Below are 56,482 nucleotides of genomic sequence, written 5' to 3' on the forward strand. Positions count from 1 at the left end.
GGGGTATCCGGCGGCCGGCTCACCGACGGCCCGGGCGGCCGGCCCCGCGGCGTACGCCGCCGGCGGCGGACCGGCCGGCGTCTCGCGCTCACGGGCGACCGGCGGCGCGCCGGCCGGCTCGGGACGCGGGCCGAACGGGGTCACCGGCACCGGTGGACCCGCCCAGGAGGGCCGCTCGGCAGGCGGCTCGTGACCCGGGCGGGACTCGGCGTCCTCGCGGGGCAGCCGGAACGGCCGGGTCGCCTCGGGACGCGGCGGCTCGGGCGCGGTCGTCGACTCGGCCCGCACCGCCTCGTACGGCCGGACCGGCTCGGGCCGCGGCTCGTAACCGCCCGCCGGATCGACACGGGTCGGCTGGTAGCCGGTGGGCGGATCGACGCGGGTCGGCTCGTACGGTCGCATCGGTTCGGGCGCCCACTCGGACGCGCGGTCCGCGCGGGCGGCGCGGCGGCCGGTCGGCTCGTCGTCCCCGGTCCGTCGCTCGGCCGGCGCGTCGTCGCGGGCCGAGCGGCGCCCGACCGGCTCGTCGGCGCGGGCCCACGGCGGGGCCCAGCCGTCGCCCCAACTCGGGCGGTTCCAGGACGGCCCGGACCACTCCGGCTCACCCGCCGACCCCGCGCCCGGGTCGTTCGGCGCGGCGGCGTGGGGATCGGCGGCGGTCCGCTGCCCCTCTCCGGGGTGGGCGTCGCCCGGGTGGTGCTCCGCCGTCGGCGGCTCGCCCCGGCCGGGAACCGTCACCGGCGGCTCGGCCGGGCCCCGGTGGGGCCAGCCCTGGTGCAGCGCCGGGGCCGGGTCGACGGTCGGGGCGTGGAAGCCCGGCGGCACCTCGAAGCCGGAGGCGGCGGCGCCGACCGGCGGCACCTGGAGTGCCGGGGGCGCGGAGGCCGGACCACTCTCGGCCCAGCGGGGCGACCGCCCGGCGGACGTGTCGTCCGAGGCGTGCCGGGAGCCGGTGGGGTCGGTCGGGCCGGGACGCTGCTCGACGGCGGGCGCGGGGCGGGGGGCGGGCACGGCCAGCCGGTCGCCGTCGGTCTCCCGCGGCGGCTCGCCCACGGGCGGGGCACTCACCGGCGCCTGGCGGGTCACGGGTGACTCCTCCCCGGCGTGGTGCACGCCGTTGACGTGGCGGCCGTTGACGCGCGCCGGCGGCTCCTCGGCCGGGTGGCCGGGCAGCGGGGCCGGCAGATCGCCGTGCCGGGGCGAGGACGCCGCCCACCCGCCACCGAGGTCGCCGTAGGGCCAGCCACCGGGCGCCGGGGCGCCGCGGGACCAGCCGTCCGCCGGGGGCGCCCATCCGCCGCCGGTGCGGGCCGGGTCGTCGTGCTGGCCCGTCCCGTCGCCGTGCTCTCCCGGGGTGGCGGCTCCGGGTTGCCCTGTTTCACTCACCGCGCGCTCCTTGGTCGCCCTCGCTGAGGCTACCGTGTGGTGACAGTGGCGATAAGTTACAGCGGCGGGCCAATTCCGCGACGGGTTCACGAACCCGGACCGGTTCGGGCGATACGTGCCGGCTCGACGCAGATACTCGGAGGTTCCCATGACGGCAGTGGGGAACGGTGCACACACGGCCGGCCGGCCCACCCGCCTGCCCCGCTCGGCGCGCCGCAAGCAGCTGCTCGCCGCGGCCCAGGAGGTGTTCGTCGCACACGGCTACCACGCCGCTGCGATGGACGACATCGCCGAGCGGGCCGGCGTCTCCAAGCCCGTTCTCTACCAGCACTTTCCCGGGAAGATGGAGCTCTACCTGGCGCTACTGGACACCCACTGCGACGCCATCGTGGCGAAGGTGCACGACGCCATGCGCGGCACCAACGACAACAAGGAGCGGGTCGGCGCCGCGGTGCGGGCCTACTTCGACTTCGTCGACCACGAGAGCGAGGCGTTCCGCCTGGTCTTCGAATCCGACCTGCGCAACGACCCGGCCGTGCGGCAGCGGGTGGAGCGGGTCGAGCAGGGCTGCATCGCGGCGATCACCGACACCATCATCTCGGACACCGGGGTCAGCCGGGCACACGCCGAGCTGCTCGCGTCCGGCCTGGTCGGCGCCGCGGAGACCGCCGCGCAGTTCTGGCTGGCGGGCGGTCGGCAGGTGGCTAAGCCGGAGGCGGAAGCGCTGGTCGCGGCGCTGTCCTGGCGTGGCATCGCCAGCTTCCCGCTGCAAGGTGAGTCAGCCTGACCATCGCGCCGCCCGATCGGATAGCCTTCCCACGGTGGCTTTTTCGCCCCAGTTGAGGAGGCACAGTGGAGGTCAAGATCGGCGTGCAGTACGCGCCGCGGGAGCTGGTCCTGGAGAGCGCGCAGTCGCCGGCCGAGATCGAGCAGATCGTGACCGACGCCTTCGCCGGGAGCGAGGGCACGCTCTCCCTGACCGACGAGAAGGGCCGACGGGTCATCGTGCCGGTCGGCAAGGTCGCCTACGTCGAGATCGCGGAGGCCTCGCCCCGCGCGGTCGGGTTCACCGTCCGCTGATCCGCGTCGCACCGGTCGCCGTGGCGGGGAGACCCGCCGCGGCGGCTCAGTTGTCCAGCCCGACGGTCAGTCGCGCGGCCTGACGGCTCAGTTGTTCAGCCCGACCGCCGACATCCGCGTGGCGTGCGCCTCGGTCAGCCGGCGTAGCACCCCCGGCACGTCGTCGCCGGCCCTGCCGAGCAACGCGGCGAGCGCGCCCCGGTCGGCGGCGGCGACGCGTCCCGCCTGCGAGAGCGCCTCGCCGAGCAGTCGACGCGCCCACATCGAGAGCCGGCCGGCCGTCCTCGGGTCCGCCCCGATGGCGGCCCGGATCTCGGTGGCGGCGAACTCGGCGTACCGGGAGTCGTGCAGGACGTCGAGCAGCAGCGCGCGGTCCGGCCCGGCCAGGCCGTCGGCGATCCCGCGCAGGAAGCCGTCGGTGATCGCGTCGCCCACGTACGCCTTGGTCACCGCCTCCGCCCAGTCCCGCGGCTCGGTCGAGTCGTGGTACGCCCGCAACGCCTCGACGTAGGGGGCCATCGCCTCCTCGGGGGTCACGCCCAGCGCGGTGAGGCGGTCGGTGAGCCACCGGTAGTGCGCCATCTCGCCCGCGGCCAGCTCGCTGAGCGCGGCACGGCGGCGCAGGTCGGGGGCGAGCCGGGCGTCGGCGGCCAGCCGGTCGAAGGCGAGCAGCTCGCCGTACGCGACGAGGCCGAACAGGCCGACGGCGGCGGAATCGGGGGCGGACACGAGCGCAGGCTACCGCCCGCTTGCTGTGATGGAGGTCACAGGAAGCGCCCCCGGCTGCCCGACCGACACCTGGAATCGGGACGGCTCGCAGGCCGTTCAGGTAGGATGAAGCAGTTGCCGTGGGCACCGACCTGGCCAGCGTCGCTGATCAGCACCGGTCCCCGGCGCGCGTGCGGCCCGGTCCGGCTCGGCGAAACCGCCCCCGACCGCGTGGCCCGCGCCAAACCGTCCGCGCCCTGAGGACATGAGGGGCGCACCACGAGAGGGCACCCCCACATCCACATGAGTGAGCAGAGCACAGGCCAGCCACTGGCCCCCACCGCTCCGGTTCCCCCGGAGGCACCCACATTCGCCGCACTCGGCGCCCGCCAGGAGACCGTCGAGGCGCTCGCCGCCGCGGGCATCACCCGCGCCTTCGCCATCCAGGAGTACGCGCTGCCGATCGGGCTGCGCGGCGTCGACCTGATCGGGCAGGCCCCGACCGGCACCGGCAAGACGCTCGGCTTCGGCATCCCGCTGCTGGAGCGGGTCTTCGCTCCGTCCGAGGGCAGCGACGGCGTGCCCCAGGCACTCGTCGTCGTCCCCACCCGCGAGCTGGGCATCCAGGTCGCCAAGGACCTCGACGCCGCCGGTCGCACCCGGGGCGTCCGGGTGCTGCCGATCTACGGCGGCGTGGCGTACGAGCCGCAGATCGAGGCGCTGCGCAAGGGCGTCGAGATCCTGGTCGGCACGCCCGGTCGCCTGCTCGACCTGCAGAAGCAGAAGCACCTGCGGCTCGACCGGGTCCGCGCGCTCGTCCTCGACGAGGCCGACCGGATGCTCGACCTGGGCTTCCTGGACGACGTCGAGAAGATCCTGGCGATGCTGCCGGAGGACCGGCAGACCATGCTGTTCTCGGCCACCATGCCGGATCCGATCGTGGCGCTGTCCCGGCGGTTCCTCCGCCGGCCGGTCACCATCCACGCCGGGCACACCGCCGAGACCGGCCCGTCGCCGCAGACCCAGCAGCTCGCCTACCGCACCCACTCGATGAACAAGGTCGAGATCGTGGCGCGGATCCTCCAGGCCGAGGGGCGCGGGCTCACCATGATCTTCTGCCGCACCAAGCGGGCCGCCGACCGGGTCGCCGAGGATCTCGACTTCCGCGGCTTCGCCGTGGCGGCCGTGCACGGTGACCTGGGCCAGGGCGCCCGGGAGCGGGCGCTGCGGGCGTTCCGCGCCGGCAAGATCGACACGCTCGTCGCCACCGACGTGGCGGCCCGGGGCATCGACGTCACCGGCGTCACCCACGTGATCAACTACGACTGCCCCGAGGACCAGGACACCTACACCCACCGGATCGGCCGCACCGGCCGGGCCGGGGCGACAGGTGTCGCGGTGACGTTCGTCGACTGGGACGACATGCCCCGCTGGCGCATCATCGACAAGACGCTCGGGCTGGACATGCCCGAGCCCCCGGAGACCTACCACACGTCCCCGCACCTCTACACCGACCTGGACATCTCCCGGGACGTCAGCGACACCCTGCCGACCGCCGCGCGTACCCGCGCCGGCCTGTCGGCCGAGGTCGAGGAGGACCTGGGCGGCGGCCGGTCCCGGCGGGACGGCCGACGCGGCGACAGCCGCGGTCGCGGCGGGGACCGCCGACGTGGGCGTGGTGGCGAGACCGGCGGCGCACCCGCCGAAGGCGGAGCGACAGCGGTCGCGACGGACGAGGGCACCCGCACCCCGCGCCGGCGGCGTCGCCGCCGGGCCGGCGAGACGGTGGCCGGCGAGCAGCCGACCGCCGTGGTCGCCACCGAGGGCGCGACGGAGCAGACCGTCACCGCCGTCACCACCGCTGACGGTGGTGACGAGGCCGCGACCAAGCCGCGTCGCCGTCGGCGTCGCCGCAGCGGCGCCGGCACCGCCGAGTCCCCCACCACGGACTGAGCAGAGCACCCACACACGACGGCCCTCGGACCCGCTCCGAGGGCCGCTCCCTGTCCCCACCCCGGCACTCTCCCTCGTCGATCATGAGGTTGGCGTCCGCCCGCCCGGCGTGTCGCGCCGACAACCTCATGATCGACCGAGGGTAGGCAGGGGACGGCGGCCGGGGAGGCTTGCCGGACGGGAGGAGCAGGGATGCCGGAAGCGTTGGACGCGGCGCTGCGGGAGGTACGGGCACTACTGCTCGACCCCGGTCTGACCCGGGCGGTCGCCGCCGGCCGGCAACGCGGACAGCGCCCCTCGGTGGTCCGCGCGGAACTGCGCCCGGTCACGCTGAAGGCCGGCGCGCGGTTGCAGATCGCCACCTCCGACGGCGCCCGACCGCACACCCGTAACGTCACCCCCGGTACGGAGGAGGCCGACACGGCCGTCGACGCGTTGCTCGCCGAGCCGTTCGGCAACTGGCACGTGGAGACCACCGGCACCACGCTCCAGCTCCGGGTGACCAAGTCCGGCGAGGCGCAGGTGCACCGCGCCAAGGCCAGCCGACCGGTCGCCGAGCCGGACGGACACGACCGGGCCAAGGACTGGCTGCTCGACCCGGGTGATCCGCTGTTCGCCGCGATCGGCGGCTCGGCGGCGAAGCGCCGCCAGGTCGACGCGTTCCTACGCGCGCTGGCCGCCACGCTGCCGGACGACCTCACCGGCCCGCTGCGCGTGGTGGACCTGGGCTGCGGAAACGCGTACCTGACCTTCGCCGCCCACCGCTACCTGACCCGGCGCGGCCTGGACGTGACGTTGATCGGCGTCGACGTCCGGGAGGACCAGCGCCGCCGCAACACGGAACTGGCCGAACGGCTGGGCTGGGCCGACCGGGTCAGCTTCGTCGCCGGCACCATCGCGCAGGCCCCTGTCGAACCGGCCCCCGACCTGGTGCTGGCGCTGCACGCGTGCGACACGGCGACCGACGAGGCGTTGGCCCGGGCGGTGCACTGGGGCGCCCGCTGGGTGCTCGCCGCCCCGTGCTGCCACCACGACCTGGCCGCCCAACTCCGGGCCCGCCCCGCACCCGGGCCGGACGGACTGCTCACCCGCCAGGGCATCCTGCGCGAGCGGTTCGCCGACGTGCTCACCGACGCGCTGCGGGCCGGGCTGCTCCGGCTGCACGGCTACCGCGCCGAGGTGGTGGAGTTCGTCGACTCCCAGCACACCCCACGCAACCTGCTCATCCGGGCCCGACGGACGGCCGGCTCACCGACCGACGACCAGCGGGCCGAGTACCGCGAGCTGGTGGACCGGTGGGGCGTCACGCCCCGGCTGGAGACACTGCTCGCCACGCCGGGCCCGGACCCGGACCCGGACCCGGACCCGGACCCGGTCTAGCGGCGCCGCTCGCCGCGGTTGCGGTCGCCGCGGTCCAGCGCCGACACCCGCTCGCCGGGGCCGCGGTTGGTGGCCCGGTCGCCGTCCGGCGGCGTGGTCGGGAACGGGACCACCTTCGCCTGCGGCTGGTCGGAGTTGCCGACGGCGGCGAACGCGTTCCAGGAGATGTCGACCAGCAACCGCTTCAGCTCGGCGTGCCGGGCCGCGGCGTTGCGCTGGAGCGCCATCCGCGCGCCCAGCACCACACCGACCAACGTGGTGCAGATCGCGCCGGTCGCGGCGATCAGGTGCACGCCCTCCGCCGGGTCGCCCCGCACCGCCAGCACCAGCAGCCAGATCCAGAAACCCAGCGCGAACACGCCGGCCTTGGCCACGAAGAAGAGGCTCACCGCGCCAGGACGGTGCGGAACGGGACGGTCCGGTTCGGCCATGCTGCTCCTCTGAAGTCGCTGCCGGGGAGGATTCATTCAGCTTAGTTGACAGTCCGCAACTGTTCACGCTGCGTCGGTCCCGCCCACGAGACCTTCGGACCGATCAGTCAGTTACTTCTTCCCCCTGGCGTACTAGGCTCGGGGCGCAGAGCCGGGTGCACCGGCGGAAGGGGACAGCCGAGGAGGGATGGGCTCCGCAGAGGTTTCGCCGCAGATGGCCTTCGCACGGTTCGTGCGACGGGCCATCGACGATGCCCGCGAGGAGCGCGGCTGGACGGTGACCGACCTCGCCACCCACACCGGCGTCGGCCGCTCCACGGTGTTCCGCTGGCTGGCCGGCGACTGGCAGGACTACCCCGAGCTCGCCAAGGTGCGCGGCTTCTGCGCCGCCCTCGATCTGCCGGTGGCCGCCGCGTTCCGGGCCCTGGGCCTGCCCGACGCCGGGGCGGTGCCCCGTCGACGCGCCGCCGAGGACGGTCCGGTCGAGGCGGACGTACGGGTCATCCTGGAACGGCTGGCCGACCCGAACGTCCCCGCCGAGGAGAAGCACCACATCCGCGACCTGCTGCGCTACCTGGCCCGCCGACCGGTCCGCCGCGCCGGCTGAGCGTACGGGCCGGCCGGTCAGGCGACGGTCAGCGTGAACTCGGCGGTCCGCACCACGCCGCCGACCTGGAAGTCCAGGAACATCCGGTAGCGGCCCGGCCCGGGGGCGGTCAACCAGAACGTCACCGCGTCGCCGTCCCGCACCGGCTCCGGATGCACGTGCAGGTAGCCGAGATCGCCTTCACGCAGCGCCACCAGGTGACCGAACGCGCCCAGGTAGGGCTCCAGGGCGGCGGCCGCGCCGCCGGCGTCGGCGACCCGGAACCGCAACGGCACCGACCGTCCCACCTCGGGCGTGCCGGTGAACCCGACGGTGAACCCGTCGACCGTGGCCGACGTCTCCGGGGCGGGCAGCGGCCGGGGCAGGTAGTCCCCCGGCACGGCCAGGTCGGCGCCGAGCACGGTGGCGACCTGCCGGCCGTCGTCGGCTACGGCGGTGAAGTCCGCGTACATCCGCCAGACGCCCGGCGCGGCGGGCGTCAACGGCACCGACCAGGTGCCGTCGGCGGCCATCGTCGGGTGCAGGTGCCGGTAGCCGGTGAGGTCGCGGCGGACCACGATCACATGCATCGGCTTGTCGTGCACGACCGCGAAGCGGGTCACCGCCCGACGCTTGTCGTCGCGGACCTGGAACCGCAGCTCACCGATGCGGCCGGCGGTCAGGTCCCCGGTCGACGGGGCGAGCGTGTAGCCGGCCGAGCTGATCGACAACCCGGTCGCGCCGTCGCCACCGCCCTGGGTGACCGTGGCTCCGTCGTGCGAGTGCGCGCCGGTGCCGGGCGCGTGGGAGTGGGCGCCACCGGCCGGGGCGGCGCCGCCCGCCGGGACCGTGCCGGCCAGAGTCGCGCCGCCACCCGGGTTCGCCGGCGGGTTCAACCGGCCGAGCCCGAAACCGAGCAGCACGGCCAGCACCAGGCCGCCCACCACCAGGGCGAGCCGTACCGTGTCCCGGTCCACCACCGCCGGACCCGTCGCCGCGCCCGCACCGCCGGAGCCCGACACGGCACCGCCGGAGCCCGACACGGCACCGCCGGAGCCCGACGCCGGGCCGCCGATGTCGGACGCGGGACCGTCGGAGCTCGACGCGGGACCGCCCGAGCCAGGCCGCGGGCCGTCGATGTCGGGCGCGGACTCGGCGAGGGACGGCGACTCAGGCAACGCCGCCGGCCAACTCGTAACCCGCCTCGTCGACGGCGGCGCGGACGGACTCCACCGGCAGCGGAGCCGCGCTGGTGACGGTGGCCGTGCCTCCGACCAGGTCGATCCGGACCTCCTCGACGCCCGGCAGCGCGGACAGCTCCCCGGTCACCGCCCGGACGCAGTGTTCGCAGGTCATCCCGGTCACGGTGTACGTCTGGACGACGGGTCGCTGCTCGGTCATGGCCCCACGGTACCGCCGCCCTGGTCGCCCGCCGACCAGGCCCGCGCGAACGGTGGCGTCGCTCGCACCCACCCCCAAGGCCGGGCCCCTTCTTAACGCATTCGGTAGAGGTGGGGGACCCGCTTGACGCCTACACCGCAGCGCGAGGAGCGCGGTGTTAAGCGGGGCCCCTTCCTATCCGGAATGCGTTAACAGGGGGCCCCTCCTTACACCCCTCAGCCGGCGAGGGCGAGGGCGAGCGGCAGCACGTCCGGCGCGCCGGCGCGGCGCAGCAGGCGCGCCACCATGGCCATCGTCCAGCCGGAGTCGACCAGGTCGTCGACGAGCAGCACCGGCCCGTCCAGCGCGGGCAACGCGCCGGCCAACTCGTCCGGCAGGTGGAACGCGTCGTGCAGCGCGCGTACCCGCTGGGCGCTGTTGCCGCGCGGCCCGCCGGCGCCGGCCGGACCGGTCGGCACGACCACGCCGAGCAGCGGCAGCCGGCCGACCGTGGCGATCCGCTCGGCCAGCGAGCCGACCAGCGTCGGCCGGTTCCGGGAGCCGACCGCGACCACGCCGGCCGGGCGGCGCGGCCACGGGTCGTCGCCGTGCGCCCACGCCTTCAGCACCTCCACCACGGCCGCCGCCACGTCGTCGGGCACCGGGCCGTCCGGCGCGTCCGGGCCGACCAGGCCCCGCAACCGCCCGCCCCACCCCAGGTCGGACAGGCGCCCCACGGCTCGCCCGGGCAGTGCCTGCTCCGCCGGGGGGAGGCGACCCTTCAGGGGTACGCCGACCGCGTCCAACCCGGTCGGCCAGAGCTTCTTCGGCGCGATCTGGACGCCGGGGCGGCCGAGGAACGTCTGCGCGGCGGTGAGCGCCTCCGGTGAGACGTCCGCGTCGAACAGCGGGCCGGCGCAGTTGTCGCACCGGCCGCAGTCGTCCGCCCCGGTGTCGTCGAGCCCTTCCCGCAGGTAGCGCATCCGGCAGCGGGACGTGTCCGCGTACTCCCGCATGGCCCGCTGCTCGGCGGCGCGCGCGTCGGCGACGCGTCGCAACCGGGCCTCGTCGTAGACCCACGGCTCGCCGGTGGCGAGCCAGCCGCCGCGCACCCGGCGGACCGCGCCGTCCACGTCGAGCACCTTGAGCATCAGCTCCAGCCGGGCCCGGCGCAGGTCGACGACCGGTTCCAGGGCCTGGGTGGAGATCGGCCGGTCGGTGTCCAGCGCGGCGAGCACGGCGCGGACCTGCTCCTCCGGCGGGAACGCGAGCGAGGCGAAGTACCGCCAGATGGCCGCGTCCTCGACGCCGGGCAGGAGCAGCACCTCGGCCTGCTCGACGGCCCGGCCGGCGCGGCCGACCTGCTGGTAGTAGGCGATCGGCGACGGCGGCGCACCGAGGTGCACCACGAAGCCGAGGTCGGGCTTGTCGAAGCCCATGCCGAGCGCGCTGGTGGCGACCAACGCCTTGATCTTGTTGTCGAGCAGGTCCTGCTCGGCGGCGCGCCGGTCGGCGTCCTCGACCTGCCCGGTGTAGGACGCCACCGACCAGCCCCGGCCGCGGAGGAAGTCGGCCGTCTCGGTGGCCGCGGCCACGGTGAGCGTGTAGACGATCCCCGAGCCGGGCAGCCGGTCCAGGTGGTCGGCCAGCCAGCCCAGGCGGTGGGCCGGGCTCGGCAGATCGAGTACGCCGAGGCGCAGCGACTCCCGGTCCAGCGTGCCGCGCAGCACCAGCGCGTCACCCAACTGCTCGGCCACGTCGCGGGTGACCCGGGCGTTGGCGGTGGCCGTGGTGGCGAGCACCGGCGTGCGCTCGGGCAGGTTGGCCAGGAACGTCCGCAACCGGCGGTAGTCGGGGCGGAAGTCGTGCCCCCAGTCGGAGACGCAGTGCGCCTCGTCCACCACCAGCAGCCCGGTGGTGGCGGCCAGCTTCGGCAGCACGCCGTCCCGGAAGTCCGGGTTGTTGAGGCGTTCCGGGCTGATCAGCAGCACGTCGACCGCCCCGGCGTGGATCTCGGCGGTGATCTCGTCCCACTCGTCCAGGTTGGCGGAGTTGATGGTGCGGGCCCGGATGCCGGCGCGGGCGGCGGCGTCGACCTGGTTGCGCATCAACGCCAGCAACGGCGACACGATCACCGTCGGCCCGTGCTCGCCGCCGTCCCGCAGCAGCGCGGTGGCCACGAAGTAGACGGCCGACTTGCCCCAGCCGGTGCGCTGCACGCAGAGCACCCGCCGCCGGTCGACGACAAGCGCCTCGATGGCGCGCCACTGGTCCTCGCGCAGCCGGGCGTGGTCACCCGCCAGCCGCCGCAGGACCGCCTCGGCACGTTCCCGGACGGCGTTCCGATCCTGGCTCATCCGGCATTTCTACCAGGGGCGGCGGGTACGGCCAGCGGGCCGGGCGGCAGGAAGAGCAGCACCTCGCGCAGCGGTTCGGTCGTCGACCACGGCAATTGGCACCGCCCGGCCAACTCCTCCAGTGAGGCGTACGGGCCACGCGCCCGGCGGTCGAGCACCACGTGTCGGGCCTGCGCCGGGCTCAGCCCCGGCAGCCCGAGGATCGTGCCGTCCGCCACCGAGTTGACGTCGACGAGACCACCGTCGTCGTACGCGCGGGGCAGGTCGGGCCGACCGATGCGCAGCTCGCCGCGCGCCGACGGATAGTGGTGGAGCAGGTAGCGGGCGTGCTCCCGGCGCTGCCGGCGGCCGGTCGCGTGCGGTCGGTACCGCCGGAGGCCGCGCAGCCAGGCCAGGAGCCGACCGTTGAGCAGTACCACGTGCAGGACGCTGACCAGCCAGGTGAACAGCCAGGTGAAGCCGATCACGTCCTCGATGGTGCTGAACTCCTCCGGCTCCTGCTCGGCGCTGAACACCACCAGGAACCCCACGGCCACGCTCAGGTAGTAGCCCGCCGCGAGGAGGGTGAGCCAGCTCCGGCGCCAGATCCCGTAGAGCAGGACCACCAGCCAGGCGAGCAGGCCCAGCGACAGCAGCGAGCCGAGCGCGCCCACCGCTGTCGCGCCGACACTCAACCAACCGGGCACCCGGGACGCCGTCGGGGACGGTGGCAGGAGGCCCAGCGGCTCGGCCGGGGCCGGCACCGCGCCGACCGACTCGGCCGGGGCCGGTGCCGGGGACGCGCCGACCGGCTCGGCCCACGTCGGCGCAGGTGGGGCCGATGCCGGTGCCGCGACGGCCAGCGGGGCGGTGACCGGCGGGCTCGCTGGCAGGGCGGTGGGCGTCGGCACGGTCCGTGGTGCGGCCGGACCGGGGCCGGTCGCCGGCAGCAGGAGGTCCGGGTCGGCGCGGAGGATGCGCTGGTGCAGATCCTGGAGCGGCTCCCCGGGGTCGATGCCGTACTCGTCGCGCAGCAGACCGGTGAAGTCCCGGTAAGCGGCCAGCGCCTCGGCCTGCCGCCCGCTCCGGTAGAGCGCCAGCATGAGCTGAAGACGCAGCCGCTCCCGGACCGGGAACTCGGCGATCAGCTCGACCAGTCGGCCCACCGCCTCGCCGTGCCGGCCGGCGGCCAGTTCCAGCTCGGTACGCGTCTCCAGCGCGACGGCCCGCAGTTCGACCAGCCGGTGCCGGGCGCCGTCGAACCAGGGTCCGGCGAACCCGGTGAACGGCTCTCCCTGCCACAGCGTCAGCGCGGCGTCCACCTCGGCCAGCGCCGCTCCGGTACGCCCGGCCGCCTGCGCCTGGCGGGCGTGCCGCACGCCGCGCTCGAAACGCGTCACGTCGACCGACTCCGCCGCGACCCGCAGCAGGTACCCGGCATCGGTGAGCGTCAGCACCTGGGCCGGCGTACGCGGTGACCGGTCGGGCTCCAGCACCCGGCGCAGACCGGCCACGTGCTTCTGCACCACGTTGGGGCCGTGCACCGGCGCTTCCTCCGGCCAGACCGCCTCGACGATCTGCCCGGTGGGGACGGGACGGCCGGCGGCGAGCAGCAGCACCGCCAGCACGGCCCGCTGTTTGGCCGGGCCCAGATCGAGCGGACGGTCGGCGTACCAGGCCCGCTGGGGGCCGAGGAGCTCGAAGCGCAGCACCTCTGACATGCGAGTTTCCGCCCCCGTACCCCCAGCCGTCGCCTGCCGTGGCCGACGGCAGTCGGACGGCAGCATAACGGCAGCGGAGCGGCGGTGGCGGCCTGCGATGCTTCGCCGGCAACAACCACCTGGGAAAGTGAGTCGAACAAGATGACGCAGCGAAACGGCACCGCCGCGACCGTCCGGCGGATCGTGCTCCGCGCGGCCGCCGTGCTGGCCACCACCGCCCTGGCCGCCGGGTGCGGCGCCGGGGGCACCTCCGAGGGCGCCGGTCCCGCGCCGGCCCCGTCGGCCGACCCGAAGGCCGCTCTGCTGGCCGCCGTGCCGACCACGCAGGACCCCGCCTTCCGGTTCCTGCTCCAGGACGGCACGGACAAGTTCACCGGCGTGCTGAACCCGGCCACCGAGGCCATGGACCTGGCCATGAAGCAGCAGAACGACGATCCGAAGTTCACCATGGACATGACGTTCCGGTTCATCGACAAGGACCTGTGGATGCGCGTCAAACTGACCGGGCTCCCCGGCCTGCACGAGATGCTCAAGCTGCCCAAGCGCTGGATGGCGATGGACCGGGACCGGCTGACGGACGCGTCGAGCATCCCCGCCTACCAGGGCGCCGACCCGGGCAACACCGCCGCGGTCATCCGCACCGCGGACACGGTCGTGGACAAGGGCGACGGTACGTACACCGGGCTGGCCGACCTGACCGACAACGCCGACGTGCAGAGCACGTTCGAGAACGTGGACCTGACGGCGCTGGGCGAGGCGGGGAAGAAGGTGCCGTTCACCGCCGTCGTCGGCGCGGACGGCAACCTGGCCTCGCTGACCCTGGACGTGCCGGCGGCCGGCAAGCAGAAGGCGATGAAGCTGATCACCAGGTACTACGACTTCGGCAAGGCGCCGAAGATCGCCGCCCCCACCGGTGACCAGGTGCAGAAGGCGCCGTCGGCGGCGTACGAGATGCTCAACGGCTGACCCACGAGCGGTGCGACAGGCGGTGGCCACACGGGGGGCCGCCGCCCGTCGCGGCGTTCAGCGGCCGAGGACGGAGCCGCCGTTGACGCCGAGGACCTGACCGGTGACGTAGCCGGCCGACGGGCCGACCAGGTAGCGCACGGCGGCGGCGACGTCGTCCGGCACGCCGGCGCGACCGACCAGGGTGGCCGCGACCCGCTTGGCGTGTCCCTCCGGTGTCATCCGGTCGCCGAAGAACTCGGTCTCGACGACGTATCCGGGGCTGACCACGTTGACCGTGATCTGGTCCGGGCCGAGCTGGGCGGCCAGGGCGTACGCCCAGCCGTGCAACGCCGCCTTGGCCGCCGAGTAGGGCCCGCCCCCGCCGCGTTGGGCGGCGATCGAGCTGAGCAGGACCACCCGCCCGCCGGGGCGGCGCAGCGCGGGCAGCAGCGCCTCGGTGAGCAGGACCGCGGTGAGCACGTTGGCGTCGAGGGTGGCGCGCCACCAGGCGGCCACCTCGTCGAGGGTGCCGGTCGGTCCGCCGAGGTAGCCGCCGGCGTTGTTCACCACCGCGTCCACCGTGCGCCCGCCGACCGCGTCGACCACGGCCCCGACCTGCCCCGGGTCGGTCAGGTCCGCGACCACCGGGACGACCGCGTCCGCCCGCCCGCACTCGTCGCCGATCCGCCGCGCGGCAGCCGCAAGCACGTCCCCCCGCCGCCCCACGACAAGAACGTCGAACCCGTCCGCCACGAGCCCCCGCGCCACGGCGGCCCCGATCCCGGTCCCGCCCCCGCTGACCACCGCCAGCCGCCGCTCCTGCTCTCCCATCCCCAACCCCTCCCGGGTCTCTCCCCGACCTCGTCGATCAAGGAGTTCGCGTCATTTTAGGCCGGTGAGCCCGACGCGAACTCCTTGATCAACGGGGTGAAGGCGAAAGCCCGGGGGTCAGCGGGGTGGGCGGAGGGCGGTCAGCAGAGGGGTGAGGCGGGTGCGCAGGCTGGCCACGCCGCCGGGGAAGAAGTACACCGCCAGGATGAAGACGGTGCCCAGCACGAACAGGGGCTGGCTCAGGGGGTGGCTCAGGAAGGCGGGGAGGCTGTCCACCGCGTCGCTGCTGCCGAACGCGGTGAGCCGGTGGTCCAGGTACATGTAGAGGACGCCGCCCAGCACCGGGCCCCAGCGGGTGCCGGGGCCACCGAGCACCACCATCACCAGCAGCGACAGCGTCAGCTCGGACGACGTGATGTGCGGGCTGGCGCCGCCCACGATCAGCACGTAGACCACCCCACCGGCGCTGGCCAGGCCACCGGCCAGGGTGAACGCGACGAGCTTGAACCGGTACGGGTCGAGCCCGAGCACCCCGATCCGCCGCTCGTCGTCGCGCAGCCCGGCCAGCACCCGCCCGGTCGGTGAGCCGCTGACCCGGTGCACCACCAGCACCACCAGCGCCAGGTACGCCAGCGCCAGCCAGTAGAGGTTGACCGTGTTGGTGACGCCGACGAGCGCCGACGGCAGCCCGGACACGTCAAGCGGCAGGCCCTCCTCGCCGCCGGTCAGCCCACCGAAGTCGCGGGCCACCAGGATCGCCCCGACCTGCGCGAACGCCAGCGTCACCATGGCGAACGCGATGCCCACGGTGCGCAGCGCCACCGCGCCGAGCAGCGCGGCCAGCGTGGTGCCGCCGGCCACGGTGAGCACGGCGGCCTGCCACAGCGGCAGCCCGGCCTTGGTGACCAGGATGTCGGTGCCGTAGACGCCGGCGGCGAAGTAGAGCGCGTGCCCGAAGGAGAGCATGCCGGTGCGCCCGAACAGCAGGTCGTAGCCGGCCGCGAGCCCGCCGAAGACCAGGCAGATGGCGAGCAGTTGCAGCGTGCCCGGCGAGTTCAGCGGCCCTTCGAAGATGCCGGGCAGGTTCACCGTCGAGTACGGCAGCACCGCGGCCACTACGAGCGCCACCAGCGGCAGGTACGGGCGGAGGCCGTGCCAGCGGGAATGCCCGGGGGTCAGTTCGTCGGGCACCTGCGCCGGGGGCGCGTCGACCACCGAGTTGGTCATGCGTGAGCCACCTTTCCGGCCAGGCCCTGCGGACGCAGCAGCAGCACCACGGCGAGCAGGCCGACGACGCACAGGTCGCCCAGCCCGGACGTGCCGTAGTAGTTGACGAACTGTTGCAGCAGCCCCACCGCGACCGCCGCGTACGCGGACCCGACGACCGAGCCCATTCCGCCGATCACCACCACGATGAACGCGAAGATCAGCAGCGAGCCGCCCTGGCCGGGTGAGACGGTGCCGAAGTAGACGCCGCCGAGCGCGCCCGCCAGCGCGGCGGCTGCCCCGCCGATCGCGAAGACCAGCGTGAACGCCTTGCGCACGTCGATGCCGAGCGCGGTCACCATCTCCCGGTTCTCCACGCCGGCCCGGATGATCAGGCCGTACCGGGTCCAGCGCAGGAACGCCAGCAGCGCGCCGAGCACCAGCACCGCGGCGACGATCAGCAGCAGCCCGGCGTTCGGCACCTGCGCGCCGAGCACCGACGTCACCTGACGGCTCCAGGCGGGGCGCGGGAACGTGCGCGGGTCCGCGCCCCAGGTGGCCTGGAGCAGCGCCACCCCGGCCAGCGACAGGCCGACGGTGACCAGCACCTGTTCGATGGTGCGGGAGTAGAGCGGCCGGATCAGCACCAGCTCGACCAGCACCGCGACCAGCGAGCCGGCCAGCACGCCGAACAGCACCGCGACCACGAACCCGAGGCCGTCCGGCCCGGCGCCGGGCAGGTTGCCGGCCGCCCACCAGGTCGCGTACGCGCCGACGCCGAGGAACAGGCCGTGCGCGAAGTTGAGCACGTCGGCGAGGCCGAAGACCAGGGACAGGCCGGACGCGACGAGGAAGTAGAGCGCCGCCAGGCCGAGCCCGGTCAGCGTCAACAGGACCACGGTGTTCACGCCTTGACCTCCGCACCCACGCCGAGCAACGACTTCGTCAGCGCGGTCTCCAGCAGCAACTCGCGGGCGTCGCCGGTCCAGGCGACCCGGCCGGCGGAGAGCACCACCGCGTCGGACGCCAGCCGTCGCACCACCGCCAGGTTCTGCTCGACCAGCAGCACCGGCACGGATTCCGCGACCCGTTCCAGCACCTCGGCCACTTCGGTCACCACCTTCGGCGCCAACCCCTTGGTCGGCTCGTCGACCAGCAGCAGCCGGTTGTCGTTGAGCAGCACCCGGCCGATGGCGAGCATCTGCTGCTGCCCGCCGGAGAGCGAACCGGCCCGTTGCCGTCCGCGCCGGTCCAGCTCCGGGAAGAGCGCGAAGACCTTGTCGTACGCCGGGGTGGTGCCCCGCCGCTCGGCCAGCCGCAGGTTCTCCGCGACGGTGAGCCCGGCGAAGACGCAGCGGTCCTCCGGCACGTAGCCGAGCCCGTCGCGGACCAGCCGGTGAGTGGGGCGGGCGAGCAGGCTCCGCGCGCCCATCCGCACCGTGCCGCCCACCTCGCCGCCCCGGGGGGTGAGCCCGACGATCGCGCGCAGCGTGGTGGTCTTGCCGACGCCGTTGCGCCCGAGCAGCACGGTGACGCCGGTCGGCGCCACCTCGAACGACACGCCCTGGAGGATGTGCAGTCCGGCGATCCGCACGGACAGGTCCGCCACGGACAGGACAGGTTCCACCATCAGAGGGCCTCCCCCAGGTACGCCTCCTGCACGGTGGCGTTGGCCATCACCGTGTCCGGGGTGTCGCAGGCGAGCAGCGCGCCGTGGTGCATCACGGCGATCCGGTCGGCCAGCTCCAGGATCACGTCCATGTGGTGCTCCACCATGAGCACCGCCCGGCCGCTGTCGCCGGTCAGCGACTTGATCACGCGGACCAGCTCCGGCACGTCCTCGGCGCTCACCCCGGCCATCGGCTCGTCCAGCAGCATCACCCGGGGCTCCCCGGCGAGCAGCAGCGCGATCTCCAGCTTGCGTTTCTCGCCGTGGGCGAGCGTGCCGGCCAGCGCCGTACCCCGGTGGTGCAGGCCGACCCGGTCGAGCGCCGCGTCGGCGGCGGCGGCCACCTCCCGGTCGGCCGCCGCCCGCCGCCACAGCTTCATCGAGCCACCCCGGTGTGCCTGTACGGCGAGCCGGACGTTCTCCCGGACCGTCAGCGAACCGAAGACCGAGGACGCCTGGAAGGTACGCCCCAGGCCGAGCCGGGCCCGCCGGTGCGGCGGGAGCGTGGTGACGTCCGCGCCGTCCAGCAGGATCTTTCCCTCGGTGGGCCGGCGCAGGCCGGTGATCAGGTTGAACAGGGAGGTCTTGCCGGCGCCGTTGGGCCCGATCACGCCGAGGAACTCCCCCGGCGCCAGATCGAGGTAGACGGAGTCGACGATGGCGACCTCACCGATCCGCCAGGTCAGACCGCGGGTGGCGAGCATCGGTCAGCCCTTCATCTGCGCGACCGGCGGCGCGCTCTCGGCACCGGTCAGCGTCTTCTGCGCGGTGGCCGTGAACGCGGTGCCGCTGCCGGTGAGCTTGGCCTGGTACATCGGCTGGAGCAGCGCGTGGTCCTCGGCGCGGATCTTCATGGTGCCCTTGACGCCCTCGAACTCCCAGCCCTCCAGCGCGGTGACCATCTTCTCCACGTCGTCGCCGCCCTCCTGCACCGCGCGCACCACCATCTGCGCGGCGGCGAACCCGTCCGGGTGGAACAGGTCGAGCGTGCCGCCGGGGATCTTCGCCTTGGCGGCCTTGGCGGCCTCGGTGTCGCTGGCCCCGTCGAAGTAGTGCGACAGGAACGAGATCTTGCTGCCGGCCGCGCCGAACGTCGGCCAGGAGGCGCGGATGTCCAGGCCGGTGACGACCGTGGTGGCGGCGAGCACGCCCTGCTGGTCGAGCGTCTGCCACATGGCGCCGGCGGTGGTGCCGGCCCAGGCGACGAAGAGCAGGTCCGGCTTGGCGGCCTTGATCTGGCTGGCGAACGGCGTGAACTCGGTGGCGCTGGCCGGCGCGCGGACGCTGCTCACGGTCGCGCCGGCGCCGCCGATCACGGCCTTCACGGCGGCCTCGTTGGCGTCGCCGAACGCGCCGTCCTGGGCGAACACCACGACCTTCTTGCCGGCCGCGTCGCCGATGAACGACTTGGCGGTCACCACGTCCTGCCAGGACTGCCGGCCGGAGCGGAACGTGTACTTGTTGGCGCCGGTGACCGCGTCGGTGGCGGCCGGGCCGGAGATGAACAGCACCTTGTTCTGCGCCGCGATCGGGGCCACCTGGAGCGCCACCCCGGAGGAGGTGGACCCGGCGATGATCTTCGTGCCCTTGCCGATCAGGTCCTTGGCGGCGGAGACGGCCTTGGCCGGGTCACCCGCGTCGTCGGCCTCGCTCAGCTCGATCTTCCGGTCGCCGACCTTGCCGGTGCCCTTGGTGGCGAAGTCGAGGCCGGCCTTGAACCCCTCGATGTACTGCTTGCCGTAACTGGCCAGCGGCCCGGACTGGGAGTAGACCAGGCCGACCTTGACCGGCGCGGCGTCGCCGCCGCCGGAGGCGGTGTCCTGCGGGCTGCCACACGCCGTGGCGGCCAGCGCGGCCGCCACCATCGTGGCGGCGGAAAGGAACACCCGTCGCGTGTGCCGGATCGTCATTGCGACTCCAGGTGAGGACAGGAGGATTGTCAGTTGTCGGCTCACGCTAGAAGTGACGTCACCCACGGGCTATGTGGTCGACGCACACAAGTGCCCGGGACGGGATGGCCGCACGTTACAACCCCGGACACCGGCACGTAACCCAGCCGACCCGGGATGGCCCACCCCACCACGCGGAACGCGGCCACAGTGTCGACCCCGCCCATCGCGCCGCGCGTACGCGCGGCGGCCCGGCGGGGAACTCCCCGCCGGGCCGCCCGGTCAGCCGGTCACCGGCCGACGTCTCCTCCTCACATCGTCCGGCGTCGCCGCCAACCCAGGACGGTCAGCACCACACCGGCTGCCGTCACCAGCGCGCCGCCACCGATCAGCCCGGTCAACTTCATGCCGGTGACCGGCAGGTGCTTACCCGGGTGGAACGGCGGGAACGGCTTCGCCGCCATCCGGTTCGTGAAGGTGCAGGTGATGTCCTGCCCCTGCGCCGGCGTGACCACGCCGTCCACCACCGACACCCGGGTGTCGGTGCCGGTGAGCACGCACTCCGGCGGCCCGGCCTGCTGGTAGCCCTTCGGGCCACCGGACTCGCTCAGCCGGTAACCCACGCCGACCTGCACCGGCACCGAGGTGACGTCGGGGCTGCCGGACGGGCCGCTGATCGGGGTCGCCGCGTTTGTCGGTGCCGCGGTCAGCGTCCACTCGGTCGGAGCGGCCTTGCCCCAGACCTTCTTGACCAGGGTCAGGTGTGCCCCGTTCGGGTCGAGCTGGCCGTTGCGCCAGGTGCAGGTGTACGCGCGATCCGCGGCCGGGGTGAGCACGTTGCCCGGCGTGGGCGCCGGCTCGCCGGTGTCGTTGAAGACGCAGCGCAACTCCGTCAGCTCGTACCCGGCCGGACCGCCGCTCTCGCTGAGTCCGTACGGCACGCCGGCCGTCACCTCGACGTCGGTCACCGACGGCTCGCCGCTGCGTCCGCTGACCGGGGTCGCGCCGGAACCCTGCGGCGGGGTGGCGCTGAGCACCCAGTCGGTCGGCTTCGCCGTGCCTCCGAAGGTGTTCGCCACCTCCTTGACCAGCGTGACCCGGCCGGTGGCCGGCGGCGCTGGCACGTCGGCGTTGACGAACGTGCAGGTGATGTCCTGCCCGAACGTCGGCGTCAGCACGTTGCCGGGCGTCCCGACCGGCGTGGAGGTCCCGGTCAGCACACAGGTCGGCGTGCCGACCTGCTCGTATCCGGCCGGGCCGCCGCTCTCGGCGAGCGTGTACGCGAGGTTCGGGTTCACCGCCGCCCCGGTCACGGCGGGTTCACCGCTGCGGCCGGTGACCGGTGTGGCCGTCCCGGCCGGCGGGGTGGCGCTGAGCACCCAGTCGGTCGGCTTCGCGGTGCCGCCGTGGGTGTTGCGCACCTCCTTGACCAGGGTCACCTGTGCCGGCTGGGCCTGGTTGACCGCGATGCAGACCACGGTCTGGCCGATCTGCACGGCCACCTGGCCGTTCTCGCCGCCGAAGTCGGGGTTGACGCCCGGACCGGTGCGGTCGCGGACCCCGCAACTCCAGCTACCGGTGGCCGGCGGCTCGATCACCGCGCCCGGCACCACGGTCTGGGTGAAGCCGGGAACGGTGCTCTCGCCGAGCGAGTAGACGGCTCCCTCGACGACCGGGTGGGCCGGGTCGCCGCTCTTCACCGTGAACCCGTTCGGCCCGTACGCGGTCAGGTCCCAGGCCGTCGCCGGCGGCGCGGGCGGGCCGTACGGGTTCTGCACGGACTTGGCCAGGATCAGCTTCGTCTCGCAGGTCACCGTGTTGGTGATCTGGTAGGTGTTGGTGCCGGCGGCGAGCGTCCGCTCACCGAGGTCGCCGCTGGCCGTGTTGGCGCACCCGGGCGGCAACGCGGTGATGGTCTCGTCGATGACGACCGACTGCCCCGCCTGGAAGGTGCTGTACGCGACGCCCCAGGCCGGCTGGTCGACGCCGGGCAGCACCAGCGCGGCCTGGATGGAGACGTCCTGCTGCGGGTCCGGGACGGTCTGCCCGTTGACCACCCAGGTCTTGTTCACCACCACGGTCGCCGGCTGCGGCTCGGCCTGGTTGATCATCACGCAGCTCACCGCGTCGTTGGCCAGCGCGTCGACGCTGAACCCGGTGTCCCCGTTGTTGGCCACCAGCACCGGTTGGCCGCTGGCCGTGCAGGTGGCGTTGACGCCGCCCTGCTGGACCAGCGAATATCCGGCCTGCGGGGTCTCCGCGATCGCCACCGCCCGGCTCGGCTGTCCGCCGAGGTCGACGGCGAGGCTGACCGCGCCGGTGGAGGTGTCGGTGACGGCGCTCGGCGGGGTCACGCCGGTGCTGCTGGACGAGATGGTCCAACCGCCGGTCGGCTGCGGGTCGCCGCCGCCGGGCGGGATCACCATCTTGACCACGCTGACCGTGCCCCGGCAGTTGTCCAGGGCGAGTTCCCGGAAGACGGCGGCGAGCTGGTCGTAGTCGGTCTGGTAGTAGTCCGAGTTGGCGACCGGCCCGGAGATCGCGACCAGGTTGTCGGGCGCGCCGGAGACGCCGGCGCCCACACCGACCGCGACGACCCGGGTCCCCTTGGCCTTGATCGCGTTGGCGGAGAAGATGCCGTTCTCCACCTCGACGAACCGGGTGAAGCTGCCGGTTCCCTGGACCGGCGGCGGGCCGTACACGGTGGGGTTGCCGTCGGTCAGGATGATCACGGCGTCGTAGTCGTAGGGGGCGGCGGCGATCTGCCACAGCCCCTGGTCCCAGTTGGTGGTGCCACCGGCGGTCAGGCCGTTGATCGCGGCCTTGACCGTGTTCGCGCCGCTCTGGTCGGAGACCGGGATCGGGTTGAGCACCGCGGCGGCGTCGGTCGCGAACGTGTAGAGCGCGATCTGGGACGGGGTGCCGGTCAACGCGTCGACGAAGCCGTTCGCCGCGTTCTTGACCACCGGCAGGTCGGGCCGGATCGACCCGGACACGTCGATCAGCAACGCGACGCGCAGGCCGCAGGAGGCGGGCAGGGCCGGGTTGTCCCGCTCGTCGGCCCACACCGCGCCACGCGCGGTCCGGTTCGTGTTCCCGGTGGTCACCGCCGGGAAGGTGTACGTCAGGTTGTTGGCCACCGCCCCGGTGAACACCCCGTTGTACGGCGTGGACTGGTAGGGCGCGCTGCCCCCGTTGCCGGTGACCAGGCTGTCGACGATCCGCCAGCCGCTCGGCGCGCTGCGCTCGACGATCCAGTAGCCCTGGTTGGTGCCGGTCCGTCCCGGCACGTCGACCGAGCACTTGCCGCTGGCGTCGGTGGTGCAGGACGCGTCCGGCGTGGCACCCGGGCCGGGTCGGGTCCCGCTGACGCCCGCGTAGAAGTCGAAGGTGGCGCCGGCCAGCGGCCCGACGATCTGTTCGCCGGTGCGGTCGCCGCCCTTGTTGACGACGAGCGTCGCGTTGTTGGCGTCGGCGGCGCGCGCCGGCGTCGCCGCGTGCGGCCCCACCAGCGGTACCAGACCGCCCACCAGAGTCAGGGCGGCGGTCGCGCACCAACGGCGCCGCCCCCGTGTCATCGTGAGAATGGACATTCACAACCCCCGTACATGCCTGCCCTTGCCGCAGGACAACCAGGCCAGTATTGGGGGATATGTCCGTTTAGCGAGGCGCTTTGCGAATGATGAGCGCCCGTCACCTCCGCCCGCACTCGCCGGCGTGGTCCCGGCCTCAGCCTTGGGTGCGTTTGTGGTCGCTCCAGCAACCACAGACGCACCCAAAGCCAATCGCCACCACTTCCTACCGAGCCAACGAGCCGACCGGGCGTCAGCGGCCGGCGCGGGCCGCCACGGCGGTGTCCGGCTGGTCGGCGAACGCGCCGTCCAGGCCCAGGCCGAAGAAGAGTTCGTACTCGGACGTGATGTCACCGCGCGCGTTCGGGTCGGCGCCGAGCCGGAAGTCGACCGGCAGGAACTGGTTCTCGGCGCGGAACGTCCAGGCGTGCACCACCAGGTGCAACCGGTGCGCGTCCCGGATCACCGAGGTCGGCGCCGACAGCCGGCCGGCGGCGTCGCGAGGCACGATCAGGTTCTTGTTCAGGCCGACGCCGTCGGCGTACCGGGACACCCAGGCCAGGCCCGCGGCGGTGGCCAGATCGGCGTAGGTCCGGCGGTCCCCGGCCGCGGTGAAGTCGTAGGGTGCGCCGGTCGCGTCCATGAGCTGCACCAGCCGGACGTCGGTCATCGTGTCGAGCTTGCGCAGGTTGGCGGTCTCGAAGCTCTGCACGAAGACCGGATCGTCGCGGTGGGTCAGCTTGTTCCGCCGGAGCGTCGCGACCAGCGGCTCCTCCAGCGCGCGCCCGATCGACGCGAAGTAGGTCGGGTGCTTCGTCTCCGGGTAGATGCCGATGGTCCGGCCGCGCGCCTTCGACTCGGCCCGCGCCAGGTCGATGACCTCCTGGAACGTCGGGATCTCGAACCGGCCGTCGAACGCGGTGTTGGTCACCCGCACCTGGGGCAGCCGCTCCTTGGCGCGCAGCGTCTTCAGCTCGGCGAGCGTGAAGTCCTCGGTGAACCAGCCGGTCACCGCCAACCCGTCGATGGTCTTCGTGGCCCGGCGGGCGGCGAACTCGGGGTGGGCCGCCACGTCCGTCGTACCGGAGATCTCGTTCTCGTGCCGGGCGACCAGGACGCCGTCCTTCGTCGACACCAGGTCCGGCTCGATGAAGTCGGCGCCCTGCCGGATCGCGAGCCGGTAGGACTCCAGGGTGTGCTCCGGGCGGTAGCCGCTCGCGCCGCGATGACCGATCACGATCGGCCGTGGGGTCGCGCGGGGACGCTCGGCACGCGGGTCCGGGCCGGCCTGGGCGGCCACGGCCGGCACCACCACGGCCGCGGCCGCGAGCAGCGCGCCGGCCACGCCGAGGGCAGAAAGGGTACGTCGCAACGCCGTCTCCTGTCGTCGATGGGTACGCACAGCAGACCCGGCGTGGTTGACGTCCAGTTGGTCGGTTCCTGACCTGCCGGTGAATCTCCGGACGGAAGATGACCTGGTGCGCCGCCTGCTCCGGAAGCCGGTCCGGCTGGTGCCGCTCGGATTCCTGGCGGTGATCCTGGTCGGCACCGGGCTGCTCATGCTGCCCTGGGCCACCCGTACGCAGCACTGGACGCCGTTCGAGACCGCGCTCTTCACGTCCACCTCGGCGGTCTCGGTGACCGGCCTGGCGGTGACCGACACCCCGAACTACTGGACCGACGTCGGGCTCGTGATGATCACCGTCCTCACGCAGCTCGGCGGTCTCGGCATCCTGACCGGCGCGTCCCTGCTGATCCTGGCTGTCTCCCGTCAGCTCGGACTGCGCAACCGGCTGCTGGTGCAGGCCGAGACCGCCGAGTTCGGCCTCGGCGACGTACGCCGGCTGCTGCTCCGCATCGCGGCCACCGTCTTCGTCACCGAGGCGCTGATGACCGCCGTGGTCGGCGGGCGTTTCTGGCTGGCCTACGACTACCCGCCGGGGCGGGCGCTCTGGTACGCGGTGTTCCACTCGGTCCAGGCGTTCAACAACGGCGGCTTCGCGCTCTACTCCGACGGGCTGGTCGCCTTCGCCCGGGACCCGTGGGTGGCGTTGCCGCTCAGCGCCGGGGCGATCATCGGCGGGCTCGGCTTCCCGGCGCTGTTCGAGGCGTTCCGGGAATGGCGTCGGCCGGGCGGCTGGGCGGTCGCCACCAAGCTCACCGTCTGGGGCAGTCTGGTGCTCACCGCCGGCGGCTTCGGTTACCTGCTGCTGGCCGAGTGGACCAACCCGGACACGATCGGCCGGTTCGACGTGCCGGGCAAGGTGCTGGCGGCGTTCACCCAGATCGCGCTGAGCCGCACCGGCGGCTACGACGTCATCCACGTCGGGCAACTCACCGAGGAGAGCTACCCGATGCTCATCGGGCTGATGTTCATCGGTGGCGGCAGCGCCAGCACCGCCGGCGGCATCAAGGTCTCCACGTTCTTCCTGCTCGGCTTCGCGATCTGGGCGGAGCTGCGCGGCGAGCCGGACACCACGGTCGGGCACCGCCGGGTGTCCCCGGCCAGCCAGCGGCAGGCGCTGACGGTCGCGCTGCTCAGCGTGGCGCTGGTGGCCGCCGGCACGGTCGGCCTGATCGCGTTGACCGCGCACATCCGCTTCTACGCCGCGCTCTTCGAGGTCACCTCCGCGTTCAGCACCACCGGTCTGACCGTCGGCCTCACCCAGCGGCTGCCGGCGCCCGGCCAGTACGTGCTGACCGCGCTCATGTACATCGGTCGGATCGGCCCGCTCACGCTCGGCTCGGCGATCGCGTTGAACACCCGACGACGTCTGTACCGCTACCCGGAGGAGCAACCCATTGTCGGCTAGACACACGGACGACACCGGTGTCGTCGTGATCGGCCTGGGCCGGTTCGGCCACCACCTCGCCGGCTCGCTGGCGCGCCTCGACCACGAGGTGCTCGCCATCGACCGGGACCCGGCCCGGGTCCAGCGGTGGTCGGCGGAGCTGGACCGGGTGGTGCAGGCGGACGCCACCGAGGAGACGGCGTTGCGGCAGCTCGGCGTGGCGGACTTCGGTCGGGTGGTGGTGGCCATCGGCGCCTCGGTCGAGGCGAGCGTGCTCACCGTGCTGGCCCTGGCCGAGCTGGGCGTCCCGCAGATCTGGGCGCGGGCCACGTCGGACAAACACGCCAAGATTCTGCACTCGGTCGGCGCGCACCACGTGGTGTTCCCGGAGGCGGAGACCGGTGAGCGGGTCGCCCACCTGATCGTCAGCCGGATGCTCGACTTCATCGAGTTCGGCGACGACTTCGCCATCGCCAAGGTACGGGTGCCCGCGCCGCTTGTCGGACGCGCGCTGCGCGAGCTGTCCCCGCACGACCGGTACGGGGTGATGGTGGTCGGCGCGAAGCTGCCCGGCCAGCCGTTCCGCTACGCCGGGCCGGAGACGGTGCTGGCGCCGGAGAGCGTGCTCATCGTGGAGGGCAGCATCACCCAGGTGCAACGCTTCGCGGCGCTGACCTGACCGGCGCGGACTCCGACCCGACCGTCAGCCCTTCGGTCCCTTGCCCTTGCCCTTGCCCTTGCCGTGCCCACCCCCCTTCGGCTGTTTCACTTCCCTTTTCCCTTACCGCTCTCCTTGCCGCCCTTGCCCTTCGGCTTCGGCGGCTCGGCCTTCGGTTTCGGCGCCGGCTTCGCCCTGGTCGGAGCGCTCTTCGCGGCCGGCTTGGCGGCCGGCTTGACCGGCGCCTTCGTCGTCTTCGTCGGCGCGGTGGTGATCGGCACCGAGCCGGCGATGCCCGACACCTGCACGCCGCACGTGCTGTTGTCGAGTTTGAACTCCACCGGCAGCGTGTTGCTGCCGGTGTAGCGCCCGCTCAAGGTGAGCTTCGTCGACGCGCCCGGCGCCAGCGTCGCGTCCGGCTTCGGGGCCGCCACCGACACGGTGCGCCCCACCTGCCGGACCGGCGGCTGCGCCGCGGTGACCGCCTGCTTACCGGGGAAGCTGAAGCTCATCGTCCAGCCGCGCAGCTCCCGGGGGCCGGTGTTGGTCAGCGTCAGCTCGGCGGAGAAATCCTTGCCGGTGTCGCGGCGCAGCGAGTAGTCGACCGCGCAGGGCACCGGCTCGGGCAGGCCCATCGACGCCTCGGTCGGCTCCACCCCGCCGCTGGCCGGGCTCCGCGACGTCAGCCCCCACATCGTCGCGGTCACCGCGAGCAGACCGGCGGCGGCCACCCCGGCCTCCACCTTGCGCCGCCGGGCCGCCGCCCCCCGGGTCCGGGTGCGGATCGCCGAGTACGGCACCGCGTCGGTCGCCGCCGACCAGGGCAGGATGGTGGTGCCGGCGTTCGCCATCAACGCCGGGTCGATGCCGCCGAACGCCGGTGACACCGGCACGATCGACGCGATCCCCACCGCCTCGGCGAGCGTACGGGCCACCTCGGCGGTGGGCGGGCGGTCCTCGGGGCGCTTCGCCAGGCACCGGTGCACCAGTTCGGCGACCTGGCCGGGAAGGCCGGGCACCGGCGGCATCGGGTCCGGGTCGTGGTACATGTGCGCGCGCAGCATCTCGGTGGTGGTGCTGGCCTGCCACGGCAGCCGGCCGGTGAGCATCCGGTAGAGCAGCAGGCCGACCGCGTAGATGTCGGTGGCGGGCGAGACGTGGCCGTTGTCCAGCCGTTCCGGGGCCAGGTAGGCGGGCGTGCCGAGCAACGCGCCGTCCGGTCCCTTGTCGCTCTCCCCCACCAGCGCCGAGATCCCGAAGTCGACGACCTTCACGCCGGTCCCGGTGAGCATCACGTTGCCGGGTGTGACGTCCCGGTGCACCACGCCCCGGGCGTGCGCGGTGGCCAGCGCGGAGGCGACCTCCGCGCCGATGGTCAGCGCCTCCCGCCAGGGCAGTTGCCCGTCCCGGCCGAGCCGGCTGCTGAGCGGGCCGCCGTCGACCAGCTCCATGACCACGTACGGCACGGTCAGCCCGACCTGGACGGACTCGCCGTAGTCGTACACGTTGGTGATGTTGGGGTGGCAGAGCCGCGCGGCGGCCTGCGCCTCGACGCGGATCCGGTGCCGGAACGCCTTGTCGCTGGCGAGCCGGGAGGCGAGCACCTTGACCGCCACCTGCCGGCCGAGCACCTCGTCGTAGCCGCGCCAGACCACCGACATGCCGCCGGCGCCCAACTGCTCGACCAGGCGGTACCGCTCACCGAGCAGTTGCACGCCGTTCCTGACCGGTCCACCCATGGTCGGTGCAGTTGCCCGAAGTGGCCCCGGCTACACCTGAGCTGTCGGAATCGGTCAGAAACATCACTCGATCAGGCGGTCGCGAGGAGTTGGTCCACCGGGGCGTAGTCGTCCGTCAGCACCCGCGCGTCCCCGATCCACTCGGCGGTCGCCGCCTCGTCGAGCAGCTCGGCCGGCTCCGGGAGCGGCTTCAGGCCGGGCGGGATCGCGGCCAGCGGCAGCGGCGCGTCCGAGGCGACGATCAGGAAGTTCGCGCCCTGCCGGCCGTCGACCGCGTCCGGCGGGGCGATCAGCGCGACGTGGTCGAACACCGCGGAGACGGTGGCCAGCTCGGCCCGGATGAACCGGCCCGGCGGGTAGTCGATGACGTTCTGCACGTAGATCCCGTCCGGGCGGAGCACCCGGCGGATGTCGGCGGCCATCTCCCGGGTGGCCAGGTGCCACGGCACCACCAGGTGGCCGAACGCGTCACCGACGATGAAGTCCCGGCTGTCGGTCGGCTCGGCGCGCAGCAGCACCCGGGCGTCACCCACCCGGGCGGTCAGCTCCGGGCCGGTCCGCAGGCCCAGCTCCCGCCGGTCCAGCTCGACCAGGCCGCCGTCGACCTCGAAGACCAGGTTGTCGGTGCCCGGCCGGGTGGCGGCCAGGTAACGCGGCACGGTGAAGCCGCCGCCGCCCAGGTGCAGCGCGTCCATCCGCTGCTCCGCCGGCCGCGCCACGTCCGCGACCAGGCCGATCCACTGGGTGTACGCGTACTCCAGGTGTCTCGGGTCGGTCAGGTCGACGTAGGAGTGCTGGGCCGAGTTGAGGTAGAGCGTGCGCCCGTCCGTCCGGTCCGGGGCCGCCTCGACCCGGGCGCAGTGGTAGGCGGTCTCCACGTCGCACGGGTTCGGCGCCGCCGCGCTGAGCCCCGCGGCGGCGAGCCCGATCAGCGCCAGCGCCGCCTTGACCCGGCCCGGCGTGGACAACGCCGTGCCGGAGCGTCGCCGCAGCCAGAACCCGAGCGCCAACCCGGTCACGCCGAGCACCGCGGCCAACGCCAGCACGATCACCGAGCTGGGCAGCGCCGCCACCAGAATGAAGCCGGTGCCCAGCGTGGCGGTGATGCCGCCGAGCGTGCCGATGCTGGACAACTTGCCCACCACCTGACCGGTGCGGCGCAGGTCGGCGAGCTGGAGCTTCACCACCAGCGGGGTGATCGCGGCCAGCAGCGCGGCCGGCAGCAGCACGGTCAGCGCCGTCAGCAGCAGCACCGCGCTCGCCGCGCCGCCGCGCAGCGCCTCGCCGGCGTACCTGACGATGGGCAGGGTGACCGCGGTGGCGATGCCGGCCAGCACCAGCGCGGGGGCGAGCAGGGCGCGCGGGTCCCGCCGGTCGGCGAGCCACCCGCCCATCCACGCCCCGTACGCGATGGCGGCCAGCGCCATGCCGATGACCGAGCTGGTCACCTGGAGCGTCACCCCGACGTACGGGCCGACCAGGCGCAGCGCGACGGTCTCCAGCACCAGCACCGCCCCGCTGGAGAGGAAGACCAGGAAGGCGGCCAACCCGTTCGGCAGGGCCCGGGGCGGGGCCGGCGTCTCGGTCGCCGGCGCGGTGACGAAATCGGACGATGTGCTGCTCACCGTGGCGAGGGTACGCGGCGTTCCTGACCGCCCGGGTCAGTACATCGAGATGTGAACATGGTTTGTGTGGTCGGCGGCCGGACTGCCGCCCCCGCTGTACGCCCGCCAGCCGGTGTTCGGCATCCAGATCTGCCGGTACCAGATCACGTACATGATGCCGAGCCGGCCCGCGTTGCTCTTCGCCCAGTTGGCGAGGCTGTCGCCGTACGACTTGTCGCCGCCGGTCGCGGTCTTGTCCTCGAAGCCGCCGCTGGCGGCGGAGAAGTCACAGGCCCGCCCCTTGGGGTGCTCGCCCCCGCCGCCGCTGCGGTGGCAGGACGCGTACCGCTTGTACCCGGCGGCCTGGGCCTGCTGGAGCATGTGCAGCGTGCGTGGCGTGATGCAGCCGTCGGCCGGCGTCGGGTCGCTCACCGAGCAGGACTCCGACGGCCACGAGCCGTCCGAGTTGCGCGGCGCCGGCCTGGCCGACGAGGAGCTGCCGCTGAAGCCGGAGCCGGCGCCGGAGCTGACCTTGGCGAGCGCGACCTCGGCGTCCTTCTTCTTCTTGGCCAGCACGGCGAGCTGCTTCTGCTGCTCGCGCACCTCGGCGTCGAGGGCCAGTTTCGACTCGCTCGCCTCGGCCTTCGCGGCGGCCAGGTCACGGAGCCGCTTGCTGTCCCGCTGGGCCATCATGTCCAGCTCGGCGGCCCGGTGCAGGAAGTCGTCCGGCCCGGAGGCGGCCAGCAGCATCGACGCCGGGGTCAGCCGGCCCTGCCGGTACGACTGCACGGCCACCTCACCGGCCTGGGCGGTCAGCCCGACCAGGCGCGCCTCGATGTCCTTCAGCTGGGCGGCCAGCGCGGTCTGCCGGCGCTTGGAGTTGTCCAGCCGGTTCTTCGCCTCGATGTGGCCCTTCGCCGCGGCCTCCAGCGCGTCCCGGAGCTTCTTGCTGCCGCCCTCGTCGGGGGCGTTCGGGCTGGGCGCGGCGGCGGCCGGGCCGGCGGTGGCGACGCCGGCGCCGAGCAGCACGGCCGTCGCGGCGAGCAGCGCGAGCAGCGACCGGCGGACGCGCCGGCCGGTGAGCCTGGTCCTGGGCACGTGAGGGTCCTTCCGTCGACCGCCGGCCCCCGATTCGACCGTGCGCGGCGGCGGCTCCACCGGCGCCGGGCGGCGGCCTGCTGGCGGAGACCGCCGGTCACGATACCGGACCGGACACGCCGCGCCAGGCCGGTGACCGCCCGGGACACGCAACGTCGACGCAGCGTGCCGCCGTCGACGCTCAGCGTGCCAGCAGCGCCGCGTACACCTCGTCCCAGATCTCCCCGCTGGCCGCGACCAGCAGGCCCCGACCCTCGTCGGCCGGGTGGTAGTCGGTGCCGTCGAAGCGGCGGGCCACGCCGCCGGCCTCCCGCACCAGCAGCGTGCCGGGGGTGTGGTCCCACGGCAGCGTGCGCCAGAACAGCACGAACTGCTGCGCGCCGGTGAGCACGTCGAGGTATTCCCGGCCGGCGCAGTGCTGGCCGGGCAGCAGCTCGCCGATCCGGCGGCCCCCGGCCTCGACGTCGCGGCGGAAGTCGGCGGGCAGGAACTTCGTCATCGCGGTGCCGCGCAACGCGCCCGCCTCGGGCATCGGCCGGTCGGGCCGGACGGGCGTGCCGTCCAGCCGGGTGCCCGCGCCGAGCCGGCCGGCCGCCATCGTGTCGTCGAGCGGGTCGTAGACCCAGGACGCCGCCGGTACGCCGTCGGTGAGCAGCGCCACCATCAACGCGAACGGCCGCTTCCCGGCGGCGAAGTTGGCGGTGCCGTCGACCGGGTCGACCAGCCAGACGTCACCGCCGCCGCGCAGGTGCCGGAGCAGGCCCGGATCCTCGGCGACGCCCTCCTCGCCGACCACCACCGAGCCGGGACGCAACCGCCGCAGCCCGTCGGCGATGAGCTTCTCGGCCTCGCGGTCGGCGACGGTGACCACCTCGCCGGGCGCCTTCTCGGAGATGTCGGACGGGTCGAGCCGACGGAACATCGGCACCACGACCTCGGCCGCGGCCTCCCGCAGCAGCCCGGCGACGTCGTCCAGCAGGGGGTCAGCCACGCGGCGGCAGCTTGACCACGCTGACGAAGAACTCGTCGATCTGGCGGACCACCGAGATGAACCGCTCGAAGTCCACCGGCTTGGTCACGTAGGCGTTGGCGTGCAGCTGGTAGCTGCGCAGGATGTCCTCGTCGGCCTGGGACGTGGTGAGCACCACGACCGGGATCCGGCGGAGGTGCTCGTCCTTCTTGATCTCCTCCAGCACCTCCCGGCCGTCCCGGCGGGGCAGGTTCAGGTCGAGCAGGATCAGATCGGGCACCACCGCGTCGGTGTACTGGCCCTCCCGGCGCAGGTAGGCCAGCGCCTCGGCGCCGTCGGAGACGACCGTCAGGCGGTTGCGGAGCTTGTGCTCCTCGAACGCCTCCTGGGTCATCAGCACGTCGCCCGGATCGTCCTCGACGAGCAGGACCTCGATCGGGCTCTTGCCGTCCGCGGGCGCCGTCATCCCACCGTCTCCTTCATGCCACCGTTGGTTTCGTGCCGGTCCGCCGCCACTGCCGGTTCCTCGCTTGCCGCGCCGTCCGGTTGGCGGGCGACGTCCACCGGGGCGTCCTCGGCCGACCCGGCGGCCCCGGTCTCCTCCGCCGCCGCGGTCTCGGCCGCCCGCGCGGCTTCGACGTCGGCCTCCAGCGCGGGCAGCGTGAACCGGATGGTGGTGCCTTCCTCGGCGTCGGTGTCCACCCAGACCCGGCCGCCGTGGTATTCCACGATCTTCTTGACGATCGCCAGCCCGATGCCGGTGCCCGGGTACGCGTCCTTCGAGTGCAGCCGCTGGAAGATCACGAAGATCTTGTCGGCGAACTCCGGCTCGATGCCGATGCCGTTGTCCCGGCAGCTGATCTCCCACTCGCCGTCGACCAGTCGGGCCGACACGTGCACCTTCGACGGCACGTCCGGACGGCGGAACTTCACCGAGTTGCTCACCAGGTTGACCAGCAGGTTGGTCAACAACGGCTCCTCGCCGCGGATCGTCGGCATCTCGTCCCAGGTCAGCTCCGCGTCGGCGTACTGCCGGGCCGCCTCGGTCTGCCCGGCCACGTCACCCATCACGCGGTTCAGGTCGACCTCGGTGAAGCCGGTGGTGAGCCGGCCGATCCGGGAGAACGCGAGCAGGTCGTTGATGAGCCGCTGCATCCGCTGCGCGCCGTCCACCGCGAACGCGATGTACTGGTCCGCCCGCTCGTCGAGCTGCCCGGCGTAGCGCCGCTGGAGGAGCTGGCAGAAGCTGGCCACCTTGCGCAGCGGCTCCTGGAGGTCGTGCGAGGCCACGTACGCGAACTGCTCCAGGTCACGGTTGGAGCGGGTCAACTCCTCGGCCTGCTTCTGGAGCTGGTCGTTGACCCACTCGATCCGCTCCCGGGCCTGACGTACCTCGTCCAGCTCCTGGGCGATCTTCTGGCGCATCTGGTCGATGTCGTCGGCGAGCCGGCGGAACTCCGGCGGGCCGGAGCCGGAGATCCGGTGCTGGTAGTCGCCCTCGGCCACCTCGCGCACCTGACCGACCAGCGCGGCCAGCGGACGGATCAGGATCCGGTCGAGCGAGACCAGCATGACCGCGCCGGCCACCGCCACCACCAGCGCCGCGATGATCAGCAGCATGACCAGCGTGTTGCTCGTCGAGTTGACCCGGTCGGCGGTTTCCTTCCGGACGGTGAGGATCTCGTCCTGGAGCGTGGTGACCGACGCCCTTATCCCGTCGAACTGCTGCCGGGTGCGATCGGTGATCAGCGCCTGGCCGGCGGCCGGTCCGCTGCGCTCCGTGGTCGCGATCACCGGCTCGGCCACCTGGGCCCGCCACTGCGCTGTCTGCTGCTCGACCACGTCCACCTCGCGGCGCACGTCCGGGTAGTCGGCGGACAGGCCACGGATCGAGGTGATCAACTCCTGCTCACGCCGCACGCCCTCCTGGTAGGGGGTCAGGTCGTTGCGGTCGCCGTTCACCGCGTACCCGCGTACCGCGGTCTCCTGGTCCAGCAGGACGCTCATCAGCTCCTGCGCCTGGACCCGCAGCGGGCCGGTCCGGAGCAGCACGGCGTCGATGTTCTGCCGGTTCTTCGCGGCGACCGCCGCCTCCGCCGCGGCCAGTCCGAGCAGCAACGCGAGGACCACGCCGAGCAGCGCCGCCACCCGCCGCCGCAGCGTCCACCCCTGCCGGTATCCCTGCATCAGCGACCACCGCCCCGGGTGACCAGCAGCATCGCCACGTCGTCGGCGAGCGGACCGCCGTTGATCTGCTCGGCGCGGCCGACCAGCCACGCGGGCAGCTCGGAGAGCGGCACCGCCCGGTTCGCCGGTTCGGCGAGCAGGCCGGTCAGCCCGGGCACGTCGAGCCGTTCGTCGCCGCCGTCGACCCGACCCTCGATGAGGCCGTCGGTGTACATCAGCAGGGACCAGTCATCGGTGTCGAACTCCAGGTCGAAGGCAACGGGACGACGGGGCCGGACGCCGAGCAGCAGCCCGCCCTTGGCCGGCACCGGGGCGACCTTACCGCCACTGAGCAGCAGCGGCGGCGGATGGCCGGCGAGTCGCACGGTGGCCCGCGCGGACGCCAGGTCGAGGCGGGCGGTGGCCACCGTCGCGAAGATCTCCTGGAGCCGGCGCTCGCTCATCAGCACCTGCTCCAGCGCGGGCAGCACCTCGTCGTCCGGCACGCCGGCCAGCACCAGCGCCCGCCAGGCGACGCGCAGCTCGACGCCGAGCGCCGCCTCGTCCACGCCGTGGCCGCAGACGTCGCCGACGATCAGGTCGATCCGGTCCGGGCGGGTCTGCACCACGTCGTAGAAGTCGCCGCCGATCAGCGCGGCGTGCCGGCCGGGCCGGTAGAACGTGTGCACCGACACCTCGTCGGTGGTCATCAGCGGCTGCGGCAGCAGACCGCGCTCCAGGCGGGCCGACTCGGCCTGGCGCAGCTCCACCTCGCGCAGCCGGCGGGCGTTCTCGTCGGCGCGCTTGCGCTCCACCGCGTACCGCAGCGCCCGGGTCAGCAGCACCCCGTCGACCTGGCCCTTGACCAGGTAGTCCTGCGCGCCCTCGGCGACCGCCACGATGCCCAGGTGCTCGTCGGAGCGGCCGGTCAGCACGCAGACCGCGGCGCCGCTGGCCATCTCCAGCACCCGGCGCAGCCCGTCCAGGCCCTGCGCGTCGGGCAGACCCAGGTCGAGCAGGACGCAGTCGACGCCCATCACCCGCTGGCGGGCCTCGCTGAGGCTGGTCGCGACCAGCAGGTCGATCATCGAGTTGGTCTCGGCGAGCAGCTCGCCGACCAGGAAGGCGTCGCCCTCGTCGTCCTCGACCAGCAGCACCCGCAGCCGCTCGCCGGGCGGCAGGCCGCCGGACAGCCCCGCGCCGGCCCGGGGCACGACGGCGGCACCCGGAACGCCGGTCCCCCGGTGCGGCCGGGCCACCGCCGCGAGTCGCGGGAGGTCGCTGGTGATGACGTACTCCTTCCGAGCGCCGTGGGCGATCAGGCTAAGACAAACGGCCGCACCCCACCCGACCGCCGTCGGCACCGGCGGCTGGTGAGCCCGTCCACCCGGACAGCGACGCGGCCGACCCCCGATGTTACGCGGGAGCGCGACCAGTCCGGCAGCGCACCGACGCCGGGAGTGCCGCCACGACCGGCGGGGGTGCAGGATGATCCCCACCCCCGTAGATCCACCCCCGAGGAGTCCCCGTGGGCGCACCCCCCACCCGCCCCGCCGACCGGGCGTTCGCCAAGCCCCGCCGCCGGCTGCCCGCCGCCGTCGCCGCGCTGGCCGCGCTGCTCGCCGTCGGGGCGGGCGTCCTGGTCACCCTGTCCACCCCGGCGCCGCGCCCGGCCGACGCGCCCGCCGGCGAGTTCAGCGCCGCGCGGGCGTACCGGAACGTCGAGGTGATCGCCGCCCGGCCGCACGTGGCCGGCAGCGCGGCCAACGACCGGGTCCGCGAGCACCTGGTCGGCACGCTGCGCGGGCTGGGCCTGGAGACCGAGGTGCAGGACGCGGTGGCGCCCGAGGCGGGACAACTGTCCGGCGCGGCCGGCGGCGCGACGCTGGCCCGAGTCCGCAACGTGGTGGCCCGCCTCCCCGGCACCGACCCGACCGGCAGGGTCTTCCTGGTCTCGCACTACGACTCGGTGCAGACCGGGCCGGGCGGCAACGACGACGCGGCCGGCACCGCCACCATCCTGGAGGTGGCCCGCGCGCTGACCACCGGCCCGCGCCCCCGTAACGACGTGGTCTTCGTGCTCACCGACGCGGAGGAGGCGTGCCTCTGCGGCGCGGCCGGCTTCGCCGCCGACCATCCGCTCGCCGCCGACGGCGGGGTGGTGCTCAACCTGGAGGCACGCGGCTCCACCGGCCCGGTGATCATGTTCGAGACGTCCCGGAACAACGCGAAGCTGGTGGACGTGTTCGGCCGGGCCGCGCCGCACCCGGTGGGCACGTCGTTCGCGGTGGAGATCTACCGGGCGCTGCCGAACGACACCGACTTCACCGCGTTCTCCGACCGTCGCTTCGTAGGCCTGAACTCCGCCTACATCGACGGCGGCGCGATCTACCACACGCCGCTGGACGTGCCGGCCCGGATGGACCGGGGCAGCCTCCAGATGCACGGCGACAACGCGCTCGGCCTGGCCCGCGAGTTCGGTCGCACCGACCTCGGCGACCTGCGCGCCGGCCACGACGACACCTACTTCCCGGTGCCGGGCGGGCTGGTCCGCTACCCCGGTGGGCTGACAGTGCCGCTGGCGGTGGCCGCGCTGCTCGCCGTCGGCGCGCTCGGCTGGCTGCTGCGCCGCCGGGGCCGGGCCACCGTCGGCACGCTCGCCGCCGGCGCCGGGCTGACCCTGGTGCCGGTCGTCGTGGCCCCGCTGGGCGCCTGGCTGCTCTGGGCCGCGATCACCACGATCCGACCGGGGTACGCCGAACTGCTCGACCCGTACCGCCCGGTCTGGTACCGCCTCGCGGTGGTGGCGCTCGCCGCCACGGTGCTCCTCTGCTGGTACGCGCTGCTGCGCCGCCGCGTCGGCCCGGCCGCGCTGGCGTTCGGCGGGCTGCTCTGGCTGGCCCTGTTCGGCGTGCTGCTCGCCGTGCTCGTACCCGGTGGGGCGTACCTGACGACCCTGCCGGCGCTGGCCGGCGCGGTCGCCGGCCTCGCGGCGCTGGCCACCCGCCTGGACGGCCCGTGGCCGGTGGTCGCGGTGACGCTGGCCGGCGCGGTGGCCGTGCTGGTGCTGCTGCCCCCGGTGGTGCTGCTGTTCCCGGCGCTCGGCATGGGCATGGGCGCGGTGGCCGCGCTGGTCGCGGTGCTGCTCGGCCTGGCGCTGCTGCCGGTGGTGGACCTGCTGCACCCGCGCGCCGGCGGCCAGCGTGGCCTGCTGGCGCTGCGCGCCCGCCGTCTCGGCGCGCTGCCGGCCGGCGCGGCGTTCGTCGCGGCGGTGACGCTCGCCGGGGTCGGCCTGGCCGTCGACCGCTTCGACGCCGCCCACCCCGTGCCCACCCACCTGATGTACGCGCTGGACGCCGGCTCGAAGAAGGCGGCCTGGCTCAGTCACGAGGACATCCCGCAGCCCTGGACCGACCGCTACGTCGACCGGACCATCTCGGTGGCCGACGACTTCCCCGGCCTGGGCGACGGCGAGCTGCGGGCCGGCCCGGCCCCGGCGGCGTCGCTGCCCGCGCCGAAGCTGGAGACGCTCGCCGACGACCGCAACGGTGACCAGCGCGTGCTGCGGGTGCGGGTCACGCCGCAGCGGACGGTACGGCTGCTCACGCTGCACGTCGACACGCGTACCGCCACCGTCCGGTCCGCCTCGGTGGCCGGGCGGGACGTGCCGGTGAAGGCGCGCGACGGCCGGTGGGGCTTCGGGATCGTGTTCCACGCCCCGCCGCCCGAGGGCGTCGAGGTGACGCTGACGCTGACGACCTCGACGGACACGGTCAACCTGCGCGCCATGGACGCCAGCGACGGGCTGTCCGCGCTGCCCGGCTTCCGGCAGCGGCCGGCGACCGTGGGCGTGGTCGGCTCGCACACCTCGGAGATGTTGGCGGTGGCCCAGACGTACGCGCTCTAGCCGGCCGTTCCGGGGGCGGGCACCGCGTGCTCGGCGGCGCGGCTGACCCGCTCCCAGCCGGCCCAGGTGTCCATCCGCCGGCGGGCGATGTCGAACGCCAGGTCGTACACCATGCTCCCGAGCAGCAGCCGCAGCGGCGGGTCGTCGCTGTCGACGAGTCGCAGCAGGGCCTCGGCGGCCAGCCGGGGCTCGCTGTCGACCGAGCCGTCCGCCCACTGTCGCGCCAACTCGGCGTGCAGCGGCGAGTACGCGTCGATCGGGGTGGTGGTCGTCATGCTGTCGTACAGGCCGGTCCAGTAGCCGCCCGGCTGCACGATGCTGAGTGTGACGTCGAAGGCCGCCGCCTCCATGGCCAGGGCCTCGCTCATGCCTTCCAGGGCGAACTTGCTCGCGCTGTACATGCCGGTGCTCGGGTAGCCACCGAGGGCGGCGATGCTGGAAACCTGCACGATGTGGCCGGACCGCCTGGCGCGCAGGTGCGGCAGCACCGCCTGGCTGACCCAGAGCGCGCCGAAGAGGTTCACCTCGAACTGGGCGCGCGCCTCCGCCTCGGTGAACTCCTCGACCATGCCCATGGACAGGGTGCCGGCGTTGTTGACGACGATGTCGAGCCGCCCGAAACGCTCGACCGCGGTGGCCACGGCGGCGAACACGGCCGCCCGGTCGGTCACGTCGAGGGTCAGGGCCAGCAGCCGGTCGCCGTGTCGCGCGTCGAAGTCGTCAGGGGTGACGGTCCGGGCGGCGGCGACCACCCGGTCCCCCCGGTCGAGCGCGGCCTCGGCGAACGCGCGGCCCAGGCCGCGGCTGGCGCCGGTGATGAACCAGGTGCGCATGTCGGCGGCTCCCTTCGCTTGATGAGACGAGACGGTCCGTCTCGCTGGTACGGTACCCCACATGACGCCGCCGAACACGGCCCGCCGGAGCGAGACCTCCCGCCGCGCCATCCTCACCGCGGCCTTCGACCTGGTGCAGGAGGTCGAGTACGCGAAGGTCACCATCGAACGCATCGCCGCCCGCGCCGGCGTCGGCAAACAAACCATCTACCGCTGGTGGCCGTCCAAGGGCGCGGTCCTCTTCGACGCGTTCCTCATGCTCAGCGAAGGCGCCGAGGGCGAGCCGGTGCGACTCCCGGACACCGGCGACCTGGCGGCCGACCTGACCGGGGTCCTTCGCGCCACGGTCGCGGAACTGACCGACAGTCGGTACGAGCCACCGATGCGCGCGCTGGCCACCGAGATCGCGCACGACCCCGAACTGGCCGCCACCTACGCCGAACGGCTGGACGGACCGCTGCGGGAGGCCAAACGGCAGCGCCTGCGCAGCGCCCAACAGGCCGGACAACTCGCCGAGGACGTTGACCTCGACGTCGCGGTGGACCTGATCTGGGGTCCGTTGTTCCAGCGCTGGCTCCACCGCAGCGGACCGCTCACGACCGCGTACACCGATCGTCTCGTCGCCACCGCGCTGGACGGGCTGCGACCCCGCTGAACTCTTTTCGGCCGGGATGTCGAGGACGGGCCGGCCGGCTTCTACCCCCGGGTGAAAGCTGGTTCATGCGACCCGAGGAGCACAACCATGAGCAAGGTGACCACCGGCGCGACCATGTCCCTGGACGGCTACGTCGCCGACGCGTCGCACGGCGGCTTCGACCACCTCTTCCGGTGGTACGACAACGGTGACGTGGCGGTGCCGACCGCCAACCCCGACATGACGTTCCGGACGTCGGCGGCCAGCGCCGCACACATCCGGGCACTGACCGAGCGCACCGGCGCGCTGGTCGTCGGCCGCACGCTGTTCGACCTGACAGGCGGCTGGGGCGGCCGGCACCCGTTGGACATGCCGGTGGTCGTGGTGACCCACCGGGTGCCGGCGGGCTGGGCGCCCGAAGGTGAGTCGTTCGTGTTCGTCACCGACGGCATCGAGCGGGCGGTCGAGCGGGCCCGTGCTTTGGCGGGTGGCAAGGAGGTCGGGGTGAACGCCGGGACGATCGCGCGGCAGGCGCTGGAGGCGGGACTGCTCGACGAGGTGCACGTCGACCTGGTGCCGGTGCTGCTCGGGGGCGGGATTCCGTTCTTCTCCGGGCTGGGCATCGCGCCGGTGCAGTTCGACGGGCCGTTCCGGGTGGTCGAGGGCGTCGGCGTCACCCACCTGGCCTACCGGGTACGCCGACCGGCCTGATCCTTCGTCGCCCCGGCTTCCCGATCACCACGGGAGCCGGGGCAGTCCGGAGACCCGCCCGTTTGACGAAGATCGAACGTCGGTCCACGGCGTCACCGCGCTCGTCGAGCTGATAGCCGTCGAGCCACACCCACCCGTCGTAGGTGGTCCAGTCGAGCTGACGGATGAGCCGGAACCGGATCGGGGTTACGAACTGCACGCTGGCCGCACGTCCGATGAACAGCATGTCACCGGCCTCCACCTCGCCCATGGTGCTCACTCCGTCTCCCCCGGCCAGTGAGCTCGACCGATCGGGACGCGATGGCGGGCTCGGCACGGCAGGTCCGCTCCACATCGACAGACATAGCGCCATCTGGGCCAAGACCACACCGGCCGATGTCGGCGCGCAAGCGTGAGCGCAACGGCTGCCAGATACTCCCCGTATGAGACGGATTGCGCCATGGGTCCACGATCCCGCCCACCCGATGGTCTAGTCAAGTAGCTATATCCAAAAGGATAGGTCCGATCTACCTACGTTCGGAAGCGTGGACCGTGGGCCAGGCCGCCTGATGGGGCCGTACGAGATCGCGCAACGCCTCGGCGTCTCGCGACAGCGGTTCCAGCAGCTCGCCCGGTACCCCACCTTCCCGAAGCCGTACCAGGAGCTTCGTGGGATGAAGGTGTGGCTGGCCGAGGAGGTCGAGGCGTGGATCAAGGAGCACCGCCAGCCCCGGCCCACCGACGAGGACTGACGCTCCCCACCTTGAATTGACTGGTCGGCGAAGCGAGAGTTGACGGGTGTGGCACACGCCCGAAGCCGACTGCTGGCTTCACCCGGAGGTCGAGGTCCGCCCGTCCGGGATCTTGGGTGAGGCCTGTTCGCCCGCACTCCCCTCCCGGCCGGGACGCCGGCGTCCCGGCTCGGTGGCCGACTCGTCACCGACGAGGAGCTGCGCGACCTGCTCGCCCGACCGGACCGCCCCTACGTCGACACCATCACGGTGGCGGACGATCTGCACCTCGTCCTGCCGCCGGGACGCCCCAACGGCAAGGGCAACCACGGCTGCGACCCGAACCTGTGGTGGGACGCGCCCTTCACCTGGGTCACCCGCCGGGACGTGGCGGCCGGCGAGGAGCTGACGAACGACTACGCCACCAGCACCGGCACCGCCGACTTCGCGATGGCGTGCGGATGCGGCTCGGCGCGCTGCCGTCGGATCGTGACCGGCGACGGCTGGCGGCTGACGGACCTCCAAGACCGATACGGGAACCACTGGGTTTCCGCTCTCCTGACCCGGATCAAGGGTCGCAGCCCATCAACTCATCCGGACTGACGCGAGCGGATCAGGAGTAGACGTCTTTCCGGTGTCCGACGGCGTGGATGGTCAAGTCGTCGCCATCGAGGCGATAGAGCACCCGGTAGTCACCGACGCGCAGACGACGCCCAGATCCGTCACGCATCTCGGTGGAGTTCTGCGGCGCGGGATCGGAAATCAAACCAAGGATCGCGCTCAGGACGGTGAGGAAGATATTCCGCGGCTGCTTGTGCAACCACACCAGCACGTCACGGTCGATCTGGACCTTCATGCCGCCTCGCCGTTGGCCCGGTCGGCCAGGAGGGCCTCCACCTCCTTCGGGTCGACCCCGAGCGATTCCAGGGCAGCAGAAAGCGGCACGAACTGACCGTCCGCGCGGGACCGAGCGATCACCTCCGAGTCCCGACGGTCCCGAAACGCCTCGATCTCTTCCCACTCGTCGATGCCTACCAGCACGGCGACGGGTCGTTCGTACTTGGTGATGATGACGGGCTCGCCGGTGCGTTCGACCGCTTCCAGCACGCGACCAGCGCCGTCGCGAAACTCTCGTAGCGTCATCGTCGTCATGTACCGTACTGTACCACGCGGTACCGTTCAGCAGATCAATAACCTCCTGGCCTGGCGCGCACCATGCTCGCTACGCTGCGCCGCATGCGGCTGGAGAAGATCACCCCCGACAACTACGAGGCGGCCCTCGCGCTGTCGGTGCACCCGGACCAGGAGGATCTGGTGGCACCGGTGGTCAAGTCGTTGGCCGAGGCGTACGTCTTCCCCGAGCACGCCTGGCCGAAGCTGGTCTACGACGGTGACCGGCTGGTCGGTTTCCTGATGGCGTTCTTCGACATCCCGTGGGGCGACAACCCGGACGACCTGCGGGCCGGCCTGTGGCGGCTCAACATCGCGGCCGACGCGCAGGGCCACGGGTACGGCCGGTTCGCGGTGGACGCGGTGTGCGAGGAGATCCGGGCCCGGGGCGGCAATCGGGCGTACGTCACCTGGGAGCCACGCCCCGGCGGGCCGGAACCGTTCTATCTCAAGCTGGGCTTCCGGCCGACAGGTGAGCAGAGCGGCGGCCAGACCGTCGCCGTCCGGGACCTGTAGGCGCCTCCTCGATGTCGGCCCTCGCTGACATGATCGCGGCGTGGGCATTCTCTGTGACTACTTCTCCGCTCCCACCGATGAGGCAGCCGCCGCGGTCGCCGACGTCCTGGGCGGCCCGCGCGCCGCAACCGATCCCGGGTTCGAGGTCGTCGAACTGAAAGGCATCGAGCCGACCGTGCAGCTCGGCACGCTTGAGGCGCTCCTGACCGGCGTTGACTACGACGTCGTGACGCGGAACCCGAGATGGGGAAAGGCCGCCGCGGTCAGCGATGACGGTGAGCTGCTCGTCATCTCGCTGACCGACGAGTTGCCCGTCGCGCTGGCCGCTGCCTCGGAGAGCCGGCTCCGTGAGGTGGCCGCGTCATGGTCGGAGACCGAGGAATTCGGGGGACATGCCGATCCGTCGATTTTGGCCGAGGCCCTGATCGAGTTGGCGGGCCTGGCGCGGCGCGCCGCAGCCCGCGACGAGCGGATCTACTGCCGGGTATGCGTCTAGCCCCGATCAGCGGGCGCTACTTCCAGCGGAAGTGCACAAATAGCCGGCCGAAGTTCTTCGAGTCCTTCTCGACCCGGTGGTAGAGCTGCTTCACGTCCTTCTGGTCGAGGAAGCGCAGCACCTTCTTCTTCAGCGCGCCGGAGCCCTTGCCCGGGATGATCTCCACGAGCGTGGCCTTCTTCGCCACCGCCTCGTCCATGATCCCGCGCAACGCGCGGTCGATGTCGTGGCCCTTGTTGTAGATGTCGTGGAGATCGAGCTTCAGCTTCACGAGTCCATCCTAGGTACGTCGAAGGGCAGCCCGGCCGGGCTGCCCTTCGACGGAACTCAGCGACCGACCCGGCTCTCCACCCGCTTGAGCGCGGTGGTGTAGTCGGTGTTCGTCGAGTACATCGCCGCCGCGATGCGCAGGTGCCGCAGCGCGTCGGCAGGCCGGTTCATCCGCTCCAGCGTCCGGCCCAGCACGTGGTGCGCGTAGTGGTCGCTCGGGTCCCGGTCGACCAGCTCACGCAGGTGCTCCTCGGCGCGGTTGAGCTGCGCCGACTGGAAGTACGCCCGGGCCAGCAACTGCCGAACCGAGGAGTTGTCGGGCTCCGCCTCGATGATCGGCTCCAGCAGCCGGGCCGCTCCGGTCGGGTCCCCCGAGTCGAAGAACATGGTCGCCCGCCGGTACTCCGCCAGAAGGTCCACTCGACCCACCTCCTCGTGTCGCGTCAGCCCTTTGTCCGACGCTGGCACAACACCGGCGGAAGCGCGAGTGTTCCACGGGAGCAAGGACACGGGAGTAAGGATCAGGGCGTGGGGTCGTACCTGTCGCCCACCAGGTCCCAGGCCCGGACACCACCCACGATTCCGGCCGTGTTCGGGACGACCACGACATCGTCCCCCATTCGGGCCACCTGCTCCGGCCGGATCAGCCGCGAGTTGCCGCCGCCCAGGTAGAGCCGGTCCCAGTGGAACACCGGCCGCAGACCATCCACCACCTGCCGGATCCGCCGGGACCAGAACGCGTCACCGAGACGCCGCCGCTCCGGCTCCCCGACGTACGTGTCGTAGGTGGTGTTCCACCGCACCGGCGCGTGCGACAGCTCCAGGTGCGGCGCGATAGTCCCGCCGTCGAAGAGCGCGCTGCCCAGTCCGGTGCCGAGCGTCAGCACCAGCTCGCAACCGGTCCCGGCGACCACGCCGGCGCCGTGCACCTCGGCGTCGTTGAGCACCAGCGCGGGCATCCCGAACGCCTCGGCCAGCGCGCCGCGCGCGTCGTACCCGGACCATTCCGCGACCAGGTCCGGGTCGACGCGGCTGCGCGGCCCGGCGCGGGTCACGTAGTGCGGGGTGGCCACCACGACGCCGTGCCGGATCATGCCGGGCATGCCGACGGTGAGCCGGTCCGCCGCGGGCAGCCGGGCGCCGAGATCCAACAGCGTCCGCACGAACAAGGTCGGGGGCAGCGGGTACGGCGTGGGCACGCGCAGCGGGCGGGCCCGCATGGTGCCGGCGGCGTCCAGCACGGAGGCCTTGATCCCGCCGCCCCCGCAGTCGATCGCCAGTGTGGTCGCCACGGCTGTGAGTCTCCCTCAGCGGTGTGTCTGCCCGAGCGCGGGTCACGGTAATCCGGATGCGCCCGCCGGTAGGCTCGGTGATCTGATGAGCGCCACGTTGATCGCCAAGGATCTCACCGCCGGCCACGGTGACCGTCTCCTCTTCGAAGACCTGAGCCTGGTCGTCGCGCCCGGCGACGTGATCGGCCTGGTCGGGGTGAACGGCGCCGGCAAGTCCACGCTGCTGCGCACGCTCGCCGGGCTCCAGCCCCGCGAGCAGGGTTCGGTGGCGTTGAGCCCGCCCGGCGCCACGGTCGGCTACCTGCCGCAGGAGCCGGAACGCCGGCCGGGTGAGACGGTCCGGGACTTCCTGGCCCGGCGTACCGGCGTGACCGCCGCGCAGGCCGCGTTGGACGCCGCCACCGAGGCGCTGACCGCCGGCGCGGCCGGCGCCGACGACGCGTACGCGAATGCTCTGGAACGCTGGCTCGACCTCGGTGGCGCGGATCTGGACGAACGGGCCGAGCAGGTCGCGGCCGAGCTGGGCCTGGACGTCGGCCTGGACCATCCGACGACCGGGCTCTCCGGCGGGCAGGCGGCCCGCGCCGGGCTGGCGTCGCTGCTGCTCAGCCGCTACGACATCTTCCTGCTCGACGAGCCGACCAACGACCTCGACCTGGCCGGGCTGGACCGGCTGGAACGCTTCGTCACCGGGCTGCGCGCCGGCACGGTGCTGGTCAGCCACGACCGCGAGTTTCTCACCCGCACGGTCAACCGGATCGTCGAGCTGGACCTGCACCAGCGGCAGGTCAACCACTACGGCGGCGGCTACGCGGCCTATCTGGAGGAGCGCGCGGTGGCGCGCCGGCACGCCCGCGAGGAGTTCGAGGAGTACGCGGACACGAAGGCCGACCTGGAGGCGCGCGCCCGCACGCAGCGCGCCTGGATGGAGAAGGGCGTGAAGAACGCCCGGCGCAAGGCCACCGACAACGACAAGATCGGCCGGAAGTTCCGCACCGAGTCGACCGAGAAGCAGGCCGCGAAGGCGAAGCAGACCGCCCGCCTGATCGAGCGGCTGGAGGTGGTCGAGGAGCCGCGCAAGGAGTGGGAGCTGCGGATGGAGATCGCCGCCGCGCCCCGCGCCGGCGCCGTCGTGGCCTCGCTCCGAGGAGCCGTGGTACGCCGGGGCGGCTTCACGCTCGGCCCGGTGGACCTCCAGATCGACTGGGCGGACCGGGTGGCGATCACCGGGGCGAACGGCTCCGGCAAGAGCACGCTGCTCGCCGCGCTGCTGGGGCGGCTGCCGCTGGACGAGGGGCACGCCGCGTTGGGGCCGGGCGTGGTGGTGGGCGAGGTGGACCAGGCCCGGGGGCTGTTCCTCGGCGACCAGCCGCTGCTCGACGCGTTCGCCGCCGCCGTACCCGATCTCAACCCGGCGGACGTCCGTACGCTGCTGGCCAAGTTCGGCCTGCGCGCCGACCACGTGCTGCGGCCGGCGGCGACACTCTCCCCCGGCGAGCGGACCCGGGCGGCGCTGGCGCTGCTCCAGGGGCGCGGCGTCAACCTGCTGGTGCTCGACGAGCCGACCAACCACCTCGACCTGGCCGCGATCGAGCAGCTCGAATCCGCGCTCGCCAGCTACCCCGGCACGCTGCTGCTGGTGACCCACGACCGGCGGATGCTGGACGCGGTGAGCGTGAACCGGCGGCTGCGGGTGAACGACGGACGGATCGCCGAGGACTGATCCGTGCCGACCGGCCGACCCGGGGCCACAATGACCTCATGCTCAAGTGGGAGTACGCGCTGCTGGTCCGCCGCCGCCAGGCGGCCGCCACCGACGCCGGGTGGGAGATCGTGTTCATCTGGTACGGCCCGGACGGCTCCATGATCGACGTCACGCCGTACGGCGACACCGCGCTGGCCCACCTGAACCGGGCCGGTGACCAGGGCTGGGAGCTGGTCTCGATGAGCGAGGACCCGTCCCTGCCCGGCAACGCCGAGCTGCACCGCTACCACCTCAAGCGCCCGAAGCCGGCCTCGCCCCAGCCCCGCCAACGCATGCGCCCGGCCCGCCGCACCCTTTCCACCTGACCCCTCGCACTCCTTCCCCGGCGACTTCCACCGGCCAGCGACCCACGCCGAACCCTCGAGCTGTGTGGGTGCACTTGTTGTCGCCCGGGCAACAACAGGTGCACCCACACCGGCCCGCTTGCCTGCCCGCGTTGACCAAGGGCTTCGCGTCACGCATCGGCGCGTCCACCCGGCGGGACCGGGGAGGCAACGGGTGGCCGGTGTCGACCAAGGAGTTTGCGTCCAGGAGAAGTCCCGCCGGGACACAAACTCCTTGATCACTCCGGCGGAACCCGGCTGGGCCTCGGCGGGCCCGGGGACCTCCAGCCAGGCCCGGCTGGGTCCCAGGCCGGGGCAGGAGTGGGGACGGGGGTCTGTTGACCAAGGAGATTGCGTCTGGAGTGACGGGCGTGGGAGACGCAAACTCCTTGATCACGGGATTGGGGGGCGGGGGCGGGGGGCAGCCGCGGGTGGGGTGTATGTGGGTGGAATGGGGGTAACGCGCCGCCGGAGGTGGAGCATGGTGGCGATGGGGCAGGCCGCGCTCTCGGGTGAGCGGCTCCGGCAGGCCGACGGCTTCCTCGCCGAGGCGTGGGCCGACCTGGCCGAGCACGACGAGCGGTTGCGCGGGACGACGGTCGAGGTGCGGTTCGACCGGGGCGTGGCGCATCTGACCGGCGAGGTGGACGATCCGGCGCAGCTGCGGCTGGTCCGCGAACTGATCGGCCGGTTGTCCGGCGTGCTCGGGGTCTGGTGCCGGGTCGGTGTCGCCGGCCGTCCGCCGGTGGTCGTCGACCTGGGCTGCGGGGCGACCAAGCAGTGGCCGGGCAACCTGGGGCTGGACATCTATCCGGCACCGGGGGTGGACGCGGTCGCCAACCTCTCCGGCTCGTTGCCGCTCCGCGACGACTCGGTGGACGTGTTCTTCGCGGTGCACATCGTCGAGCACCTGATCGACTTCCTGCCGCTGTTCGACGAGTGCCACCGGGTGCTCCGGCCCGGCGGCGTGCTGCACGTGATGAGCCCCTGGTGGCGGCACGTCAACGCGGTGGCCGACCCGACGCACGTGCGCCTGCTCGACGTGCAGACGTTCAAGGGCATCTGCGGTCAGCGCCCGCCCGGCGCCCCCCGCTGGTATCCGCTGCACGTCGGCTGCGACGGCGCCTCCGTCTTCGCCGACCTGACCCCGCTGCCCCCGAACGCCCCCGCTCCGCCCCTCTCCCACCTGGCCCGCTTCTTCGACTGACCCGCCCCCTCCCCACCTTTCCCCACCCTCCCCAGCGATCTTGCACTTTGGGCCCCACCCGTGGGGCATATGCCCCGTATGCCGGGGCGGGAACTGCGAGATCAGCAGGGAGAGGGGGCGGATTCGCGGAGGGCGAGGCGGTGCGGGGCGACCAGTTCGCGGGGCGGGGCGTCGCGGTCGGCGGTGAGACGGCCGGCGAGCAGTTCGACCGCCAGGCGGGCGATGCGTTCCTTGTCCGGGGCGACCGTGCTCAGCGTGGGGATCGAGAACCGGCCGTCCTCGATGTCGTCGAAGCCGGCGACCGCGACGTCCTCCGGCACGCGCAGGCCGGCCTCGTGCAACGCGCGCAGCGCGCCGAGCGCGAGCGTGTCGTTGAAGCAGAAGACGGCGTCGGGGCGTACCTCGGCGGTGAGCAGGTGCCGCATGGCGGCGGCGCCGTCCGCACGGTGCCAGGCCGGCGCGGGCGCCACCAGGCTGTCGTCGTACTCGATGCCGGCCTCGGCCAGCGCGGTGGTGTAGCCCTCCAGGCGTAGCCGGGCGCTCGCGCCCTCGGGGGTGCGCTGGGAGCCGATGGCGGCGATCCGGCGGCGGCCGAGCCCGACCAGGTGGGCGGTGATCTCTCGGGCGGCGGCCACGTTGTCGATCATGACGTGGTCGGCGGGGCCGTGGTCGACGCGCTCGCCGAGCAGCACCATGGGCAGGCCGTCGAGGGCGGCGAGGTCGTCGGCGGTGAGCGCGAGCGGGCTGAGGATCAGCCCGTCGATCATGTGGTCGCCGATCCCGCTGGCGGCCTTGCGCTCCTGCTCCGGGCCGCCGCCGGTCTGGTCGATCAGCACCGTCCAGCCGTGCTCGGCGGCGGCGGCGACCACGTGCCGGGCCAGCTCGGCGAAGTACGGGATGTCGAGCTCCGGGACGGCCAGCGCGATCACGCCGGTGCGCCCCTTGCGCAGGTTGCGGGCCGACAGGTTGGGCCGGTAGTGCAGCTCGGCGATGGCCTCCTCGACCCGGGCCCGGGTGTCGGCGCGCACGTGCTGGTAGCCGTTCACGACGTTCGAGACGGTCTTCACCGATACGCCGGCTCGCTCCGCCACGTCCTTGAGCCTGTGCCGCACTGAACTTTCCTTCCGGTTCGCCCCGGGCGCACTCTACCGCGTCACGACGACGTAACGACCTCTTTACATTGCGGGTTACAACGTTGTAGAAACCAGGGGCACGGTGACCACGGTCACCGGGGAACAGCTCCGACGGAAAGGTGGCATACGTGCCGAACGCGCAGCTCACGGTTGACCCGGCGTTCCGGGTCGGTCCGGCCGACCGCCGGATCTTCGGCTCCTTCGTCGAGCACATGGGGCGGTGCGTCTACGGCGGGGTCTACGAACCGGGCCACCCGGACGCCGACCCGCGCGGCTTCCGTCGCGACGTGCTGGAGCTGACCCGGCAGATGGGCGTCTCCGTGGTCCGCTACCCGGGCGGCAACTTCGTCTCCGGCTACCGCTGGGAGGACGGCGTCGGCCCGGCCGGTGACCGACCGCGCCGGCTCGACCTGGCCTGGAAGACGATCGAGACCAACGCGTTCGGGCTGAACGAGTTCATGACCTGGGCCGCCGAGGCCGACGTCGAGCCGATGATGGCGGTCAACCTCGGCACGCGCGGCGTCGCCGAGGCCTGCGACCTGCTGGAGTACGCCAACCACCCGGGCGGCACCCAACTCTCCGACCTGCGCCGCGAGCACGGCGCCGAGCAGCCGTACGGGGTGCGGCTGTGGTGCCTCGGCAACGAGATGGACGGCCCGTGGCAGGTCGGGCACAAGACCGCCGACGAGTACGGCCGGCTGGCCGCCGAGACCGCCCGCGCGATGAAGATGATCGACCCGTCGATCAGCCTGGTCGCCTGCGGCAGCTCGAACCGGGGCATGCCCACGTTCGCCGGGTGGGAGGCGACCGTGCTGGAGCACACCTACGAGCACGTCGACTACATCTCCGCCCACACCTACTACGACCCCTCCGACGGGGACCGGGCCAGCATCCTCGCCTCCGCCGTCGACATGGACGCGTTCATCACCGAGGTGACGGCCACCGCCGACTACGTCGGCGCCAAGCTGCGGCAGAAGCGCAAGCTGAAGATCTCCTTCGACGAGTGGAACGTCTGGTACCAGTCGCGTCTCCAGGCCGACCTGGACCGGCGCGGCTGGGTGGAGGCGCCCGCGCTGATCGAGGACGACTACACAGCGGACGACGCGGTGGTGGTCGGCGACCTGCTGATCACGCTGCTCCGGCACGCCGACCGGGTCGGGGTGGCCTGCCAGGCCCAGCTCGCCAACGTGATCGCCCCGATCCGCACCCGGACCGGCGGCCCGGCCTGGCGGCAGAGCATCTTCCACCCGTTCGCGCTGACCGCCCGGTACGCGCGCGGCACCGTGCTGCGCACCGAGCCGGTCGGCCCGACGTACGAGACCAAGCGGTACGGCGACGTGCCGGTGCTGGACACCGTCGCCGTGCACGACGAGGAGACCGGCGAGCTGGCCGTCTTCGCGGTCAACCGGGGTCCGCAGGACCTCCCGCTCGAGGTGGACCTGCGCGGCCTGCCGGGGCTGCGCGGGGAAGCGCACACCACGCTCGCGGCCGGGGACGACCCGGCCGCCACGAACACCGAGGCGGACCCCGAGCGGGTCACGCCCCGGGAGCTCACCACCCCCACCCTCGACGGCGGCCGCTGCACCGTGGCGCTCCCCGCCACCTCCTGGAACCTGCTGCGCTTCACACCTCAGCAGTGACCGGCCCATACTCCACATCCGTCCCCCAAGGAGTTCCCATGATCCAGAACGAGTTGAGCCGGCGGCGTCTGCTCGGCCTCGGCGTCGGCCTCGGCGCGGCGGCCTCGCTGACCCTGGCCGGATGCGGTGGCGGCAGCAGCAGTCCCGACCGCGCCGGCTCGGCCGGCAACGGCGGCAAGGACTACACCGGCCCCAAGGTCGACCTGAAGCTGTGGAACGGCTTCACCGGCGGCGACGGCGAGATCTTCAAGACGCTGGTCCAGCAGTTCAACACCGAGCACCAGAACATCGCGGTCAGCGTGGTCACCTACGAGTGGGCGGACTACTACAGCAAGCTGCCCGGCGCGGTCTCCAGCGGCAGCGGGCCGGACATCGCGGTCATGCACATGGACCAGCTCGCCACGTTCGCCGCCCGCGGCACGATCAGCGAGCTGGACGACGTGGCCAAGACGCTGGAGCTCAGTGAGGGCGACTTCGCCCCCACGGTGTGGAAGGGCGGGCTGTACAACGAGAAGCGGTACGGCATCCCGCTGGACATGCACCCGCTGGGCTTCTACTACAACAAGGCGGTCATGCAGAAGGCCGGCCTGGACCCGGAGAAGCCGCCGACCACCCGGGACGAGTACACCGCCGCGCTGACCGAGCTGAAGAAGTCGGGCGTGCAGGGCTTCTGGGTCAGCCCGTTCCAGTTCACCGGCGGCATGACGTTCTACAGCCTGCTGCACCAGTGGGGCGGGAAGCTCTTCGACGACGAGGTGGCCAAGGCGACGTTCAACTCCGACCCGGCTGTCGAGGCGTGCACCTGGCTGGTCGACCTGATCAAGCAGGGCCACTCGCCGGCCAACGTCGGCCAGGACGCCGACTACCTGGCGTTCAAGAGCGGCAAGAACGCGTTCAACTGGAACGGCATCTGGCAGATCAACGACCTGAAGAAGAGCCCGAACGTGCAGTGGGGTGTGGCGCCGCTGCCCCAGATCGGCAGCCAGCAGGCCGCCTGGGCGAACTCGCACAACTTCACCATCGTCAAGCAGCGCTCGGCGAACGAGAACAAGGTCGCCGGCGCCAAGGTCTTCATCAACTGGCTGAGCGAGCACTCGCTGGACTGGGCCAAGGGCGGCCAGGTGCCGGCCCGCAAGGAGGTCCGGGAGAGCGCCGAGTTCAAGGCGCTCACCGAGGTCAACGCGCTCGCCCCGGAGCTGGAGTACGCGGCGTTCCCGCCAGCCGCACCGGGCCTCGGCGAGGTCATCCTGACGTTCTACAACGCCTTCAACGAGGCCGCGCTGAACAAGAAGTCGCCGAAGCAGGCGCTCGACGACGGCGTGGCCAAGGCCAACAAGCAGCTCGAGGACAACCGCAAGAAGTACGGGAACTGATCCGTCGTGGCCGACGTGATCGAGGTCGGGGCGGCGCGGAACGACGCGCCGCCCCCGGCGGGGCGTACCCGGCGCCGGGGCGTGACGGAACGCGGCAACCGCTCGACGCCGTACCTCTTCCTCGCGCCCTACCTGGTCCTGTTCGGCGTCTTCGGGCTGGCGCCGATCCTGTTCGGCGTCTGGATCAGCCTGCACCAGTGGGACCTCCAGCTGCCCAACCGGCCGTTCATCGGGCTGGACAACTACCAGGACCTGTTCTCCAGTGACTCGGCCATCTACGGGGACTGGTGGTCCAGCGTCCGGGCGACCGGCATCTTCACGCTGTTCTCGGTGCCGCTGCTGGTGGTGATCCCGCTGGGGCTGGCGCTGCTGCTCAACCGCTCGTTCCCCGGCCGCACGTTCTTCCGGGCCGCGTTCTTCGCCCCGTACGTGCTGGGCGTGGCGGTGATCGGCCTGCTCTGGCGCTTCCTGCTGGACGCCAACCTGGGCCTGGTCAACCGGGTGCTCGGCGCGGTCGGGCTGCCGTCGGACACGCCGTGGGTCACCGACGTGCCGTGGGCCTGGATCTCCCTGGTCGGCGTGACCGTGTGGTGGACCTGCGGCTTCAACGCGGTGATCTACCTGGCCGGCCTCCAGGACATCGCGCCGGAGCTGTACGAGGCGGCGAAGGTCGACGGCGCCGGCGGGTGGGACCGGTTCCGCCACGTGACGATCCCCGGCCTGCGCCCGGTCATGCTCTTCGTCCTCACCACCACGATCCTCGCCTCGGCGAACGTCTTCGGGCAGGCGCTCCTGATCACCCAGGGCGCGCCGGGCGAGCAGACCCGGACCGTGGTCTGGCGGATCGTGGACGAGGGCCTACGTGACTACGACGCCGGTCGGGCCGCCGCGATGAGCGTGTTCTTCGCGCTGATGCTGGCCGTGGTGAGCGTCGTCAACTTCCGGCTGTTCCGCTACCGGGAAGACTGAGGGCCCGACCATGTCGAAACTGCGCCCGGTGCTGCGCTACGCCGTACTGCTCCTGATCACCGCGATCTTCGTGACCCCCGTGGTGTGGATGCTGTTGACGTCGGTGAAGACGTACGACGCCGCCCAGCAGGTCCCGCCGAGTTGGCTGCCGAACCCGTTCTCCACCTACGGCTACGACCGGATCCTGAACGACACCGCCAACCCGGTGCTGCGCTGGTTCCTCAACAGCATGCTGGCGGCCACCCTGCACACGCTGCTGGTGCTGGTCACCGCGTCGATGGCCGCGTACGCGCTGGCCCGGATGCGGTTCCGCGGTCGCGGCCTGCTGTTCGCGCTGATCGTCGGCACGCTCTTCCTGCCGCCCACCTCGCTGATCATCCCGAACTTCATCATCGCCGAGAAGCTCAGCTGGATCGACACGCTGACCGTGGTGGTGGTGCCCGGCGCGGCGAGCGCGTTCGGGGTGTTCTTCCTGCGCCAGTTCTTCCTCTCCATCCCGGCCGAGCTGGAGGAGGCGGCGGTGCTGGACGGCGCCAACCAGTGGCAGATCTTCCGGCAGGTGCTGCTGCCGCTGTCGAAACCGGCCCTGGCCACGCTGGCGGTGTTGTCGTTCCTGACCAACTGGAACGACTTCCTCTGGCCGGTGTACGTGTTGTTCAGCCCCGAGCGGCTGACCCTGCCGGCGGGCCTGGGCCTGCTCCAGGGCGCGTACGTGACCGACTATCCGGTGATCATGGCGGGTGCGATGCTGGCCAGCGTACCGGTGCTGATCCTGTTCGTGTTCGCCCAGCGCCACGTCATCCAGGGCGTCTCCCGCAGCGGCCTGAAGGGATGACCGGCCGACCCACCAGGCGGCGCGGCGCGGTGGCAGTGGCCACCGCGCCGCTGCTCGCCGCGCTGCTCGTCGCCGGTTGTGACGGCGGCTCCACCCCATCGAGTACGCCGGAGGGCGCACGCGTGTTCACCAACCCGGTCGTCCGGACCGACGCCCCCGACCCGCAGGCGATCAAGGTCGGCGACACCTGGTACCTGTTCCACACCAACGCGGGCGGCCGGAACGTCCCGGTGCTCACCTCGCCGGACCTGGTCGAGTGGACCGAGGCCGGTGACGCGCTGCCGGAGCTGCCGGACTGGGCGGACGCCGGCAAGACGTGGGCGCCGGAGGCGATCCAGCTCGCCCCGGACCGGTTCGTCCTCTACTACACCGTCGCCGACCGCGCCTCCGGCCGGCAGTGCCTGGGTCGGGCGGTGGCCAGCACGCCGCTCGGGCCGTACCTGGACGACTCCGACAAGCCGCTGGTCTGTCAGGCGGACCTGGGCGGCTCGATCGACGCCAGCCCGTTCCGGGACACCGACGGCAGTCTCTGGCTGCTGTGGAAGAACGACGGCAACGCGATCGGGGTGGACACCTGGCTCTGGTCGCAGCGTCTGACGCCGGACGGGCTGCGGCTGACCGGCCCGGCCACGAAGCTGCTGAAGCAGACCGAGCCGTGGGAGGGCACCCTGATCGAGGGGCCGTTCTTCCGCCGGCACGACGGGAAGCTGTTCCTGTTCTTCGCCGCGAACGCCTACGACAGGGACGTCTACGCCGAGGGGTACGCGGTCTGCGAGAGCCCGACCGGCCCGTGCGTGAAGGCGCCGGAGAACCCGATCCTGAAGAGCAACGATGTGGCCACCGGGCCGGGGCACGCCTCGATCGTCGAGCGGGACGGCCGCACCTGGCTGCTCTACCACGCGTGGCCGCCGGGTCAGGAGGGCACCACCGACCCGGGCCGCCAGATCTGGCTGAACGAGCTGGTCTGGACCGACGGCAAGCCGTCCGTCCGCGGCCCCCTCCGCGAGGTGCAGCGGTAAGGCGGGGGCCCCGCTTAACGCTTTCGGTAGAGGCGGGGGCCCCGCTTAACACTCAGGTGTTAAGCGGGCCCCCGCCTTACCACTGCGGCGTCAGGGGGTGGGGGCGGGCTCGGGAGTGTCCTCCGCGTGCTCGCGGCGGGCCAGCCGGTTCTTGCGGTGCCCGTAGCCGAAGTAGATGATCGCGCCGAGCGCCATCCAGATCAGGAACCGCACCCAGGTCTCCACCGACAGGTTGAGGCTGAGGTAGAGGCAGGCCACCGCCGTGACGATCGGCAGCACCGGCGAGAACGGCACCTTGAACGGCCGCTCCAGGTCGGGGCGCTTCTTGCGCAGGATCGGCACCGCGATGGCGACCAGCATGAACGCGCAGAGCGCGCCGATGCTGACCAGGTCGGCCAGCGCGGAGAGCGGCAGGAAGCCGGCGAGCAGCGCCACCACCACCGTCATGATCGCGGCGATCCGGTACGGGGTGCCCCAGCGCGGGTGCACCTTGGCGATCGACGGCGGGATGAGCCCGTCGCGGGCGATGGCGAAGCCGATCCGGCCCATGGCCACCAGGTCGACCAGGATGACGCTGGTCAGACCGGCGACGGCGGCGATGGAGACGAGCACCGCGGCCCAGCCGGCGCCGACCGCCCGGAACGCGGACGCGATCGGCGCGCCCTCGTCGATCTCGGTGTACTTCACCATGCCGACCACGACCAGCGAGACACCGATGTACAGCGCGGTGGAGATGACAAGCGTGCCGAGCAGTCCGAGCGGCAGGTCGCGCTTGGGCTTGCGGGTCTCCTCACCCAGGTTCGCCACGGCCTCGAATCCGGTGTACGCGAAGAACACCACGGCGGCGGCGGTGAGCACCCCGACGAAGCCGAACACGGACGGCTCCAGCCCGAACAGGAGCTGGGTCACCGGCTGTTTGATGCCGTCGTCACCGGCGCCGGCCGGCTCGGCGGACGGGATGAACGGGGTGAGGTTGGCCGACTTCACGAAGAACAGGCCGGCGATGATGACGAAGGCACAGATCGCCACCTTCACCAGCACGAGCAGGTTGGTGACCCGGGCGGACTCGCGGATGCCGACGATGGCCACCACACCGAGGATCAGCACGATGCCGATCGCGCCGAGGTTGACGATGCTGCCTTCCTCGGCGAACCAGGCGCTGGGCAGGCCGAACAGGTCGGTGAGATAGCCGGACCAGCCCCGGGCCACCACCGCCGCGCCGAGTGAGAACTCCAGCAGCAGGTCCCAGCCGATGATCCAGGCGACGATCTCGCCCATGGTGGCGTACGCGTAGGTGTAGGCGCTGCCGGCGGTCGGCACGCTGGAGGCCAGCTCGGCGTAGCAGAGCGCGGCGAGCAGCGCGACCAGGCCGGCGATGCCGAAGGAGATCACCACGCCCGGGCCCGCGCTGTTCTTCGCCTCCACGCCGGTCAGCGTGAAGATCCCGGTGCCGATCACGATCCCGATGCCGAAGCCCATCAGGTCGACGGGCCCGAGCCGGCGGCGCAGCCCCGGCTTGCCGTCCTCGCCGTCGGCGTCGCCCTGGGCGATGACGTCCTGGATCGGCTTGGTCCGC

53 protein-coding genes and 1 pseudogene (1 of these 54 cut by a window edge) are annotated in these 56,482 nt (G+C 72.8%); 23 read left to right on the forward strand and 31 right to left on the reverse strand.

Features of this window, described 5'->3' with window-relative positions; genetic code table 11:
* A pseudogene (locus C8054_RS27285) lies at nt 1-1,386 on the reverse strand (hypothetical protein); the annotation flags it as partial.
* A 148-nt stretch (nt 1,387-1,534) separates the two neighbouring features.
* On the opposite strand from C8054_RS27285, the gene C8054_RS27290 reads away from it, so the two are divergent.
* Both C8054_RS27290 and C8054_RS27295 read left to right on the forward strand, forming a co-directional pair.
* Nucleotides 1,535-2,173 carry a TetR/AcrR family transcriptional regulator gene (locus C8054_RS27290; RefSeq protein WP_107161786.1) on the forward strand — a complete coding sequence of 213 codons (639 nt, stop codon included), beginning with the start codon at nt 1,535-1,537 and terminating at the stop codon, nt 2,171-2,173.
* 65 nt (nt 2,174-2,238) lie between these two features.
* A complete protein-coding gene (locus C8054_RS27295; RefSeq protein ID WP_107161788.1) occupies nt 2,239-2,466 on the forward strand; it encodes a DUF3107 domain-containing protein in 228 nt (75 codons plus the stop codon).
* Nucleotides 2,467-2,553: 87 nt separating this feature from the next.
* On the opposite strand, the gene C8054_RS27300 is transcribed toward C8054_RS27295, so the two are convergent.
* Nucleotides 2,554-3,195 carry a ferritin-like fold-containing protein gene (locus C8054_RS27300; protein ID WP_107161790.1) on the reverse strand — a complete coding sequence of 214 codons (642 nt, stop codon included), beginning with the start codon at nt 3,193-3,195 and terminating at the stop codon, nt 2,554-2,556.
* Nucleotides 3,196-3,477: 282 nt separating this feature from the next.
* Here C8054_RS27300 and C8054_RS27305 point away from each other — a divergent pair, with 282 nt between their 5' ends.
* Nucleotides 3,478-5,127: a DEAD/DEAH box helicase gene (locus tag C8054_RS27305; protein WP_107161792.1), complete on the forward strand. Its 1,650-nt coding sequence runs from the start codon at nt 3,478-3,480 to the stop codon at nt 5,125-5,127.
* Between the two features lie 192 nt (nt 5,128-5,319).
* Nucleotides 5,320-6,507 carry an SAM-dependent methyltransferase gene (locus C8054_RS27310; RefSeq protein WP_107161794.1) on the forward strand — a complete coding sequence of 396 codons (1,188 nt, stop codon included), beginning with the start codon at nt 5,320-5,322 and terminating at the stop codon, nt 6,505-6,507.
* Here C8054_RS27310 and C8054_RS27315 read toward each other — a convergent pair.
* Nucleotides 6,504-6,938, reverse strand: a complete 435-nt coding sequence (locus C8054_RS27315) for a hypothetical protein (RefSeq protein ID WP_107161796.1) — start codon at nt 6,936-6,938, stop codon at nt 6,504-6,506. The two genes, C8054_RS27310 and C8054_RS27315, sit on opposite strands and share 4 nt — an antisense overlap.
* A 187-nt stretch (nt 6,939-7,125) precedes the next feature.
* Here C8054_RS27315 and C8054_RS27320 point away from each other — a divergent pair, with 187 nt between their 5' ends.
* Entirely contained in the window at nt 7,126-7,545 is a 420-nt protein-coding gene (locus C8054_RS27320; RefSeq protein WP_107161798.1) for a helix-turn-helix domain-containing protein, read from the forward strand.
* A gap of 17 nt (nt 7,546-7,562) precedes the next feature.
* Here C8054_RS27320 and C8054_RS27325 read toward each other — a convergent pair whose 3' ends face one another.
* From C8054_RS27325 to C8054_RS27340, 4 genes are all read right to left on the reverse strand, one after another.
* Nucleotides 7,563-8,546 carry a hypothetical protein gene (locus C8054_RS27325; RefSeq protein WP_107161907.1) on the reverse strand — a complete coding sequence of 328 codons (984 nt, stop codon included), beginning with the start codon at nt 8,544-8,546 and terminating at the stop codon, nt 7,563-7,565.
* A gap of 148 nt (nt 8,547-8,694) precedes the next feature.
* The gene (locus tag C8054_RS27330; RefSeq protein WP_107161800.1) at nt 8,695-8,925 is read right to left on the reverse strand and encodes a heavy-metal-associated domain-containing protein; all 231 of its coding nucleotides are present in this window, start codon (nt 8,923-8,925) and stop codon (nt 8,695-8,697) included.
* 215 nt (nt 8,926-9,140) lie between these two features.
* Nucleotides 9,141-11,261, reverse strand: coding sequence for a RecQ family ATP-dependent DNA helicase (locus C8054_RS27335; protein WP_107161802.1), 2,121 nt, complete (start codon nt 11,259-11,261; stop codon nt 9,141-9,143).
* Nucleotides 11,258-12,961, reverse strand: coding sequence for a BTAD domain-containing putative transcriptional regulator (locus tag C8054_RS27340; RefSeq protein WP_107161804.1), 1,704 nt, complete (start codon nt 12,959-12,961; stop codon nt 11,258-11,260). The genes C8054_RS27335 and C8054_RS27340 overlap by 4 nt, the downstream gene beginning before the upstream one ends.
* A 141-nt stretch (nt 12,962-13,102) precedes the next feature.
* Here C8054_RS27340 and C8054_RS27345 point away from each other — a divergent pair, with 141 nt between their 5' ends.
* A complete protein-coding gene (locus C8054_RS27345; RefSeq protein ID WP_107161806.1) occupies nt 13,103-13,927 on the forward strand; it encodes a hypothetical protein in 825 nt (274 codons plus the stop codon).
* Between the two features lie 57 nt (nt 13,928-13,984).
* On the opposite strand, the gene C8054_RS27350 is transcribed toward C8054_RS27345, so the two are convergent.
* From C8054_RS27350 to C8054_RS27385, 8 genes are all read right to left on the reverse strand, one after another.
* Entirely contained in the window at nt 13,985-14,740 is a 756-nt protein-coding gene (locus C8054_RS27350) for an SDR family NAD(P)-dependent oxidoreductase (protein WP_107161808.1), read from the reverse strand.
* 117 nt (nt 14,741-14,857) lie between these two features.
* Nucleotides 14,858-15,967 (reverse strand): branched-chain amino acid ABC transporter permease, encoded by a 1,110-nt coding sequence (locus C8054_RS27355; protein ID WP_107161810.1) that lies wholly within the window; start codon nt 15,965-15,967, stop codon nt 14,858-14,860.
* Entirely contained in the window at nt 15,964-16,854 is an 891-nt protein-coding gene (locus tag C8054_RS27360) for a branched-chain amino acid ABC transporter permease (RefSeq protein ID WP_107161812.1), read from the reverse strand. The genes C8054_RS27355 and C8054_RS27360 overlap by 4 nt, the downstream gene beginning before the upstream one ends.
* Nucleotides 16,851-17,576, reverse strand: coding sequence for an ABC transporter ATP-binding protein (locus C8054_RS27365; RefSeq protein ID WP_107161814.1), 726 nt, complete (start codon nt 17,574-17,576; stop codon nt 16,851-16,853). Before C8054_RS27365 ends, C8054_RS27360 begins: the two co-directional genes overlap by 4 nt.
* Nucleotides 17,576-18,319: an ABC transporter ATP-binding protein gene (locus C8054_RS27370; protein ID WP_107161817.1), complete on the reverse strand. Its 744-nt coding sequence runs from the start codon at nt 18,317-18,319 to the stop codon at nt 17,576-17,578. The genes C8054_RS27365 and C8054_RS27370 overlap by 1 nt, the downstream gene beginning before the upstream one ends.
* Before the next feature lie 3 nt (nt 18,320-18,322).
* Nucleotides 18,323-19,525, reverse strand: coding sequence for a substrate-binding domain-containing protein (locus C8054_RS27375; protein WP_107161819.1), 1,203 nt, complete (start codon nt 19,523-19,525; stop codon nt 18,323-18,325).
* Between the two features lie 290 nt (nt 19,526-19,815).
* Entirely contained in the window at nt 19,816-23,034 is a 3,219-nt protein-coding gene (locus C8054_RS27380; protein WP_233220204.1) for a VWA domain-containing protein, read from the reverse strand.
* A 295-nt stretch (nt 23,035-23,329) separates the two neighbouring features.
* Complete coding sequence (locus C8054_RS27385; protein ID WP_107161823.1) at nt 23,330-24,448, reverse strand: glycerophosphodiester phosphodiesterase; 1,119 nt, start codon at nt 24,446-24,448, stop codon at nt 23,330-23,332.
* A gap of 106 nt (nt 24,449-24,554) precedes the next feature.
* Here C8054_RS27385 and C8054_RS27390 point away from each other — a divergent pair, with 106 nt between their 5' ends.
* Together C8054_RS27390 and C8054_RS27395 are read left to right on the forward strand one after the other, a co-directional pair.
* Nucleotides 24,555-25,889: a TrkH family potassium uptake protein gene (locus C8054_RS27390; protein ID WP_107161825.1), complete on the forward strand. Its 1,335-nt coding sequence runs from the start codon at nt 24,555-24,557 to the stop codon at nt 25,887-25,889.
* Nucleotides 25,879-26,547, forward strand: coding sequence for a TrkA family potassium uptake protein (locus C8054_RS27395; RefSeq protein WP_107161827.1), 669 nt, complete (start codon nt 25,879-25,881; stop codon nt 26,545-26,547). The genes C8054_RS27390 and C8054_RS27395 overlap by 11 nt, the downstream gene beginning before the upstream one ends.
* A gap of 86 nt (nt 26,548-26,633) precedes the next feature.
* Here C8054_RS27395 and C8054_RS27400 read toward each other — a convergent pair whose 3' ends face one another.
* The 7 genes from C8054_RS27400 to C8054_RS27430 form a co-directional block, all read right to left on the reverse strand.
* Nucleotides 26,634-28,265 (reverse strand): serine/threonine-protein kinase, encoded by a 1,632-nt coding sequence (locus tag C8054_RS27400; RefSeq protein ID WP_107161829.1) that lies wholly within the window; start codon nt 28,263-28,265, stop codon nt 26,634-26,636.
* Nucleotides 28,266-28,336: 71 nt separating this feature from the next.
* Nucleotides 28,337-29,890: a fused MFS/spermidine synthase gene (locus C8054_RS27405; protein WP_107161831.1), complete on the reverse strand. Its 1,554-nt coding sequence runs from the start codon at nt 29,888-29,890 to the stop codon at nt 28,337-28,339.
* A 36-nt stretch (nt 29,891-29,926) separates the two neighbouring features.
* Nucleotides 29,927-30,967: a hypothetical protein gene (locus C8054_RS27410; protein WP_107161833.1), complete on the reverse strand. Its 1,041-nt coding sequence runs from the start codon at nt 30,965-30,967 to the stop codon at nt 29,927-29,929.
* A gap of 181 nt (nt 30,968-31,148) precedes the next feature.
* On the reverse strand, nt 31,149-31,958 hold the full coding sequence (locus C8054_RS27415; protein ID WP_107161835.1) for an inositol monophosphatase family protein: 810 nt from the start codon (nt 31,956-31,958) through the stop codon (nt 31,149-31,151).
* Nucleotides 31,951-32,403, reverse strand: a complete 453-nt coding sequence (locus C8054_RS27420; RefSeq protein WP_107161837.1) for a response regulator — start codon at nt 32,401-32,403, stop codon at nt 31,951-31,953. Before C8054_RS27420 ends, C8054_RS27415 begins: the two co-directional genes overlap by 8 nt.
* Nucleotides 32,400-34,124 (reverse strand): ATP-binding protein, encoded by a 1,725-nt coding sequence (locus C8054_RS27425; protein ID WP_107161839.1) that lies wholly within the window; start codon nt 34,122-34,124, stop codon nt 32,400-32,402. Before C8054_RS27425 ends, C8054_RS27420 begins: the two co-directional genes overlap by 4 nt.
* Nucleotides 34,124-35,317, reverse strand: a complete 1,194-nt coding sequence (locus C8054_RS27430) for a PP2C family protein-serine/threonine phosphatase (RefSeq protein WP_233220205.1) — start codon at nt 35,315-35,317, stop codon at nt 34,124-34,126. Before C8054_RS27430 ends, C8054_RS27425 begins: the two co-directional genes overlap by 1 nt.
* A gap of 314 nt (nt 35,318-35,631) precedes the next feature.
* On the opposite strand from C8054_RS27430, the gene C8054_RS27435 reads away from it, so the two are divergent.
* Nucleotides 35,632-38,010 carry a M28 family peptidase gene (locus C8054_RS27435; RefSeq protein ID WP_107161843.1) on the forward strand — a complete coding sequence of 793 codons (2,379 nt, stop codon included), beginning with the start codon at nt 35,632-35,634 and terminating at the stop codon, nt 38,008-38,010.
* On the opposite strand, the gene C8054_RS27440 is transcribed toward C8054_RS27435, so the two are convergent.
* On the reverse strand, nt 38,007-38,843 hold the full coding sequence (locus C8054_RS27440) for an SDR family oxidoreductase (protein ID WP_107161846.1): 837 nt from the start codon (nt 38,841-38,843) through the stop codon (nt 38,007-38,009). The genes C8054_RS27435 and C8054_RS27440 overlap by 4 nt on opposite strands.
* Nucleotides 38,844-38,904: 61 nt before the next feature.
* Between C8054_RS27440 and C8054_RS27445 the strand changes: the two genes are divergently transcribed.
* Together C8054_RS27445 and C8054_RS27450 are read left to right on the forward strand one after the other, a co-directional pair.
* Nucleotides 38,905-39,498 carry a TetR/AcrR family transcriptional regulator gene (locus C8054_RS27445; protein WP_107161849.1) on the forward strand — a complete coding sequence of 198 codons (594 nt, stop codon included), beginning with the start codon at nt 38,905-38,907 and terminating at the stop codon, nt 39,496-39,498.
* Nucleotides 39,499-39,585: 87 nt separating this feature from the next.
* The gene (locus tag C8054_RS27450) at nt 39,586-40,188 is read left to right on the forward strand and encodes a dihydrofolate reductase family protein (protein ID WP_107161851.1); all 603 of its coding nucleotides are present in this window, start codon (nt 39,586-39,588) and stop codon (nt 40,186-40,188) included.
* Here the strand turns inward: C8054_RS27450 and C8054_RS27455 are convergent.
* A complete protein-coding gene (locus tag C8054_RS27455) occupies nt 40,151-40,438 on the reverse strand; it encodes a hypothetical protein (RefSeq protein ID WP_107161909.1) in 288 nt (95 codons plus the stop codon). The genes C8054_RS27450 and C8054_RS27455 overlap by 38 nt on opposite strands.
* Before the next feature lie 274 nt (nt 40,439-40,712).
* Between C8054_RS27455 and C8054_RS27465 the strand changes: the two genes are divergently transcribed.
* Nucleotides 40,713-40,919 carry an AlpA family transcriptional regulator gene (locus tag C8054_RS27465; protein ID WP_233220206.1) on the forward strand — a complete coding sequence of 69 codons (207 nt, stop codon included), beginning with the start codon at nt 40,713-40,715 and terminating at the stop codon, nt 40,917-40,919.
* A gap of 123 nt (nt 40,920-41,042) precedes the next feature.
* Entirely contained in the window at nt 41,043-41,501 is a 459-nt protein-coding gene (locus C8054_RS27470; RefSeq protein ID WP_107161858.1) for an SET domain-containing protein-lysine N-methyltransferase, read from the forward strand.
* Between the two features lie 10 nt (nt 41,502-41,511).
* On the opposite strand, the gene C8054_RS27475 is transcribed toward C8054_RS27470, so the two are convergent.
* A complete protein-coding gene (locus C8054_RS27475; protein ID WP_107161860.1) occupies nt 41,512-41,754 on the reverse strand; it encodes a type II toxin-antitoxin system RelE/ParE family toxin in 243 nt (80 codons plus the stop codon).
* The gene (locus tag C8054_RS27480) at nt 41,751-42,050 is read right to left on the reverse strand and encodes a type II toxin-antitoxin system Phd/YefM family antitoxin (RefSeq protein WP_107161870.1); all 300 of its coding nucleotides are present in this window, start codon (nt 42,048-42,050) and stop codon (nt 41,751-41,753) included. Before C8054_RS27480 ends, C8054_RS27475 begins: the two co-directional genes overlap by 4 nt.
* Nucleotides 42,051-42,134: 84 nt before the next feature.
* On the opposite strand from C8054_RS27480, the gene C8054_RS27485 reads away from it, so the two are divergent.
* Nucleotides 42,135-42,584, forward strand: coding sequence for a GNAT family N-acetyltransferase (locus C8054_RS27485; protein ID WP_107161911.1), 450 nt, complete (start codon nt 42,135-42,137; stop codon nt 42,582-42,584).
* A 40-nt stretch (nt 42,585-42,624) separates the two neighbouring features.
* Nucleotides 42,625-43,080, forward strand: coding sequence for a hypothetical protein (locus C8054_RS27490; RefSeq protein WP_107161872.1), 456 nt, complete (start codon nt 42,625-42,627; stop codon nt 43,078-43,080).
* Between the two features lie 16 nt (nt 43,081-43,096).
* Here the strand turns inward: C8054_RS27490 and C8054_RS27495 are convergent, their stop codons facing one another.
* The 3 genes from C8054_RS27495 to C8054_RS27505 form a co-directional block, all read right to left on the reverse strand.
* Nucleotides 43,097-43,351, reverse strand: a complete 255-nt coding sequence (locus tag C8054_RS27495; RefSeq protein WP_013288724.1) for a Smr/MutS family protein — start codon at nt 43,349-43,351, stop codon at nt 43,097-43,099.
* A 56-nt stretch (nt 43,352-43,407) separates the two neighbouring features.
* Entirely contained in the window at nt 43,408-43,770 is a 363-nt protein-coding gene (locus C8054_RS27500; RefSeq protein ID WP_107161874.1) for a M48 family metallopeptidase, read from the reverse strand.
* 101 nt (nt 43,771-43,871) lie between these two features.
* Nucleotides 43,872-44,642, reverse strand: coding sequence for an ROK family protein (locus tag C8054_RS27505; protein WP_107161877.1), 771 nt, complete (start codon nt 44,640-44,642; stop codon nt 43,872-43,874).
* A gap of 85 nt (nt 44,643-44,727) precedes the next feature.
* Between C8054_RS27505 and C8054_RS27510 the strand changes: the two genes are divergently transcribed.
* From C8054_RS27510 to C8054_RS27520, 3 genes are all read left to right on the forward strand, one after another.
* Nucleotides 44,728-46,365, forward strand: coding sequence for an ABC-F family ATP-binding cassette domain-containing protein (locus C8054_RS27510; RefSeq protein ID WP_107161879.1), 1,638 nt, complete (start codon nt 44,728-44,730; stop codon nt 46,363-46,365).
* Between the two features lie 38 nt (nt 46,366-46,403).
* Complete coding sequence (locus tag C8054_RS27515; protein ID WP_107161881.1) at nt 46,404-46,712, forward strand: hypothetical protein; 309 nt, start codon at nt 46,404-46,406, stop codon at nt 46,710-46,712.
* Between the two features lie 499 nt (nt 46,713-47,211).
* Nucleotides 47,212-47,937 carry a methyltransferase domain-containing protein gene (locus C8054_RS27520; protein WP_107161883.1) on the forward strand — a complete coding sequence of 242 codons (726 nt, stop codon included), beginning with the start codon at nt 47,212-47,214 and terminating at the stop codon, nt 47,935-47,937.
* Between the two features lie 101 nt (nt 47,938-48,038).
* Here the strand turns inward: C8054_RS27520 and C8054_RS27525 are convergent, their stop codons facing one another.
* Nucleotides 48,039-49,049 (reverse strand): LacI family DNA-binding transcriptional regulator, encoded by a 1,011-nt coding sequence (locus C8054_RS27525; protein ID WP_107161888.1) that lies wholly within the window; start codon nt 49,047-49,049, stop codon nt 48,039-48,041.
* A 149-nt stretch (nt 49,050-49,198) separates the two neighbouring features.
* On the opposite strand from C8054_RS27525, the gene C8054_RS27530 reads away from it, so the two are divergent.
* The 5 genes from C8054_RS27530 to C8054_RS27550 are packed head-to-tail and all read left to right on the forward strand — an operon-like array spanning nt 49,199 to nt 54,906.
* The gene (locus C8054_RS27530) at nt 49,199-50,710 is read left to right on the forward strand and encodes an alpha-N-arabinofuranosidase (protein WP_107161890.1); all 1,512 of its coding nucleotides are present in this window, start codon (nt 49,199-49,201) and stop codon (nt 50,708-50,710) included.
* A gap of 38 nt (nt 50,711-50,748) precedes the next feature.
* On the forward strand, nt 50,749-52,083 hold the full coding sequence (locus C8054_RS27535; RefSeq protein WP_107161892.1) for an ABC transporter substrate-binding protein: 1,335 nt from the start codon (nt 50,749-50,751) through the stop codon (nt 52,081-52,083).
* Nucleotides 52,084-52,089: 6 nt separating this feature from the next.
* On the forward strand, nt 52,090-53,052 hold the full coding sequence (locus tag C8054_RS27540; RefSeq protein WP_107161894.1) for a carbohydrate ABC transporter permease: 963 nt from the start codon (nt 52,090-52,092) through the stop codon (nt 53,050-53,052).
* A gap of 10 nt (nt 53,053-53,062) precedes the next feature.
* Nucleotides 53,063-53,887 carry a carbohydrate ABC transporter permease gene (locus tag C8054_RS27545; protein ID WP_107161896.1) on the forward strand — a complete coding sequence of 275 codons (825 nt, stop codon included), beginning with the start codon at nt 53,063-53,065 and terminating at the stop codon, nt 53,885-53,887.
* Nucleotides 53,884-54,906, forward strand: a complete 1,023-nt coding sequence (locus C8054_RS27550) for a glycoside hydrolase family 43 protein (protein ID WP_107161899.1) — start codon at nt 53,884-53,886, stop codon at nt 54,904-54,906. Before C8054_RS27545 ends, C8054_RS27550 begins: the two co-directional genes overlap by 4 nt.
* Nucleotides 54,907-54,996: 90 nt before the next feature.
* Here C8054_RS27550 and C8054_RS27555 read toward each other — a convergent pair whose 3' ends face one another.
* On the reverse strand, nt 54,997-56,482 hold the 3' portion of the coding sequence (locus tag C8054_RS27555; RefSeq protein WP_107161901.1) for an APC family permease. 11 nt of this gene lie beyond the right edge of the window; the window shows 1,486 of its 1,497 coding nt (coding positions 12-1,497); the start codon falls outside the window, past its right edge; its stop codon occupies nt 54,997-54,999.

Origin of the sequence: Micromonospora sp. RP3T, from assembly GCF_003027925.1 — a bacterium.
In the GTDB taxonomy this organism is placed as follows: Bacteria; Actinomycetota; Actinomycetes; order Mycobacteriales; family Micromonosporaceae; genus Micromonospora.

Excerpts from the sequence above, each read along its gene's own strand:
- C8054_RS27440 (WP_107161846.1), bottom strand. The coding sequence starts at position 38,843 with ATGCGCACCTGGTTCATCACCGGCGCCAGCCGCGGCCTGGGCCGCGCG.
- C8054_RS27305 (WP_107161792.1), top strand. The coding sequence starts at position 3,478 with ATGAGTGAGCAGAGCACAGGCCAGCCACTGGCCCCCACCGCTCCGGTT.
- C8054_RS27515 (WP_107161881.1), top strand. The coding sequence starts at position 46,404 with ATGCTCAAGTGGGAGTACGCGCTGCTGGTCCGCCGCCGCCAGGCGGCC.
- C8054_RS27340 (WP_107161804.1), bottom strand. The coding sequence starts at position 12,961 with ATGTCAGAGGTGCTGCGCTTCGAGCTCCTCGGCCCCCAGCGGGCCTGG.
- C8054_RS27420 (WP_107161837.1), bottom strand. The coding sequence starts at position 32,403 with ATGACGGCGCCCGCGGACGGCAAGAGCCCGATCGAGGTCCTGCTCGTC.
- C8054_RS27355 (WP_107161810.1), bottom strand. The coding sequence starts at position 15,967 with ATGACCAACTCGGTGGTCGACGCGCCCCCGGCGCAGGTGCCCGACGAA.
- C8054_RS27520 (WP_107161883.1), top strand. The coding sequence starts at position 47,212 with ATGGTGGCGATGGGGCAGGCCGCGCTCTCGGGTGAGCGGCTCCGGCAG.
- C8054_RS27370 (WP_107161817.1), bottom strand. The coding sequence starts at position 18,319 with ATGCTCGCCACCCGCGGTCTGACCTGGCGGATCGGTGAGGTCGCCATC.
- C8054_RS27400 (WP_107161829.1), bottom strand. The coding sequence starts at position 28,265 with ATGGGTGGACCGGTCAGGAACGGCGTGCAACTGCTCGGTGAGCGGTAC.
- C8054_RS27290 (WP_107161786.1), top strand. The coding sequence starts at position 1,535 with ATGACGGCAGTGGGGAACGGTGCACACACGGCCGGCCGGCCCACCCGC.
- C8054_RS27450 (WP_107161851.1), top strand. The coding sequence starts at position 39,586 with ATGAGCAAGGTGACCACCGGCGCGACCATGTCCCTGGACGGCTACGTC.
- C8054_RS27425 (WP_107161839.1), bottom strand. The coding sequence starts at position 34,124 with ATGCAGGGATACCGGCAGGGGTGGACGCTGCGGCGGCGGGTGGCGGCG.
- C8054_RS27315 (WP_107161796.1), bottom strand. The coding sequence starts at position 6,938 with ATGGCCGAACCGGACCGTCCCGTTCCGCACCGTCCTGGCGCGGTGAGC.
- C8054_RS27545 (WP_107161896.1), top strand. The coding sequence starts at position 53,063 with ATGTCGAAACTGCGCCCGGTGCTGCGCTACGCCGTACTGCTCCTGATC.
- C8054_RS27375 (WP_107161819.1), bottom strand. The coding sequence starts at position 19,525 with ATGACGATCCGGCACACGCGACGGGTGTTCCTTTCCGCCGCCACGATG.
- C8054_RS27510 (WP_107161879.1), top strand. The coding sequence starts at position 44,728 with ATGAGCGCCACGTTGATCGCCAAGGATCTCACCGCCGGCCACGGTGAC.
- C8054_RS27365 (WP_107161814.1), bottom strand. The coding sequence starts at position 17,576 with ATGGTGGAACCTGTCCTGTCCGTGGCGGACCTGTCCGTGCGGATCGCC.
- C8054_RS27480 (WP_107161870.1), bottom strand. The coding sequence starts at position 42,050 with ATGACGACGATGACGCTACGAGAGTTTCGCGACGGCGCTGGTCGCGTG.
- C8054_RS27475 (WP_107161860.1), bottom strand. The coding sequence starts at position 41,754 with ATGAAGGTCCAGATCGACCGTGACGTGCTGGTGTGGTTGCACAAGCAG.
- C8054_RS27310 (WP_107161794.1), top strand. The coding sequence starts at position 5,320 with ATGCCGGAAGCGTTGGACGCGGCGCTGCGGGAGGTACGGGCACTACTG.
- C8054_RS27485 (WP_107161911.1), top strand. The coding sequence starts at position 42,135 with ATGCGGCTGGAGAAGATCACCCCCGACAACTACGAGGCGGCCCTCGCG.
- C8054_RS27455 (WP_107161909.1), bottom strand. The coding sequence starts at position 40,438 with ATGGGCGAGGTGGAGGCCGGTGACATGCTGTTCATCGGACGTGCGGCC.
- C8054_RS27330 (WP_107161800.1), bottom strand. The coding sequence starts at position 8,925 with ATGACCGAGCAGCGACCCGTCGTCCAGACGTACACCGTGACCGGGATG.
- C8054_RS27335 (WP_107161802.1), bottom strand. The coding sequence starts at position 11,261 with ATGAGCCAGGATCGGAACGCCGTCCGGGAACGTGCCGAGGCGGTCCTG.
- C8054_RS27550 (WP_107161899.1), top strand. The coding sequence starts at position 53,884 with ATGACCGGCCGACCCACCAGGCGGCGCGGCGCGGTGGCAGTGGCCACC.
- C8054_RS27320 (WP_107161798.1), top strand. The coding sequence starts at position 7,126 with ATGGGCTCCGCAGAGGTTTCGCCGCAGATGGCCTTCGCACGGTTCGTG.
- C8054_RS27350 (WP_107161808.1), bottom strand. The coding sequence starts at position 14,740 with ATGGGAGAGCAGGAGCGGCGGCTGGCGGTGGTCAGCGGGGGCGGGACC.
- C8054_RS27535 (WP_107161892.1), top strand. The coding sequence starts at position 50,749 with ATGATCCAGAACGAGTTGAGCCGGCGGCGTCTGCTCGGCCTCGGCGTC.
- C8054_RS27445 (WP_107161849.1), top strand. The coding sequence starts at position 38,905 with ATGACGCCGCCGAACACGGCCCGCCGGAGCGAGACCTCCCGCCGCGCC.
- C8054_RS27345 (WP_107161806.1), top strand. The coding sequence starts at position 13,103 with ATGACGCAGCGAAACGGCACCGCCGCGACCGTCCGGCGGATCGTGCTC.